The sequence below is a fragment of the Actinomadura syzygii genome (assembly GCF_008085905.1).
Classification (GTDB): Bacteria; Actinomycetota; Actinomycetes; order Streptosporangiales; family Streptosporangiaceae; genus Spirillospora; species Spirillospora syzygii.
In genome coordinates, this window is the sequence record NZ_VSFF01000007.1 from 114,880 (window position 1) to 172,550 (window position 57,671).

Annotated in this window: 46 protein-coding genes and 1 riboswitch (2 of these 47 only partly in view); of the genes, 18 read left to right on the top strand and 28 right to left on the bottom strand. The window is 72.2% G+C overall.

Features of this window, described 5'->3' with window-relative positions; translation table 11 throughout:
- On the bottom strand, positions 1-418 hold the beginning of the coding sequence (locus tag FXF65_RS18430) for a C40 family peptidase (protein WP_148351209.1). The gene continues 590 nt to the left of window position 1, outside the view; the window shows 418 of its 1,008 coding nt (coding positions 1-418); it begins with the start codon at positions 416-418; its stop codon lies beyond the left edge, outside the window.
- Between the two features lie 7 nt (positions 419-425).
- Positions 426-574: riboswitch (cyclic di-AMP (ydaO/yuaA leader) on the bottom strand.
- A 228-nt stretch (positions 575-802) separates the two neighbouring features.
- On the opposite strand from FXF65_RS18430, the gene typA reads away from it, so the two are divergent.
- A complete protein-coding gene (gene typA / locus FXF65_RS18435) occupies positions 803-2,656 on the top strand; it encodes a translational GTPase TypA (RefSeq protein WP_148351210.1) in 1,854 nt (617 codons plus the stop codon).
- 70 nt (positions 2,657-2,726) lie between these two features.
- On the opposite strand, the gene FXF65_RS18440 is transcribed toward typA, so the two are convergent.
- A complete protein-coding gene (locus tag FXF65_RS18440) occupies positions 2,727-3,197 on the bottom strand; it encodes an FHA domain-containing protein (RefSeq protein ID WP_148351211.1) in 471 nt (156 codons plus the stop codon).
- On the opposite strand from FXF65_RS18440, the gene FXF65_RS18445 reads away from it, so the two are divergent.
- Positions 3,186-4,181: a hypothetical protein gene (locus FXF65_RS18445; protein ID WP_148351212.1), complete on the top strand. Its 996-nt coding sequence runs from the start codon at positions 3,186-3,188 to the stop codon at positions 4,179-4,181. The genes FXF65_RS18440 and FXF65_RS18445 overlap by 12 nt on opposite strands.
- Here the strand turns inward: FXF65_RS18445 and FXF65_RS18450 are convergent.
- Genes FXF65_RS18450 through FXF65_RS18470 form a run of 5 tightly spaced genes read right to left on the bottom strand, consistent with a single transcriptional unit; the run spans position 4,085 to position 10,674 of the window.
- Complete coding sequence (locus FXF65_RS18450; RefSeq protein WP_246198910.1) at positions 4,085-4,855, bottom strand: 4Fe-4S single cluster domain-containing protein; 771 nt, start codon at positions 4,853-4,855, stop codon at positions 4,085-4,087. The genes FXF65_RS18445 and FXF65_RS18450 overlap by 97 nt on opposite strands.
- Positions 4,852-6,780, bottom strand: a complete 1,929-nt coding sequence (locus FXF65_RS18455; RefSeq protein ID WP_148351213.1) for an AAA family ATPase — start codon at positions 6,778-6,780, stop codon at positions 4,852-4,854. Before FXF65_RS18455 ends, FXF65_RS18450 begins: the two co-directional genes overlap by 4 nt.
- Positions 6,781-6,839: 59 nt before the next feature.
- Positions 6,840-7,970 carry a response regulator receiver protein gene (locus tag FXF65_RS18460; RefSeq protein WP_148351214.1) on the bottom strand — a complete coding sequence of 377 codons (1,131 nt, stop codon included), beginning with the start codon at positions 7,968-7,970 and terminating at the stop codon, positions 6,840-6,842.
- On the bottom strand, positions 7,967-10,345 hold the full coding sequence (locus FXF65_RS18465) for a protein kinase domain-containing protein (protein ID WP_148351215.1): 2,379 nt from the start codon (positions 10,343-10,345) through the stop codon (positions 7,967-7,969). Before FXF65_RS18465 ends, FXF65_RS18460 begins: the two co-directional genes overlap by 4 nt.
- 14 nt (positions 10,346-10,359) lie before the next feature.
- Positions 10,360-10,674 (bottom strand): DUF4282 domain-containing protein, encoded by a 315-nt coding sequence (locus FXF65_RS18470; protein ID WP_148351216.1) that lies wholly within the window; start codon positions 10,672-10,674, stop codon positions 10,360-10,362.
- Positions 10,675-11,046: 372 nt separating this feature from the next.
- On the opposite strand from FXF65_RS18470, the gene FXF65_RS18475 reads away from it, so the two are divergent.
- The gene (locus tag FXF65_RS18475; protein ID WP_148351217.1) at positions 11,047-11,667 is read left to right on the top strand and encodes a prepilin peptidase; all 621 of its coding nucleotides are present in this window, start codon (positions 11,047-11,049) and stop codon (positions 11,665-11,667) included.
- 22 nt (positions 11,668-11,689) lie between these two features.
- Here FXF65_RS18475 and FXF65_RS18480 read toward each other — a convergent pair whose 3' ends face one another.
- Positions 11,690-13,234: an LCP family protein gene (locus FXF65_RS18480; RefSeq protein ID WP_187412375.1), complete on the bottom strand. Its 1,545-nt coding sequence runs from the start codon at positions 13,232-13,234 to the stop codon at positions 11,690-11,692.
- A 503-nt stretch (positions 13,235-13,737) separates the two neighbouring features.
- Between FXF65_RS18480 and FXF65_RS18485 the strand changes: the two genes are divergently transcribed.
- The 5 genes from FXF65_RS18485 (at position 13,738) to FXF65_RS18505 (ending at position 19,456) form a co-directional block, all read left to right on the top strand.
- Positions 13,738-14,568, top strand: coding sequence for a hypothetical protein (locus tag FXF65_RS18485; protein ID WP_148351219.1), 831 nt, complete (start codon positions 13,738-13,740; stop codon positions 14,566-14,568).
- Positions 14,569-14,578: 10 nt separating this feature from the next.
- Positions 14,579-16,579, top strand: coding sequence for a fumarate reductase/succinate dehydrogenase flavoprotein subunit (locus tag FXF65_RS18490; protein WP_148351220.1), 2,001 nt, complete (start codon positions 14,579-14,581; stop codon positions 16,577-16,579).
- The gene (locus FXF65_RS18495; protein ID WP_148351221.1) at positions 16,576-17,346 is read left to right on the top strand and encodes a succinate dehydrogenase/fumarate reductase iron-sulfur subunit; all 771 of its coding nucleotides are present in this window, start codon (positions 16,576-16,578) and stop codon (positions 17,344-17,346) included. Before FXF65_RS18490 ends, FXF65_RS18495 begins: the two co-directional genes overlap by 4 nt.
- Positions 17,347-17,665: 319 nt before the next feature.
- Positions 17,666-18,364, top strand: coding sequence for a Crp/Fnr family transcriptional regulator (locus tag FXF65_RS18500; protein ID WP_148351222.1), 699 nt, complete (start codon positions 17,666-17,668; stop codon positions 18,362-18,364).
- Between the two features lie 90 nt (positions 18,365-18,454).
- Entirely contained in the window at positions 18,455-19,456 is a 1,002-nt protein-coding gene (locus FXF65_RS18505) for a LysR family transcriptional regulator (protein ID WP_148351223.1), read from the top strand.
- Here FXF65_RS18505 and FXF65_RS18510 read toward each other — a convergent pair.
- The 6 genes from FXF65_RS18510 to FXF65_RS18535 form a co-directional block, all read right to left on the bottom strand.
- Positions 19,453-20,724 carry an MFS transporter gene (locus tag FXF65_RS18510; protein WP_378232044.1) on the bottom strand — a complete coding sequence of 424 codons (1,272 nt, stop codon included), beginning with the start codon at positions 20,722-20,724 and terminating at the stop codon, positions 19,453-19,455. The genes FXF65_RS18505 and FXF65_RS18510 overlap by 4 nt on opposite strands.
- Positions 20,725-20,809: 85 nt before the next feature.
- Positions 20,810-21,556 (bottom strand): arginase family protein, encoded by a 747-nt coding sequence (locus FXF65_RS18515; protein WP_148351225.1) that lies wholly within the window; start codon positions 21,554-21,556, stop codon positions 20,810-20,812.
- Positions 21,557-21,579: 23 nt separating this feature from the next.
- Complete coding sequence (locus FXF65_RS18520) at positions 21,580-22,332, bottom strand: succinate dehydrogenase/fumarate reductase iron-sulfur subunit (protein WP_148351226.1); 753 nt, start codon at positions 22,330-22,332, stop codon at positions 21,580-21,582.
- Positions 22,332-24,269 carry a fumarate reductase/succinate dehydrogenase flavoprotein subunit gene (locus tag FXF65_RS18525; protein WP_148351569.1) on the bottom strand — a complete coding sequence of 646 codons (1,938 nt, stop codon included), beginning with the start codon at positions 24,267-24,269 and terminating at the stop codon, positions 22,332-22,334. Before FXF65_RS18525 ends, FXF65_RS18520 begins: the two co-directional genes overlap by 1 nt.
- Before the next feature lie 2 nt (positions 24,270-24,271).
- Positions 24,272-24,961 carry a succinate dehydrogenase cytochrome b subunit gene (locus FXF65_RS18530; RefSeq protein ID WP_148351227.1) on the bottom strand — a complete coding sequence of 230 codons (690 nt, stop codon included), beginning with the start codon at positions 24,959-24,961 and terminating at the stop codon, positions 24,272-24,274.
- A gap of 287 nt (positions 24,962-25,248) precedes the next feature.
- The gene (locus FXF65_RS18535) at positions 25,249-26,475 is read right to left on the bottom strand and encodes a PP2C family protein-serine/threonine phosphatase (protein ID WP_246198912.1); all 1,227 of its coding nucleotides are present in this window, start codon (positions 26,473-26,475) and stop codon (positions 25,249-25,251) included.
- 313 nt (positions 26,476-26,788) lie between these two features.
- On the opposite strand from FXF65_RS18535, the gene FXF65_RS18540 reads away from it, so the two are divergent.
- Positions 26,789-28,546 (top strand): ABC transporter transmembrane domain-containing protein, encoded by a 1,758-nt coding sequence (locus tag FXF65_RS18540; RefSeq protein ID WP_246198916.1) that lies wholly within the window; start codon positions 26,789-26,791, stop codon positions 28,544-28,546.
- Positions 28,543-30,264: an ABC transporter ATP-binding protein gene (locus tag FXF65_RS18545; protein WP_148351229.1), complete on the top strand. Its 1,722-nt coding sequence runs from the start codon at positions 28,543-28,545 to the stop codon at positions 30,262-30,264. The genes FXF65_RS18540 and FXF65_RS18545 overlap by 4 nt, the downstream gene beginning before the upstream one ends.
- A 7-nt stretch (positions 30,265-30,271) precedes the next feature.
- Here the strand turns inward: FXF65_RS18545 and FXF65_RS18550 are convergent, their stop codons facing one another.
- Together FXF65_RS18550 and FXF65_RS18555 are read right to left on the bottom strand one after the other, a co-directional pair.
- A complete protein-coding gene (locus tag FXF65_RS18550; RefSeq protein ID WP_222868632.1) occupies positions 30,272-30,661 on the bottom strand; it encodes a nitroreductase family deazaflavin-dependent oxidoreductase in 390 nt (129 codons plus the stop codon).
- A 30-nt stretch (positions 30,662-30,691) separates the two neighbouring features.
- The gene (locus tag FXF65_RS18555) at positions 30,692-32,773 is read right to left on the bottom strand and encodes a S9 family peptidase (protein ID WP_148351231.1); all 2,082 of its coding nucleotides are present in this window, start codon (positions 32,771-32,773) and stop codon (positions 30,692-30,694) included.
- A gap of 165 nt (positions 32,774-32,938) precedes the next feature.
- Here FXF65_RS18555 and FXF65_RS18560 point away from each other — a divergent pair, with 165 nt between their 5' ends.
- The 3 genes from FXF65_RS18560 to FXF65_RS18570 all read left to right on the top strand — a co-directional run bounded on the left by FXF65_RS18560 (position 32,939) and on the right by FXF65_RS18570 (position 36,047).
- Complete coding sequence (locus FXF65_RS18560) at positions 32,939-34,417, top strand: serine/threonine-protein kinase (RefSeq protein ID WP_148351232.1); 1,479 nt, start codon at positions 32,939-32,941, stop codon at positions 34,415-34,417.
- Positions 34,418-34,490: 73 nt separating this feature from the next.
- A complete protein-coding gene (mshB, locus tag FXF65_RS18565) occupies positions 34,491-35,366 on the top strand; it encodes an N-acetyl-1-D-myo-inositol-2-amino-2-deoxy-alpha-D-glucopyranoside deacetylase (RefSeq protein WP_148351233.1) in 876 nt (291 codons plus the stop codon).
- Between the two features lie 201 nt (positions 35,367-35,567).
- Positions 35,568-36,047: a DUF6113 family protein gene (locus FXF65_RS18570; protein WP_148351234.1), complete on the top strand. Its 480-nt coding sequence runs from the start codon at positions 35,568-35,570 to the stop codon at positions 36,045-36,047.
- Between the two features lie 233 nt (positions 36,048-36,280).
- Here the strand turns inward: FXF65_RS18570 and FXF65_RS18575 are convergent, their stop codons facing one another.
- The 4 genes from FXF65_RS18575 to rocD form a co-directional block, all read right to left on the bottom strand.
- On the bottom strand, positions 36,281-37,894 hold the full coding sequence (locus FXF65_RS18575; protein WP_148351235.1) for a DHA2 family efflux MFS transporter permease subunit: 1,614 nt from the start codon (positions 37,892-37,894) through the stop codon (positions 36,281-36,283).
- Positions 37,887-38,606, bottom strand: a complete 720-nt coding sequence (locus FXF65_RS18580) for a PadR family transcriptional regulator (RefSeq protein ID WP_148351236.1) — start codon at positions 38,604-38,606, stop codon at positions 37,887-37,889. Before FXF65_RS18580 ends, FXF65_RS18575 begins: the two co-directional genes overlap by 8 nt.
- 121 nt (positions 38,607-38,727) lie before the next feature.
- The gene (locus FXF65_RS18585) at positions 38,728-39,693 is read right to left on the bottom strand and encodes an LCP family protein (RefSeq protein ID WP_148351237.1); all 966 of its coding nucleotides are present in this window, start codon (positions 39,691-39,693) and stop codon (positions 38,728-38,730) included.
- A 164-nt stretch (positions 39,694-39,857) separates the two neighbouring features.
- Positions 39,858-41,096: an ornithine--oxo-acid transaminase gene (rocD, locus tag FXF65_RS18590; RefSeq protein ID WP_187412376.1), complete on the bottom strand. Its 1,239-nt coding sequence runs from the start codon at positions 41,094-41,096 to the stop codon at positions 39,858-39,860.
- A gap of 137 nt (positions 41,097-41,233) precedes the next feature.
- On the opposite strand from rocD, the gene FXF65_RS18595 reads away from it, so the two are divergent.
- The 4 genes from FXF65_RS18595 (at position 41,234) to FXF65_RS18610 (ending at position 45,876) form a co-directional block, all read left to right on the top strand.
- Positions 41,234-41,713 (top strand): Lrp/AsnC family transcriptional regulator, encoded by a 480-nt coding sequence (locus FXF65_RS18595; RefSeq protein ID WP_067905618.1) that lies wholly within the window; start codon positions 41,234-41,236, stop codon positions 41,711-41,713.
- 10 nt (positions 41,714-41,723) lie between these two features.
- Positions 41,724-42,221, top strand: coding sequence for a ribonuclease E activity regulator RraA (rraA, locus tag FXF65_RS18600; protein ID WP_148351239.1), 498 nt, complete (start codon positions 41,724-41,726; stop codon positions 42,219-42,221).
- A gap of 118 nt (positions 42,222-42,339) precedes the next feature.
- Complete coding sequence (locus FXF65_RS18605; protein WP_246198917.1) at positions 42,340-44,409, top strand: M6 family metalloprotease domain-containing protein; 2,070 nt, start codon at positions 42,340-42,342, stop codon at positions 44,407-44,409.
- Between the two features lie 261 nt (positions 44,410-44,670).
- On the top strand, positions 44,671-45,876 hold the full coding sequence (locus FXF65_RS18610; protein WP_148351240.1) for a hypothetical protein: 1,206 nt from the start codon (positions 44,671-44,673) through the stop codon (positions 45,874-45,876).
- Between the two features lie 49 nt (positions 45,877-45,925).
- Here the strand turns inward: FXF65_RS18610 and FXF65_RS18615 are convergent, their stop codons facing one another.
- The 6 genes from FXF65_RS18615 to FXF65_RS18640 all read right to left on the bottom strand — a co-directional run bounded on the left by FXF65_RS18615 (position 45,926) and on the right by FXF65_RS18640 (position 55,158).
- Positions 45,926-47,116, bottom strand: a complete 1,191-nt coding sequence (locus tag FXF65_RS18615) for a Cmx/CmrA family chloramphenicol efflux MFS transporter (RefSeq protein WP_148351241.1) — start codon at positions 47,114-47,116, stop codon at positions 45,926-45,928.
- Positions 47,117-47,193: 77 nt separating this feature from the next.
- Positions 47,194-47,769 (bottom strand): TetR/AcrR family transcriptional regulator, encoded by a 576-nt coding sequence (locus FXF65_RS18620; RefSeq protein WP_148351242.1) that lies wholly within the window; start codon positions 47,767-47,769, stop codon positions 47,194-47,196.
- Positions 47,770-47,815: 46 nt separating this feature from the next.
- Complete coding sequence (locus FXF65_RS18625) at positions 47,816-52,174, bottom strand: SAV_2336 N-terminal domain-related protein (RefSeq protein ID WP_148351243.1); 4,359 nt, start codon at positions 52,172-52,174, stop codon at positions 47,816-47,818.
- Entirely contained in the window at positions 52,164-53,138 is a 975-nt protein-coding gene (locus FXF65_RS18630; protein ID WP_148351244.1) for an AAA family ATPase, read from the bottom strand. Before FXF65_RS18630 ends, FXF65_RS18625 begins: the two co-directional genes overlap by 11 nt.
- A complete protein-coding gene (locus FXF65_RS18635; RefSeq protein WP_148351245.1) occupies positions 53,139-54,800 on the bottom strand; it encodes a VMAP-C domain-containing protein in 1,662 nt (553 codons plus the stop codon).
- Between the two features lie 7 nt (positions 54,801-54,807).
- Complete coding sequence (locus tag FXF65_RS18640; protein WP_246198918.1) at positions 54,808-55,158, bottom strand: CU044_2847 family protein; 351 nt, start codon at positions 55,156-55,158, stop codon at positions 54,808-54,810.
- A 165-nt stretch (positions 55,159-55,323) separates the two neighbouring features.
- Here FXF65_RS18640 and FXF65_RS18645 point away from each other — a divergent pair, with 165 nt between their 5' ends.
- Positions 55,324-55,668: an MmcQ/YjbR family DNA-binding protein gene (locus FXF65_RS18645; RefSeq protein ID WP_246198919.1), complete on the top strand. Its 345-nt coding sequence runs from the start codon at positions 55,324-55,326 to the stop codon at positions 55,666-55,668.
- A 3-nt stretch (positions 55,669-55,671) separates the two neighbouring features.
- Here the strand turns inward: FXF65_RS18645 and FXF65_RS18650 are convergent, their stop codons facing one another.
- Positions 55,672-56,409, bottom strand: coding sequence for a translation initiation factor IF-2 (locus FXF65_RS18650; protein ID WP_148351246.1), 738 nt, complete (start codon positions 56,407-56,409; stop codon positions 55,672-55,674).
- Between the two features lie 62 nt (positions 56,410-56,471).
- Positions 56,472-57,671: the 3' portion of a hypothetical protein gene (locus FXF65_RS18655; RefSeq protein WP_148351247.1), read on the bottom strand. Its footprint extends 279 nt past the window's final position; only the last 1,200 of its 1,479 coding nucleotides appear in the window; its start codon lies beyond the right edge, outside the window — the gene reads right to left on this strand; the stop codon is at positions 56,472-56,474.

The following is a 57,671-nucleotide window of genomic DNA, read 5'->3' on the forward strand; positions in this document are numbered from 1 at the left end:
CGAGGTAGGCCCGGTCGGACAGGCCGTCCGGGGACCCGCTCGAACCGAAGATCGCGTCGGGCGCGCCGGTCATGTAGTTCGCCGCGGCCAGCTGCCCGAGCCGTTCCCGCGCGGGCGCGGCGGCGGCGCGCAGCCGCGCGGCCTCGTCGGCGGCGGCGCGCTGCGCCTGCATCGCCTTGCCCAGGTCGACGCGGGTCTTGTTGTACTTCTCGGTGAGGATCTCGGCCTCTTCGTTCAGCGCGTCGAGGCTCTTGCGGAGGCCCTGCTCCGTCGTCGGCGTGGGGGTCGGCGCGGCGGCGGTGAGCGCGGCCACGGGCGCGGCGTGCGCGGCGACCGGCGCGGCGGCGCCGAGTCCGATGACGAGCAGTGCGGCGGTGGCGGCGGGCGTGATCCGCCGCCGATGCGGAGCCGGTGTCAAACCGGTGCTCTCCTCTCCTCGCGCGCCTACCGGGTTAGCTGACGGGTTCGGGCCAGGAGTCGCCCTACGGCGCGCCCTCGCGTGGCGCGTCGATTCACCCCGGGGGGTTGGGTCCCCGGTTCTCCCGGCGTCCGGGAGATTCGGCGCTCCGGCCGCAGTCCCGGGGGGTGGGGCTTCGGACGGCCGGATCTCGGGCAGATTACAAAGGATCGGCAAAGTTGGCGAATCGCCCAGCCGCCGCGAGCCGGTCGGGACGCCCGCGCGGACCGTACCCGGACGGCGGCCCGGCTCGTCCGCCGGGGCGGGCGGCGCGCGCGGGGAAGTAGAATAAGTGGCTGCCGCCGTTTGCGGTGAATCCCGAACTCTCACGCAAGGCGAACCCGCATGCCCATTTCCACGCGCGACGACCTCCGGAACGTCGCGATCGTCGCCCACGTCGACCACGGCAAGACGACGCTGGTCGACGCCATGCTCTGGCAGTCCGGCGCCTTCCGCGAGAACCAGGACGTCGACGACCGGGTGCTCGACTCCAACGACCTGGAGCGCGAGAAGGGGATCACGATCCTCGCGAAGAACACCGCGGTCCGGCACAACGGGCTGACCATCAACATCATCGACACGCCGGGCCACGCCGACTTCGGCGGCGAGGTGGAGCGCGGGCTGTCCATGGTGGACGGCGTCGTCCTGCTGGTGGACGCCAGCGAGGGCCCCCTCCCGCAGACCCGGTTCGTCCTGCGCAAGGCGCTCGAGGCGAAGCTCCCGGTGATCCTCGTCGTGAACAAGACCGACCGCCCGGACGCCCGCATCGACGAGGTCGTCGATGAGACGTACGAGCTGTTCATGGACCTCGACGCCGACGAGGAGCAGATCGACTTCCCGATCGTGTACGCCTCCGGCCGGGCCGGCCGCGCCTCGCTCGACAAGCCCGCCGACGGCGAGATGCCCGGCAGCCCCGACCTGGAACCGCTGTTCAAGGTCATCACCGGGACGATCCCGGCGCCGTCCTACGACCCGGACGCGCCGCTCCAGGCGCACGTCACGAACCTGGACGCGTCCAGCTACCTCGGCAGGATCGCGCTCTGCCGCGTGCACGCCGGGACGATCAAGAAGGGCCAGCAGGTCGCCTGGTTCCGGCACGACGGCAGCGTCGACCGCGTCAAGATCACCGAGCTGCTGATGACGGACGCGCTCACCCGCAAGCCCGCGGAGGCGGCGGGGCCGGGCGACATCATCGCGATCTCCGGCATCCCCGACATCATGATCGGCGACACCATCGCCGACCCGGACGACCCGCGCCCGCTCCCGCTGATCACCGTGGACGAGCCCGCGATCTCGATGACGATCGGCACCAACACCGGTCCGATGGCGGGACGCGAGAAGGGCACCAAGGTCACCGCCCGCATGGTCAAGGACCGGCTCGACCGGGAGCTCGTCGGCAACGTGTCGATCAAGGTGCTGCCGACCGAGCGTCCGGACGCCTGGGAGGTGCAGGGCCGCGGCGAGCTGGCGCTCGCGATCCTCGTCGAGAACATGCGCCGCGAGGGCTACGAGCTGACCGTCGGCAAGCCGCAGGTCGTCGCGAAGACGATCGACGGCAAGAAGCACGAGCCGGTCGAGCGGCTCACCGTCGACATCCCCGAGGAGCACCTCGGCGCCGTCACGCAGCTCCTCGCCGTCCGCAAGGGCCGCATGGAGCAGATGACGAACCACGGCACCGGCTGGATCCGGATGGAGTTCCTCGTCCCGGCGCGCGGCCTGATCGGGTTCCGCACCGAGTTCATGACCGAGACGCGCGGCACCGGCATGGCGCACCACGTGTTCGAGGGGTACGAGCCGTGGTTCGGCGAGCTGCGGACGCGGCCGTCCGGCTCGCTCGTCGCCGACCGCGCGGGCGCCGCCACCGGCTACGCGATCACCAACCTCCAGGACCGCGGCACGTTCTTCGTCGGGCCGACCACCGAGGTGTACGAGGGCATGATCGTCGGGGAGAACTCCCGGTCCGACGACATGGACGTCAACATCACCAAGGAGAAGAAGCTCACGAACATGCGGTCGTCCACGGGCGACGAGCTGGAGCGGCTCACGCCGCCGCGGCTCCTCTCCCTGGAGGAGGCCCTGGAGTTCTGCCGCGAGGACGAGTGCGTCGAGGTCACGCCGCGCGCCGTCCGCATCCGCAAGGTCGTGCTGGACGCCAAGGAGCGCGAGCGCATGCGCGCCCGCTCCAAGCGCGCCGGATGACCTGCTGAACGCGCCGAAAAGGGGCGGCCCGCGGATTACCGCGGGCCGCCCCTTTCGGCCTGCCGTGCTTCTAGTTGAGCTGGACGGTCCCGGTGACGTCGGCGGCCAGGCGGAGCTGGTCACCGTCGCGGAGCGGGGCCTCCACGCCGCGGGGGAGGCGCTCGCCGTTGACGAACGTGCCGTTGGTGGAGCCCTCGTCGCGGACCCACGCCGTCCCGGACGGGTCGAGCCACACCGTCGAGTGGCGCCGCGACACGTTGTCGTACTGCGTGAACGTGGACGCGACGGGGGACTGGCCCGCGTCCCGTCCGAGCACCAGGTGCTGGCCGACGGACACCTTCAGCTCGCCCGTCGGGAACTGCACCCGCAGGACGGGCGTGCCCTTCTGCGGCAGCGGACGCAGGCACGAGTCGCACTGCGCGGCGCCCGGGTTGGACAGCACCGCCTCGCAGTACGGGCACATGAACGCCGTGCTGTCGGGCTGGCGGGGCTGGTTGTGGTCGGCCGGGAGCAGGGTCGCCTCGCGGCCGTGCGGTGGCATCGGCGGCTGGCCGTGCTGCTGCTGCGGCGGCGGACCGAACTGGTGGTCGCCGGGCCCCGGCTGCGGCGCGCCGCCGCCGAACTGGTCCTGCGGCGGCGGGCCGTACTGGTCCTGCTGGGGTGCGCCGAACTGGTCCTGTTGAGGCGCGCCGAACTGATCCTGCTGGGGCGCGCCGAACTGGTCGTGCTGCGGCGCGCCGCCGCCGTACTGATCTTGGGGCGGCTGCCCGTAGTGCTGGTCGCGCGGCTGCTGGTACTGGTCCTGCTGCGGCGCTCCCCATGCGTCCTGCTGCGGCTGCTGTTGCTGTTGCTGCTGGGGCATGCCCCACGGGTCGCCGGGCGGCTGCTGCATCGGCTGCTGCCCGCCGGGCTGGCCGCCGTGCTGCTGCTGCGGCTGGCCGTACTGGGGCTGCTGCCCGTGCTGGGGTTGTCCGTGCTGGGGTTGTCCGTGCTGAGGCTGTCCGTGCTGGTCGGGAGCCTGCTGCTGGGGCGCGCCCTGCTGGGGCCTGGGCGGCTGGCCCCACGGGTCCTGCGGCTGCTGCGGCTGCTGCGGCTGGCCCCACGGGTCGGACGACTGCCCGGAACCGGGCTGGCTCTGCTGCGGTGCCTGGTGCTGGGGAGCCTGATGCTGTGGTGCCTGGCGCTGCGGCGCGCCCCACGGGTCCTGCTGCTGCGGCTGGCCGTACTGGGGTTGGCCGCCCTGCTGCTGCGGCCCGCCGTACTGCTGGCCGCCCTGCCCCTGCCCCTGCGGCGGCGGGTAGCCCCGCTGCGGGTCGTCGTACCCGCCCGGCGCCTGCCGCTGAGCCCCGCCGGCGCGCGCCAGGTTGGCCCCGCAGCTCATGCAGAGAAGATCGCCCGGCTGGAACGGCTCGTCACAGACAGGACAGTTCAAGGTCGCCATGACACATCCCCCGAGCGCACCCCGGCGCGGTCGAGCCTCGACGTGAGGTGCTCCATGTCACCCCTTCGCGGGATCCCGATGTAGTACACCCGCCTTCCCTCCGGCCCTTCGTCCACGGACACCTGTACTCGGGGCCCTGTAGCTTCTCCAGTCTTCCCGTCGTCGGCCAGTGCTCCGTACCGTTCCCGCCCCAGCGGGGAGAGCGGCACGACGCGCTGGTTGGCCGACCCCCTCCAGAGTAGAGAGCCTCCCGCGGAGTGTCGCCCCCCCGGGTTGAGCCGGTCGACGTACGGCCCCGCGATCACGGCGTCGCACATGTCCAGGATCTCGCGCGCCTCACGGGTGCGGGACAGCCGAGAGTACACATATCCGCTGTAGACCAATATGTCCAATGTCATCGTCTCACGGTCGGAGCCGTCCCGCCACGCGCGTATCCCGCGCAGCAACGCGGCAAGCGCCGCCGGCTGCTGGAACGGTTCGCCTCCGGAGATCGTGACACCGTCGACCGGTCCGGGAAGGGATTTCAGCCACCCGAGAACGGCCTCGACCGGGACGGCCTTCGCCTGGTCGGCGTCCCACGTGTCCCTGGAAAGGCAGCCGTTGCAGTGCAGCGTGCAGCCCTGCGTCCAGACGCCCGCGCGGGTGCCGGGGCCGAGTGTGGTCACCGGGTAGTGCGCCTTCGCCAGCAGCAGCGCCGCCCCCGCCGGATCGCGGTCGTCCGGCCCGCCTGGCCCGGCGGATCCGGCGCCGGAGGTCACTGGATGTCCAGATGGACGATGCTGCCCTCGCGCCGGATGCCGGTCACCGTGATCTCCTCGTCCGGCGTCAGTTCCCGGTCGAACAGCGCCCGCGCCAACGGGTTGACGAAGACCGACTCCAGCGCCATTCCGATGCCGCGTCCGCCCTTGTCCAGCTCCTCGGTGCACCAGGCGCGGAGCGTCGTCAGCGCCTCGCCCTTCACCACGAGGCGGAGCCGGTGCTCGTCGGTGACGCGACGGCAGATGTTCGCGAACTGGAGATCGAATATCTTCTGCGCGGCCTCGTCCGAGATGAAGTCGAACACGACGATGTTGTCGCCGAACCGGTTGAGCAGTTCGGGACGGTTCAGCACCTCGGTGAAATGGTCGGCGACGGCGCCCTTGATGCGCTGCTCGACCTCGTCGTAGGTCATCCCGGGTGTGATGTTCTGCACACGGTTCGGCGACGCGTGCGGAGCCTGCGGGAACGAGTCGCGCGTGGTGAGGTCGCGTCCCGGCACGTACATGCCGAGGTTGGACGTGAAGATCAGGATCGACTCGGAGAAGTGGACGGTGTTCCCGCGCCCGTCAGTGAGCCGCCCGTCCTCCAGGATCTGGAGGAACTTGTCGAGGATGCGCGGGTGCGCCTTCTCGATCTCGTCGAACAGGATGACGCGGAACGGGTCCTCGCGGACGGCGTTGGTCAGCTCGCCGCCCGCCTCGTGGCCCACGTATCCGGGCGGCGACCCGATCAGCCGGTCGCCGGAGCCCTCGCCGGAGAACTCGCTCATGTCGAAGCGCAGGTAGGCGGACTCGTCGCCGAACACCAGCTCGGTGATCGCCTTCGCCAGCTCCGTCTTGCCGGTGCCGGTCGGGCCCGCGAAGAACAGCACGCCGCGCGGGCGGCTGCCCGACCGCGTCGCCTGCGCCCCGGACAGCCCGAGCACCGCCCGCTTGAGGATGTCGAGCGTCTTCGTGACGGCCTGCGGCTGCCCGATCACCCGCTCCGGGACGCGCTTCTCGCCCTCCAGCACCCGGCGGCGCAGGTGGCCGCGGCTCCACGGGTTGTCGAGCACGCCGAGCTTGTAGGTGCGGACGGCGTCCGGCAGGTCGGGCAGGTCGACGCTGCGCTCCTTCGCGAGCCGGGTCACCTCGATCATCGACTGGAGGGTGAGGCCGTCGGCCTGCTCGGCGAACGCGTCGCAGGCCGCGGCGGCGGTCTCGTCCGCGCCGACGTCGGTCACCCCGAACGCGCGGGCGAGCAGCCGGGCCGTCTCCTGCCGGTCGCCGAGGTGCGGGCGCGGGATCGTGATCTCGCGGATGTTCTCGTTGTCGGTGGTCAGCCAGGGCGGCAGGTCGCCGGGCCGCTCCACCAGCCACACGACCGGGTTGTAGAGCGGCTTCGGCCGCGGGCCCGTCACCCGGACCGGGCGCGCGCTGCGCGACAGCTTCGCGCAGAACCGGAAGAAGTCGCGCTCGGCGGGCTCCAGGTCGGTCGGAGTCCGCGCGATCCGCGACGCCGAGTCGATCACGAACGCGGCGCGGACGTTCTCCTCCGGCCGCGTCAGCGCCGCCAGGTGGCGGGCGAGCGCCTCCAGGGACGGCTTGTCGTCCGTCTTGACCTTGCCGAGCAGCCGCTCGGCGGCGCGGACGCCCTCGTCGCCGACGTCGGGATCACCCGCGTCGGGGATGATCTGCAACCCGTCCACCGGGTCGTACACGACCATGAAGGACGCGCCGCTGGACCGCAGCGTCTCCCACAGCAGCGCCCGCAGCGGCAGCAGCCGGGCGGGCCCGACGCCGTCCAGCGGCGGCGCGAGGAAGCTGTCGTAAAGGTTGCCCGACAGCACGTACTGGGAGTGCACCGAGAGCGTCGCGTCCAGCTCGCGGATGAACGGCGGCCAGCCCTGCAAGCGGCCGCCGAGCGTCGGCGATTCAATGCTCATGCGTACTCCCCGTCATGCTCCCCGTCGTGCCTTCCGCCGCGCCCCCCGCGAGAGATCGCTCACTTGTGACGCTCCCGGCCGCGTTCGCGTTGCCCCGCACGGGCCCTAGTCTGCCGTGACCCCGCCGAGACCGGCAGCTCGCGGACCCCCGGGTCGAGCCGCCACGCCACCTCGGAGCTGATGCCGACGTCCCGCAGGCGGGCGCGGGCGGCCTCGAACTCGGCGCACCACTCCTCCTCGCGCTCGACGTCCACGCGCCGGTCGTCCTCGCTCTCGGCCGGACGCTCCCGCACCATCGACGCCCGCACGTGCGCGGCGTCGTCCACCCGCATCCGCACGCTGTGGTCGGGCCACGCGCCCTTGGTCAGCGTGACCGTGCCGTCGTCGGCGGTCAGCGTCTCGAACCCGGCCTGGACCTCGTAGCCCATGTCCTCGAACGCGGCGGTGATCGAGTCGAGCACGTACCGGCGCTCGGCCTCGGCCTGCTCGGCGGCGTCGCGCTCGGCGGCGAGGCGGCGCTCGTCCTCGCGGCGGCGCTCGGTGCGGCCGTTCGCGTCCTGGATCCGCAGCCGCACCTCCTGGAGGACGGCCTCCGCCTCCTCCGGCGTCCCCGCCCCGACGAGCAGCCGCGCCGCCGCCGCGACGGCCCGCCGCTCCTCCTCGGACGCGTCCGGGAGCAGCCGCCCCATGATCCGTTCGAGGTTCGACTGGACGGCGCCGTCGTCGCCGTCCGCGCGGCTCGCCTCCTGCTGCACGTCGGCGCGCAGCGCCTCGGCCGGGACGTCGAAGATCTCCGCGCTGACCTCGGCCGCGAGATGCTCCGACAGGCGGCGCTCGGCTTCGTCCAGCAGGGGGTCGGTGGCGGCGCACCAGGCGGTCAGCTCCGCGGCCGGACGCTCGTCCGGCATCAGGCGCTCGGGCAGCGGCACGTCCGCGCCGAGCTTGGCGCGGGTCTCGGCGAGCGCCGCGATGCGCGCGTTGCGCGCCACGACCTCGCGCAGCGCCCGCTCCTGCGACCGGACCTCGGCGAGCGCCGCCGCCCGCGCCTCGGCGCGTCCCTCGGCGAGCGCGGCGAGCGCGTCCGCGCCCCGGCCCGCCAGGCCCGCGCCGCGCCCGAGGACGCGGTTCATGCCCAGGGTGAGCACCACCGCCGCGTCCAGTACGATCTCGGCCTCGACACCGCTGCTCACAGCTTCCCTCCGCCGATCTCGTTCCCGCCCGGTCCCCTTGATTCGCGCCAGCGGTGCAGGCGCATGCCCGCCGTGACCGCGTGCGCGAACGCGGCGGCGGCCATCGCGAGCAGCCACAGCAGCGACCCGATCGGAGTCATCGCGCCGAGCAGCAGCAGGACGAGCAGCAGCGGCACGATCCCCGCGATCAGCAGGAGGCCGCAGCCGGGACGTCCGGTCCGGCGCGCCGCGCCCGACATCGACTGCGACGCCCGCGACACCCCGGACAGTACCCGTCCGCCCGCCGCGACGGCCTTCGCGAAGAACGACCACGGCCCGTGCGGGAGGTAGTCGGCGCCCTGCCTGCGTGCCAGCGCCACCTCGCTGCCGCACTGCACCGCCCACACGAGCAACGACGCCGCGACCAGGACGGCGAACGGCATCCCGGACTTGTTCGACGATCCGCCGACCGAGGTGGTCCCCGAGTCGTCGCCGCCGAAGAGGCCGTCCACGATCCAGCTTCCGAGCAGCCAGAACAGCAGGAGCGGGAGCGTCCAGAGGACGGCGCGGGTCATCGCGGAGCCGGTTCCGGCGAGCCGCAGCCGCTCGCGTTCGGCCCACTGGGCGCGGAGCTCCTCCTCCTGGCGCGCGGCGGCGAGCCGGTCGCGTGCCCGTGCCTCCGCCTCCAGGACGGCCTCCGGCGCCGCCAGCGACAGGGCGAGCAGCCGGAGCGGGTCGTCGCCCGCGCCGTCCGCCATCCAGCTGAACCACGGCGGCGGGTCGGCGACGGACGCGCGGGCCCGCGCCGCGCTCTCCGCCAGCCGCGCCTGCGTCTCGGCCGGACGGGCGGCGAGCGCCAGCAGGGTGAGCAGGACGACGGGCGGATCGTCGGTCGCGGCCTGCGGGAGGCGCGCGTCGAGCCCGGCGGGCGTCGCGTCCTGCGCCCGCAGCCAGCGGGCCAGCTCGGTCCAGGTCGTCGCGTGGGCGCGCCACTGGTCGTCGACGCGGGACAGCTCGCGTCCACCCTCGAACCCGGCGAGGATCCGCAGCAGGCCGCGCTCCCACAGGTCGCGTCCGATGCGGCAGGCGAGGCGGTGGTCGGGATGGCGGCGGTCGGCGGCGAGGACGGCCAGGTTCGGCAGGTCGTCGACCGCCGACCGGCGGCCCAGGTAGTGCGGCGGCAGCTCCGGGTCGAGCCAGCGGACGAGGTGCAGCAGCTTCACGTCGGGCGGCAGCGGCGACGCGAGCCGCTCGTCGAGCAGCTCGGCGCGGCCGTCGTCGCCGTGCTCGGCGGGCAGCCGCTCCAGCCATTCGCGCAGGCTCCGCCCGGCCGGGCCGGACTCGCCGCGCTCGAAGAAGTGCCGCGCGGCGTCGTCCCAGTCCGCGACGAGGGCGCGGGCCAGCTCGTCGCGGCGGGTGAACCGGGCGCCCTTGAAGACGAGGTCCGCGCCGGTCGGCGCGTCCTCCTCGGCGACGGCCGGGGCGCCGCCGTCCAGCCACGCCCTGACCTGCGCGCCCGTCCACCTGCGGCGCGGGTCGCGGGCCAGCAGGCCCCGGCACAGCAGCCGCAGCCGCGGGTCGCCGACGTCGTCCGCCGACACCGGGCGCGTCGCCAGATGGTCGACCACCACGGTCTCGCTCAGCCCCTGGAACGGCGGGCGGCCCGTCGCCAGCTCCCGGACGATCATCCCCAGCGACCACCAGTCACGGGCCGGGGACACCTGCCCGGACAGCGACTCCGGCGCCGCGTAGGCCAGCGTCCGCGACGACGACGCGAACACGACGCTCTGGTCGAGCACCTTGCTCAGCCCGAAGTCCGCGATGGCCAGCCGCACCGGCTCCGCCCGCAGGACGAGCACGTTCTCCGGCTTGAGGTCGCGGTGGACGATGCCCGCCCGGTGCAGCGCCGCCAGCCCCTCCGCGAGCTGCGCAGCGATCTCCGTCGCCGTCGCGACCGGGAGCGGACCCTCGCCCATCAGCGACCGCAGGTTGCCGTCGGGGGCGTAGGCGGCGACCTCGTAGTCGCGCCCGTCCGCGTGGCCGGTCTCCAGGATCCGCAGGACGTGCGGGGAGCCGAGGGTGGGGAGCTTCGCCCACACGTCCCGGTCCGCGCGGTACCCGCGGCGGAAGATCTTCGCGACGTACTCGTCGCCGTGCTCGTCGCGGACCAGCAGCAGGTCGGACTCGGCGCCCTGCACCGGCAGCTCCGCGACCGCCTCGAAGCGCTCGCCGAGCACCGCCGGGAGCCGCAGCAGCGAACCGCCGACGGGCGTCGCGCCCTCACGCCGCGTCTCGGTGGCCGGACGCGGTCCGGGCACCCGCTGGTCGCGGCGCGTCCCGTCGTCCCGCCGGGTGTCCCGGGGGGTTCCGGGGTCCGGTTCGTCGAACTCGCCCACGCGCGCAGCCCCGCCTACAACTTGTCCTTGATGACCCGCAGATACTCGGCCTGCTTGAAGCGGACCACGACGGCCTCCATCAGGACCCTTGTCACCAGCATCTGGAGCAACCAGACGAACGGCGTGCAGAGGACGGTGATGAGGCCCGAAAGCCAGGCTCCCCCTTGGAAGAGCCAAACGCCGAAGAGGAGGATGGCCAGGCACTCAAGGGACACCACGATCAGCGTCAGGACGTAGATGGTCTTGACGATGCTCGGCGTCACCATCGCGTTGAAGTTGGTTTCGAGGAGGGCGGCGAGCACTCCCGTCCTTCTCTGTTCGGACGGCACCCACTCCTGCTGTCCTTGTGTTCCTCCGGGTCCCGCCTGCCCAGGGGGCGCGTAACCGGGGCCGGAGTATCCGGGAGCGGCCGGGCCGGGCGGACGCGGGCCGGGGACGGGCCCCGGTGGTTGCGAGCCGGGCGGTGGGCCGTATGCCCCGGACGGATGGCCGGGCGCCTCCGGGCGCGGGGGTTGACCGGGGTCCGATGGGTGCGTCATCGCCGTCGTCTCCAGGGTTTGGCCGTCTACACAAAGACTCTAGAGCCTGCCGTCCACCCGCGCCGGAACCGTTCGTGTAGGGGTGGCGCGCCGCCTTCCCCGCCGGACGGCGGCTATTGTGCGGAGGCCGAGCAAAGGGTCCGGATCGGGGCGTGGGGTTCGATGGTCGTCGCGTTCGTGTCGGCGCTCGCGGGGCTGGCCGCCGGGCTGGTCCTCGCGCCGCTCACCGCACCGTTCGTCGGGGACGTCCCGCCGCGCCGGGCACCGGTCGCGCTGGTCACCGCCGCCGCCTTCGGACTGCTCGGATGGCGGGTGGGGCTTGAGCCCGTCCTGCCCGCGCTGCTCTACCTCGCCGCGGTGGGCGCGCTGCTCGGCGTCGTCGACGTGAAGGTCAAGCGGCTGCCGGACCGGTTCACGCTGCCGTCCTACGGCGTCGCGGCGGCGCTGCTCGCCGCCGCCGCGCCGTTCACGAAGAACGGCCTCGACCACTTCCTGCACGCCCTTCTCGGAATGGCGGCACTGTTCGCGGTGTATCTGCTGCAGGCGTTCATCACGCCGTCCGGGATCGGGCTGGGAGACGTCAAACTGTCGGGCGTACTCGGCCTCTGCCTGGGCTGGTTCGGCCTAGATACCTGGGTCTTCGGTCTCCTGGCCACCTATCTCATCGGCGGGGCGATGGGCATCGGAATCCTGGTCGTCCGGCGGGACCGGAAAGGCGAGTTCGCCTTCGGACCGGCCATGCTCGCGGGCACCCTGCTCGCCGTCCTGGTCCTCTCTTCCTAGCGGCGCGACGGGCGGAAGCGGGTCAGTCGCGGCAGGGGTTCTGCCCGCCCTGGACGCCGCCGCCGATCTTGTTGATGGCGGGCGGGGCGAGCCGCAGCCCGTTCGTCCCGATCACGAGGCGGACGCCGTCCGCCGGGGCGGCCGCGTCGGCGGTGAGGAGGGCGTCCGGGACGTCCCGCGCGAGCGCCGACGCCTGCGCCTCCGCGGCGGCTCCGTAGACGATGCGGCTCTCCGGCGCGGCGGCGCCCTTCTCGACCTTCTTCGCGACCTTGAAGCCCCGCTGCCGGAGCTGCCGCACGACGCGCCGCACCAGCGGGTCCGGCCCGCCCGCGTCCACGACGGTGACGTTCACCTTGCCGGGGGCGGGCGGCGCCTGCTTCGCCTGGACGGGCTTCGCGGGCTCGGCGGGCAGGTCGTTGTCGTGCTTGACGGCCTCGAACAGCGGCTTCGCCAGCTCCTGGTTCCACTGGACGCGGTTCGGGTCCGGCGCGTACCGCTCGACCGGGACGGTCACGAACCGCACCTGCCCGGCGCTCATCCCCTTGAGCCCGTCGGCGAGCTTCCGCATCGCGGACAGGTCGAGGTCGTCGTCGGTCGTCACCGACTTCGTCGCCGCCTTGAGGAACTTGTACGTCTTCGCCGGGTCGGACAGGACGGAACCGCTGGTCGCCTTGTCGACGACCGCCGCCATGAACTTCTGCTGCCGCTCGATCCGTTCGAGGTCGGACCCGTTCCCCAGCGAATACCGCGCCCGCACGTAGCCGAGCGCCTGCTCACCCTTGACGGTCTGCTTCCCGGCCTTCAGATACAGCTCGGCACGCGGGTCGTTCACCGGCTTGTCGACGCAGATCTGGACGCCGCCGAGAGCGTCCACCATCCGCTTGAACCCGGAGAAGTCGACCTGCACGAAATGGTCGATGTGGATTCCGGTGAGCGACTCCAGCGTCTTCCACGTGCAGGTCGGGCCCGCGTAGGCGAACGCGGCGTTCAGCATCCCGAACTGCGCGGGGACCGTCCCGCCCTTCTCCTTCTTGCACTGCGGGATCTTCACCATCGAGTCGCGCGGGAAGCTGATCCCGACCGCCTGGTCCCGGTTCGGCGACAGGTGCAGGATGATCGCCGTGTCCGAGCGCGCCCCCGACATCCCGGCCGCCGCCCCGTACCGCGCGTTGTCGCCGTCCCGGGTGTCGGATCCGATCAGCAGAATGTTCAGCGACTTGTTCAGCTTCTTCGGACGGTCGGCGCCGAGCTGGTCGTCGACGTGCTTCTTCTCGATCCCGCCCATCAGGTCGTGGTAGAGCCAGGCCGTCCCGGCTCCGCCGACGAGCAGGACCAGGGCGGCGCCGATCGCGGTCCACCGCAGGATCCTCCGCGACCGCCTCCGCCCCTTCGCCGGAACGTCCTCGGCGTCGGCGTCGGCATCCGCCGTCGCGGCGACCGGCTCAGCCTCGGTCTCGGTCTCGGGGTCGGGTTCGGCGTCCTGGTGCGTTCCAGATGTGGGGCCGGTCGGCTCGCGGTCGGCGGGGTCCCCCGCGAGGTCGTCGCGGCCGGGGTTCTCGTCGCTCATCGGTCCCGTCTCGGGCCAGGCCCTGGTCCAGGGCGCGGTCTTCGTGGTTCGCCACTCCGGGGAGGCGGCGGGATTCACGGCGGTGCGTGCACCTCCGCCTGTTGGATGCGCGAGCCGCCATTTTTGTTGACAACCACGCGGAAATCCTGGCATCCGCGCGGGACACGTTCGACCGGAGCACCGGTCATGCCTTACCGCACTCGTCTCGATTCCGCCCGGCAATAACAACTGGTTATGGATGGCGGACGCCTCCCGCCCCCGGTCAGGCGGCTAAAGTCTGTGGTCAGACTCACAGCCGGGTCTGCCTGTTATGTATGTCACAGCCACCGGAAGGTGGCGTAAGGTCGCTTCGCTGGAAGCGCACACGAGGCGTCACCGCCCGCATGCGACCCGCCGCCGGGAGCGGCCCCCGCCGGGGCGCGCGGCCCCGCGCGCGACGGCCGCACGGGTGCGCTCAGACCGTGATGCGGGGACACGACGACCCGAGCTCAGGAGAGCGATCGATGAGCACTGTGGAGGCGCCGGCGAAGTCGCGCGCCCAGATCAAGGAACGCACGCTCCGGAAGGACAACTGGCGCCTGTATCCGGTCACGACCTTCGTGATCTTCACGGCGTGGGTGGTGTACGCGACCGTCCGGGCGTTCTGGGGCTCCGCCTTCTACGTCCCGGAGTTCCACTACCTGACGCCGTTCTACTCGCCCTGCCTGAACGAGATCTGCAACAACGTGACGGTGGACGGCCACACCGGCGACGCGGCGGAGTTCGGGACGTTCCTCCCGGCGGGCACCCGCGGCTTCATCCCGTTCGCGGCGATCTCGCTGCCGTTCCTGCTGCTGTTCCGGCTGACCTGCTACTACTACCGCAAGGCGTACTACAGGTCGTTCTGGCAGTCGCCGACCGCGTGCGCCGTCCGCGAGCCGCACGGCAAGTACACCGGGGAGCGGCGGTTCCCGCTGATCGGGCAGAACCTGCACCGCTACTTCTGGCTGGCGGCCGTGCTGATCTCCCTGGTCAACACGTGGGACGCGGTCCGCGCCTTCCACGGGAAGGACGGCGGGTTCGGCATCGGGCTCGGCACGCTCATCCTCGTCGCGAACGTGGTGCTGCTCTGGCTCTACACCCTGTCCTGCCACTCGTGCCGGCACATCGTCGGCGGACGGTTGAAGAACTTCTCCAAGCACCCGTTCCGGTACCGGATGTGGGGCTGGGTCTCCAAGATCAACGAGCGGCACGGCACCTACGCGCTGATCACCCTCGGCTCGCTGGTGGTGGCCGACCTGTACGTCGCGCTCGTGGCCGGCGGCACCATCTCCGACCCGCGAATCTTCAACTGAGGCCAAGGAAATGACTGAGATCGAGAGGCACTCGTACGACGTCGTGGTGATCGGCGCCGGCGGCGCCGGGCTGCGCGCGGCGATCGAGGCGCGCCTCCAGGGCAAGAAGACCGCGATCATCTCCAAGTCGCTGTTCGGCAAGGCCCACACGGTGATGGCCGAGGGCGGCGCCGCCGCCGCGATGGGCAACGTCAACTCCAACGACAACTGGATGGTCCACTTCCGCGACACCATGCGCGGCGGCAAGTTCATGAACAGCTGGCGCATGGCCGAGCTGCACGCCAAGGAGGCCCCGGAGCGGATCTGGGAGCTGGAGCACTGGGGCGCGCTGTTCGACCGCACCAAGGACGGCAAGATCAGCCAGCGCAACTTCGGCGGCCACGAGTACCCGCGCCTCGCGCACGTCGGCGACCGGACCGGCCTGGAGCTGATCCGCACCACCCAGCAGAAGATCGTCGCCCTCCAGCAGGAGGACCACGCGAAGCACGGCGACTACGAGGCCAACCTCAAGGTGTGGGCCGAGACGACCGTGACGCGCCTGCTCAAGGACGCCGACGGACGGATCTGCGGCGCGTTCGGCTACGTCCGCGAGACCGGCAAGTTCGTCGTGTTCGAGGCGCCCGCCGTGGTGCTCGCGACGGGCGGCATCGGCAAGGCGTTCAAGGTGACGTCCAACTCCTGGGAGTACACCGGGGACGGGCACGCGCTGGCCCTGCTGTCCGGCGCGACGCTGCTGAACATGGAGTTCGTCCAGTTCCACCCGACCGGGATGGTCTGGCCGCCGTCCGTCAAGGGCATCCTCGTGACCGAGTCGGTGCGCGGCGACCGCGGCGTCCTGCGCAACTCCGACGGCAAGCGGTTCATGTTCGACTACATCCCCGAGGTGTTCAAGGCGCAGTACGCCACCACCGAGGAGGAGGGCGACCGCTGGTACGACGACCCGGAGAACAACCGGCGCCCGCCCGAGCTGCTGCCCCGCGACGAGGTCGCCCGCGCGATCAACTCCGAGGTCAAGGCCGGCCGCGGGTCCCCGCACGGCGGGGTGTTCCTCACCGTCGTCGACCGGATGCCGGGCGGCGCGGCCGAGATCGTCCGGCGGCTGCCGTCGATGTACCACCAGTTCAAGGAGCTGGCGGACGTCGACATCACCAAGGAGCCGATGGAGGTCGGCCCGACCTGCCACTACGTGATGGGCGGCGTGGAGGTCGACCCCGACACCGCGGCGGCGAAGGTCCCCGGCCTGTTCGCGGCGGGCGAGGTGTCCGGCGGCATGCACGGCTCGAACCGGCTCGGCGGCAACTCGCTGTCCGACCTGCTGGTCTTCGGACGCCGGGCCGGGCTCGGCGCGTCCGAGTACGTCGACGCGCTGGCCGCGCGTCCCGCCGTCCCGGACGCGGAGGTCGAGGCGGCGACGGCCGAGGCGCTCGCCCCGTTCGAGCGCAAGGACGGCGAGAACCCGTACGCCGTCCACGCCGAGCTGCAGACGACGATGAACGAGCTGGTCGGCATCATCCGCAGGGAAGAGGAGCTGGAGCGGGCGCTGGAGGCGCTCGGCAAGCTCCGCGAGCGGGTCGCGAACGTCGCCGTCGAGCCGGTCGCGGTGAACGACGGCCGCGGCTACCACCCGGGCTGGCACCTCTCGCTCGACCTGCGCAACATGCTGCTCGTGTCGGAGGCGGTCGCGAAGGCGGCGCTGGAGCGGCAGGAGAGCCGCGGCGGCCACACCCGCGACGACCACCCGGGCATGTCGGCCGAGTGGCGCAAGGTGAACCTCGTCTGCAGGCTGGCGGGCGACCCGTCGTCCCCGCACGTCGAACTGGTCCGGCAGGACATGGTCCCCATGCGCGGCGACCTGCTCGAACTGTTCGAGAACGACGAGCTGAAGAAGTACCTGACGGCCGAGGAGCTGCCGACCGGCCTGGCCGAGGAGGTCAAGACCGAGGAGGCGGAGGCCGCCGCCGGGTCGGGCGCGACCGCCGCGGCCGCGGACGACGAGGAGGACGACCGATGAGCTACGAGGCCAAGTTCCGGGTCTGGCGCGGTGACGACGGCGACGGCGAGCTCACCGACTACACCGTCGAGGTGAACGAGGGCGAGGTCGTCCTCGACATCATCCACCGGCTGCAGGCCACGCAGGCGCCCGACCTCGCCGTCCGGTGGAACTGCAAGGCGGGCAAGTGCGGCTCGTGCTCGGCGGAGGTCAACGGCATGCCGAAGCTGCTGTGCATGACGCGGATGTCGACGTTCGAGCCGGACGAGACGATCACGGTCACCCCGGTCCGCACGTTCCCCGTCATCCGCGACCTCGTCACGGACGTCTCGTACAACTACGAGAAGGCGCGCGAGATCCCGTCGTTCGACCCGGGCGACGCCCAGCCGGGCGAGCTGCGCATGCAGCAGGTGGACGTGGAACGGTCGCAGGAGTTCCGCAAGTGCATCGAATGCTTCCTGTGCCAGAACGTCTGCCACGTGATTCGTGACCACGAAGAGAACAAACCGGAATTCTCGGGCCCTCGCTTCCTGATGCGCATCGCCGAGTTGGAGATGCACCCGGCCGACCAGTCCGACCGGCGGGAGATCGCGGCGAAGGACCACGGCCTCGGCTTCTGCAACATCACCAAGTGCTGCACCGAGGTCTGCCCCGAGCACATCAAGATCACAGACAACGCGCTGATCCCGATGAAGGAACGGGTCGTCGGACGCAGGTACGACCCGGTCGTGTGGCTCGGCAGCAAGCTCGGAATCGTGAAGAAGGGCCAGGACACGCCTTCGGCCTGACCTGGAAGAATGCCCTCGCGAACGTCCCCCGCCGCCCCGCGCGACGGGGGACGTTCGCGGTTCCGCCGCGGGAGTCGGCGTTCTGGCATACGGCGCTCCCCGAACACGACGGGCGGCGTGCCCCCGGGCCGCCGCCCGTCGTTCCGCCGCTCGCCGGAGGCGATGGACGGGACGCCGGCCGGCCTTCCGGCCGTACACGCCATGTCCCACCCTCGCCCGCCGCTCTCGTCCCGAAAAGGCATTTGTGCACAGAGCGTGTGATTGAACCGTGATTGCTTCCTTGGACCACGGGACGGCCCCGTCCCTTTAGCGTGGTGGCATGAGCGCCCTCGAAACGGGTTCGTTTCTCACCGAGCTCACCCCGGTGGAACGCGCGGAGCTGGAGTCGCGCGGCCGCGTCCGCGATTTCGAACGGGGGGCGACGCTCTTCGTGGAGGGGGAGCGGCCGGGCTGGGTCGCCGTCCTGCTGAAGGGGCGGGTGAAGGCGTTCTCCTACCGGGAGCAGGGCGGGGAGGCGCTGCTGGCGGTCCGCGGTCCGGGCGCGCTGCTCGGCGAGGTCGCCGCGATCGACGGGCAGCCCCGGTCGGCGTCGGTGGAGGCCCTGGAACCGGTGCGGGCGCTGGCCGTCACGGCGGAGGAGTTCATGGCGTTCCTCCAGGTCCATGGCCGGGTCTCGGTCATCATCATGCGGATGCTGTGCCAGCGGTGGCGCGACGCCGACCGCAAGCGCGCCGAGTTCGGCATGTTCGACGCCACCGGGCGGGTCGCGCAGCGGCTGGTCGAGCTGGCGGAGCGGTTCGGCGTGCCGTACGAGCGGCGGTCGGGGCCGGCGGCGGCCGGGCAGAGCGTCCGCATCACGCTCAACCTGTCGCAGGAGGAGCTGGCCGGGTGGGTCGGCGCGTCCCGGGAGGCGGTCAGCAAGGCGCTGCGGACGCTCCGCGCGCACGGCTGGATCGAGACGGGCCGGCGGCGGCTGATCGTGCACGACCTCCAGGCGCTCCGCAGGCACGCCCGCTGAGCCTTCGCGCCGGGCTCCCGTCGTCGCGGGGACCCGCTGGTCGCGCCCCGGTTCGTACCGGCCGCCCGTCCGGCACGTACGCTGTGCCGGGTGCAGTTGCAGCAGCTCGCCTACTTCGTCGCGGTCGCGGAGGTCCGCCACTTCACGCAGGCCGCCGAGATCCTGCGGGTGGCGCAGCCGTCCCTGTCCAAGCAGATCCGCGCGCTGGAGGGCGAGCTGAACGTCTCGCTGTTCAGCCGGGCGCGGGGGAACATCACGCTGACGCCCGCCGGCGAGGCGCTGCTGCCGCTCGCGAAGCGCATTCTCGCGGACGTCGACACGGCCCGGCTGGAAGTGCAGGAACTGGCGGGCCTGAAACGCGGGCGGGTGCGGCTCGGCGCCACGCCGTCCCTGTGCGCGGGCCTTCTGGCGGACGTCCTCCGCCGTTTCCACGACACCTATCCGGGGATCCAGCTCATCGTCGAGGAGGGCGGGTCGCGCGACCTCGTCCGGGAACTGACCCGCGGGTCCCTCGACCTGGCGCTGGTCATTCTCCCCTTGCACGGCGACCCGCCGCTGGACACCGTTCCGATACTGCGCGAATACCTGGTGGTGGCGTCTCCGGCGGGGCCCGATCAGAACGTCCCGGAACGTGCGGCCAAGGCCGCGAAGTTGCCGCGCCGCTCCTTTCTGCGCATCGAGGATCTGCGGAACCGTCCGCTGGTGATGTTCCGTCCCGGCTACGACCTGCGCGAGGCGACGATCAGCGCATGCCGGGCCGCTGGGTTCGAGCCGAGGTTCGCCGTCGAGGGCGGCGAGATGGACGCCGTGCTGCGGTTCGTCGAGGTCGGGCTGGGCGTCGCGGTCGTCCCGAGCATGGTCCTCGCCGGACGGCCGGGCCTGCGCGGCACGCCGCTCGTCCTGCCCGACGAGGAGGCGCGGCGCGGCCGCCACGGCCCCGGCCTGCTCCGGACGGTCGCGCTCGCCCACCGCAAGGACGTCGAACTCACACACGCGGCACGCGCATTCCAAGAAACCCTGCAAACGTTCCTCGCTGAAGCGGGCCTCGCCGGAAACCTCCCCGCGGGCGTCGAGAACCTCGTCAGCGACTAGACCCCGCTCGGCTCGGGAATTCGCACCGTTTCCGAGCGCGTCCGTCCGATGGACATCGACATTCCCGCCGCGAACAGGCACAGCACCGCCGCGCCCCACCACGCGAGCGTGTAAGAGCCGAGCGACGTGCGCAGCACTCCCGCGACCGTGGCGGCAACGGCCGCGCCGAGTTGGTGCGCCGTGAACACCCATCCGAAAACGATGGTGCCCTCGGTCGGCCCGAACACCTCCCGGCACAAAGCGATAGTCGGCGGGACGGTCGCGACCCAGTCCAGCCCGTAGAAAATGACGAAGACCAGCATGCTCGGGTGGGGCGAATCGGCGAAAAGCATCGGCAGGACGAGCAGCGACAGCCCGCGCAGGGCGTAGTACCAGCCGAGCAGCTTCCGGCTGTCGAGCCGGTCCGTGAACCAGCCGGACGCGATCGTCCCGACGATGTCGAAGATGCCGACCAGGGCGAGCAGACTGGCCGCCGTCGTCTCGCCCATGCCGTGGTCGTGCGCGGCGGGGATGAAATGCGTCCCGACCAGCCCGTTCGTGGACCCCCCGCAGATGAAGAAGCCCCCCGCCAGCAGCCAGAACGCCTTGCTCTTGGACGCCTTGGACAGCGCCCGCAAGGCCGTCCTCGCGGCGTCCCGGCTCCGAGGCGGCTCGGGCTCCGCGACCGTCGCCCCGTAGGGAAGCAGCCCCACGTCCGACGGACGCTCCCGCAGCACCAGCACGATGAGCGGCACCACCGCCAGCGCGGACCCGCCCACGGTCAGCGACGCGGAGCGCCAGCCGTACTCGTCCACGAGCCACGCCAGCAGCGGCAGGAACACGAGCTGCCCGGCCGCGCCGCCCGCGGTGAGCACGCCGACGACGAGCCCGCGGTGCCGGACGAACCACCGCCCGGTGACGGTCGCGGCGAACACCATCGCCATCGACCCGGTGCCGAGCCCCACCAGCACGCCCCAGCACAGGACGAGCTGCCACGACGCCGACATGAACACGGTCAGCCCGCTGCCCGCCGCGACCAGCACGAGCGCCACGGCGGTGACCCGCCGGATCCCGAACCGGTCCATGAGCGCCGCCGCGAACGGCGCCGTCAGCCCGTACAGGACGAGGTTGACCGACACGGCCGCCGACGTCGTCGCCCGCGACCAGCCGAACTCGTCCTGCAGCGGCACGATCAGGACGCCGGGCGTCGCCCGGAACCCCGCCGCCCCCACCAGCGCGACGAACGCCACGGCCGCGACGAACCAGGCCCGATGAACACGTTTGATCACCAAGCCACTCTGCGCCCCACCCTCACCCGGAGAAAAGTGGCAAGAATGCCATTAACCACAAACATCCGGCCATCCCCGTCCGGGGTCAGGGGGCCAGGAGGGCTTTCAGGACGTTGGAGCGGAGGGTTTGGTCGTCGTTCTTGGGCGGGTGCCACGGGCAGGCTATGTCGAGGGCGGCCACGCGGCCGGTGGCGAGGATGCGGCGGGCGGAGGCGATCACGGCCTCCGTCGAGGGGCCGTCGCCCACCGGGAACTTCATGCCGGGGAGTTCGGCGTCGTCGATGACGTCCAGGTCGATGTGCAGGAGGATCGGGCCGTCGGGGAGGACGACGTCGTCCACCGTGCATTGCCGGACCTTCGAGGCGGCCAGGTACTCGGCCTCGGCCGGGTCGAGGTCGCGGGCGCCGACCAGGACGGCGCGCTCCTCGGGCAGCGGGCGCAGGCCCAGCCGGTCGGCGAGCAGCTCCGGGTGGTCGCCGAGGATCTGGCGCAGCGGCATCCCGCCGAGGTAGCCGGACGTGGAGCTCTCCAGCGAGTGGATGTCGCCGTGCGCGTCGTACCAGACGACCGAGGCGTCCACCCCGGCCTTCTGCAGCCCGGCGAGGACGGCCTCGGCGGTCAGGCAGTCGCCCGACACGACCGAGGGGCGCGTCCCGCCGTTGACCTGGTCGGCGACCTCGGCGGTCACCAGTTCGAGGAGCGCGGCGACCCGCGTCCAGACGTCGCCGTCCGGCAACGGGCGGGTCACCGGGACGACGTTCCCGCCGGGTAGCGGGAACGTCGAGTCGGGGATGCGTTCGTCCTGGTGGTAGGGGACCAGAGTGATCGTCATGCGATCCACACTAGAAGATCGCGTCAGCGCTTCCTCCCGCCCGCGGTGGCCTTCAGGTAGTCGTGGTTGAGGCGGCCGATGACGTCCAGCGGGATGCCCTTCGGGCAGGCGGCGGTGCACTCGCCGGTGTTGGTGCAGCCGCCGAAGCCCTCCGCGTCGTGGGTGTCCAGCATGGACACGACCCGGTCCCAGCGCTCCGGCTGGCCCTGCGGCATCAGCCCGAGGTGGGTGACCTTCGCGCCGAGGAACAGGGCGGCCGAGCCGTTCGGGCAGGCCGCGACGCACGCGCCGCAGCCGATGCACTCGGCGGCCTCGAACGCCTGGTCGGCGTCCGGCTTCGGGACGGGCGTCGCGTGCGCCTCCGGCGCGGTGCCGGTCGGCGCGGTGATGTAGCCGCCCGCCTGGATGATCCGGTCGAACGCGGACCGGTCGACGACGAGGTCCTTCACCACCGGGAACGCGGCGGCGCGCCACGGCTCGACGTCGATGACCTCGCGGTCCTTGAACTTGCGCATGTGGAGCTGGCACGTGGTGGTGGCGCGCTCCGGGCCGTGCGGGGTGCCGTTGATGACGAGGGAGCACATGCCGCAGATGCCCTCGCGGCAGTCGTGGTCGAACGCCACCGGGTCCTCGCCGGACGCGATGAGCTTCTCGTTGAGGACGTCCAGCATCTCCAGGAACGACGCGTCGGGGGAGATGTCGTCGAGCTCGTACTCGACCATCGCGCCCTTGTCCTCGGGACGGCGCTGGCGCCAGACGCGCAGTGTGAGCTTCATTATTTGTACGACCTCTGGGTCGGCTTGACGTATTCGAATTCGAGGGCCTCCTTGTGGAGGACGGGCCGTCCGTCCTCACCGGCCCATTCCCAGGCGGCGACGTAGGAGAACCCGTCGTCGTCGCGCTTGGCCTCGCCGTCGTCGTCCTGGCTCTCGGCGCGGAAATGGCCGCCGCAGGACTCGGTGCGGTGCAGCGCGTCGATCACCATCAGCTCGGCCAGCTCGAAGAAGTCGGCGACGCGGCCTGCCTTCTCCAACTGCTGGTTCAGCTCCTCGCCCTTGCCGGTGACCTTGACGCGCGTCCAGAACTCCTTGCGCAGCTCGGGGATGAGGGAGAGCGCCTTGCGCAGCCCCTCCTCGGTGCGCTCCATTCCGCAGTACTCCCACATGATGTGGCCGAGTTCCCGGTGGAAGGAGTCGACGGAACGGTCCCCGTCGATCGACAGCAGTTTCTCGATGCGGGTCCGGACCCTTTCCTCCGCCTCGGCGACGGCGCTCTCGGCGACCGGACCGAGGGCGTTGCGGGCGATGTAGTCGCCGATGGTGTTCGGCAGGACGAAGTAGCCGTCCGCCAGGCCCTGCATCAGCGCGGACGCCCCGAGCCTGTTCGCGCCGTGGTCGGAGAAGTTCGCCTCCCCGATGACGAACAGCCCCGGAATGGTCGACTCCAGGTCGTAGTCCACCCACAGCCCGCCCATCGTGTAATGGACGGCCGGGTAGATGCGCATCGGCGTGTCGTACGGGTTCTCGCCGGTGATGCGCTCGTACATCTCGAAGAGGTTGCCGTATTTCGCCTCGACCTTGTCGCGGCCGAGCCGGTCGATGGCGTCCGCGAAGTCGAGGTAGACGCCGAGCCCGCCGGGGCCGACGCCGCGCCCTTCGTCGCACACGTTCTTCGCGGCGCGGGACGCGATGTCGCGCGGCACGAGGTTCCCGAACGACGGGTAGATGCGCTCCAGGTAGTAGTCGCGCTCGTCCTCGGGAATGTCGGCGGGCTTCCGCGTGTCCCCGCCCTTCTTCGGCACCCAGACGCGGCCGTCGTTGCGCAGCGACTCCGACATGAGCGTCAGTTTCGACTGGTGGTCGCCGCTCACCGGAATGCACGTCGGGTGGATCTGCGTGTAGCACGGATTGGCGAAGAGCGCGCCGTGCCGGTGCGCCCGCCACGACGCGGTGACGTTCGACCCCATCGCGTTCGTCGACAGGAAGTACACGTTGCCGTAGCCGCCGGACGCCAGCACCACCGCGTCCGCCGTGTGGTGCTCGATCTCGCCGTTGATCAGGTTCCGGACGACGACGCCGCGCGCCCGCCCGTCCTCCATGATCAGGTCGAGCATCTCGTGCCGCGGGTGCAGCTCCACGTTCCCGGCCTCGACCTGCCGCATCAGCGCCTGGTACGCGCCGAGCAGGAGCTGCTGCCCGGTCTGGCCGCGGGCGTAGAAGGTGCGGGAGACCTGCGTCCCGCCGAAGGAGCGGTTGTCGAGCAGGCCGCCGTACTCGCGGGCGAACGGGACGCCCTGCGCGACGCACTGGTCGATGATGTTCCGCGAGATGTCGGCGAGCCGGTACACGTTCGACTCCCGGGACCGGAAGTCGCCGCCCTTCACCGTCTCGTAGAACAGCCGGTACACGCTGTCGCCGTCGTTGCGGTAGTTCTTCGCGGCGTTGATCCCGCCCTGCGCGGCGATCGAGTGCGCGCGGCGCGGCGAGTCCTGGAAGCAGAACTGGACGACGTGGTACCCGGCCTCGCCGAGCGTCGCCCCGGCCGCGCCGCCGGCCAGCCCGGTGCCGATGATGATGATCTTCTTCTTGCGCTTGTTGGCCGGGTTGACCTGCTTGGCGTCGAACTTGCGGGTCGTCCAGCGGTCCTCGATCGGGCCCGCCGGGGCCTTCGCGTCGGCGATCGGCGCACCGGAGTCGTGGAAGTCGTCGTACATGATCAGCTCACCCACCCGAACGTGATGGACAGGGGGACGGACACGAAGCCCAGCGTCACCAGCGCGGCGACCGTCCCCGCGAGGCCGCGCAGCGCCCGCTCCCTGCGCGGCGTGCGCAGCCCGAGCGTCTGGAACGCGCTCCAGATGCCGTGGTTGAGGTGCAGGCCGACGAGCACGAGCGCGACGACGTACCAGACCGTGATGTACCAGCGGGACGGGTCGAAGTCGGCGACCATGCGCTCGTAGGGGGTGGCGTCGGAGCCCTTGGGGTTGACGACGAAGAACGTGAGGTCCAGCAGGTGCCAGACGACGTAGACGGCGATGATGACGCCGCCGTACCGCATCGTGCGGGCTGCGTACCCCTGCGCGTGCGACTTCTTCTTCGACTGGTACTTCACCGGCCGCGCCGCCGAGGCGCGGCGCGCGAGCGACACCGCCGACCACATGTGCAGGACGACCGACACGCCCAGCACCACCTCGATGAGCGTCAGCACCGTCCGGCGCGGCACCGCGGGCTCGCCCATCGTGCGCAGCCACTCCGCGTAGTGGTTGAAGTCCTCCGCCCCGAGGAAGATCTTCAGGTTCCCGACCATGTGCGCGACCAGGTACAGCACGAGGACGCCGCCGGTCACGGCCATGACGGCCTTCTTGCCGACGGTCGTCCGGTAGATCGCAGGTATCGCTACAGCCACGACCCGCACGTTAGGCAGACGGGACTGGATACTTCCAAGTCATCGGCACACTCGTTTCCATAGCCGCAGGCTATGAGCGCAAGCAGCAGGGACTTTGGTCCCGATTCGGACATACGCCCAGGTGAGAGACCTCACAGTGCCTGCCCAGGGGGCGACCCCCTGGAACCCCCGTTGCTCGCGAGGGGCCGTTTCCCGAATCGCGGTCGCTCTCGGGAAACGGCCCCTCGCTCGGCGGGTCGGGCGACCTCCGGCCTTGGCGGCCTCCGGCCGCCCGACCCGTGGCCTGGTCAGCGGTGGCCGACCGCGTTCGGGTCGTGGGTGAGGAGGAGGACGGCGAGGTCGTCGGCGAGGACGTCGCCGTTGAGGCGCTCGACCTCGGTGACCAGCTCGTCTATGAGGCCGCGGCCGGTGGCGCCGGAGGCGCGGGCGGTGCGGGCCAGCTCGACCAGGCCGTCCGTGCCGAGGCGGTCGGAGCCCTGGCCGACCCGCCCCTCGATCAGGCCGTCGGTGTAGAGCATCAGGCCCCAGGACTCGCCGAGGTCGATCTCGGTGGTCGGCCACTCCGCGCCGGGCACGAGGCCGAGCGCGGGGCCGTGCGCGTACTCGGGGAGGGCGCTGACCTCGGAGCCGCCGGGGCCCATGCGGAACAGCAGCGGGGCCGGGTGCCCGGCGAGGTGCATCCGCGCGGTCCGCCGGGACGGCGCGATCGTGATCATGCACAGCGTGGTGAAGATCTCCTCGTTGCGCCGCTCGTGCCCGAGGACGGTGTCGAGCGTGCCGAGGAGCTGGTCGCCGGTGTGCCCGGCGAGGACGAGCGTCCGCCACGCCATCCGGAGCTGGACGCCGAGCGCCGCCTCGTCCGGGCCGTGCCCGGCCACGTCGCCGATCATCAGGTGGACGGCGCCGCCCTCGGTCTGCACGGTGTCGTAGAAGTCGCCGCCGAGCAGCGCGCGGCGCCGCCCGGGGCGGTAGCGGGTGTGGTGGCGCAGCGCCGGGTCGTCGATCAGCGGGACGGGCAGCAGGCCGCGCTCCAGCCGGGCGTTCTCGCGGCCGAGGATGCGTGCCTCCACGAGTCGGCGTTCGGTGTCCTCCGAACGCTTGCGCTCGATCGCGTAGCGCACGGCGCGGGCCAGCAGCGGCGCGTCGACCTCCTGCTTGACCAGGTAGTCCTCGGCGCCGGCGGCGACCGCGCGGACGCCGAGGTGGGCGTCGTCGAGGCCGGTCAGGACGACCACGGCGGCGGCGCCGGACATCGCGAGCACCTCGCGGAGCCCGTCCAGCCGGTCGATGCCCGGGGTGGACAGGTCGACGATGATGCACTGGACGCGCCGGGTCAGCGCGCGGCGCGCCGCGGCCAGGTCGGCGGCGACGGTGATCCCCGCGTCCATGCCGGTCTCGGCGAGCATCTTCTCGACCATGCTGACGTCGGCGGGGTCGTCGTCGATGAGGAGCAGGTCGACCCTGTCCTCGGTGCCCGCTGCGAAGGGGCGCGTCTGATGGCTGATGGTGCTCACAAGGCTTCCGCGAAGTCGGGCTGTCGACGGCACTGGCAACGGCCGGGCGTCCCGCGTTTATTCCCGCGGCTGGTACTGCGGCCGCGGGGGAGCGGTACAGGCCGCGCCGGGGAAGCGGCGTTGGCCTAGCCGCCGGGGTCCCGGCTCAAGGAGTGGATGATCACCACTCCGTCGGTTCGACCCTAGCGCGTCCAGGCCGCCTGACGCACCCCTGGAACGCGACCGCGGCCCGGTTTTCGGACAGTCCGGAACACATCGGCGCAGGCGAAAAACCAGTCGAACTTCGGACGATCGGCTGCATAACCTTCGTCGAGTGAAGTCGTTGCCGGAGAAAGATCCTGGCAGTCCCGGCCACGCCGTACGAGGGGGAGCCTCCCCTCGCTCCGCCCACCGCGGATCCCCCGCCCGATACCTGCTGTGGCTGCTGCGCGTCCAATGGCGCAGTTGCGCCGCCGGCGCGGCGCTCGGCGTGGTCTGGATGCTCAGCCAGGCCCTGATGCCCGCCGCACTCGGCCGCGCCATCGGCGACGGCGTCGCGGCGCGGGACGAGCACGCCCTGCTCGGGTGGGCGGGCGCGCTGCTCGCGCTCGGCGTCGCGCAGGCGGTGAGCGGTGCGTTCCGGCACCGGCTCGCCGTGTACAACTTCCTGGCCGCCGCCTACCGGACGATCCAGGTCGTCACCCGGCGGTCCACCCGCCTCGGCGGGACGCTGCCGAAGCGGCTGAGCGCGGGCGAGGTGGTCAGCATCGGCCTGTCGGACGTCTCGCACATCGGCGACGCCCTCGACATCGTGTCGCGCGGGACGGGCGCCGTCGTCGCGATCTTCGCGGTGGCCGGCATCCTGCTGTCGGCGTCGCCGCCCCTCGGGCTGATCGTGCTGGTGGGCGTCCCGCTGATCCTGGTGATCGCGGCGCCGCTGCTGCGCCCGTACCGCGACCGCGCGCTGGAGCACCGCGAGCTGGTCGGCGAGCTGACCACGCACGCCACCGACGTCGTCGCGGGCCTGCGGGTGCTGCGCGGCATCGGCGGCGAGGCGCTGTTCTCCGGCCGCTACCGGGCCGAGTCGCAGCGGGTGCGCGCGGCCGGGGTGGCGGCGGCGCGGGCCGAGACGCGGATGAACGCCGCCGAGGTGCTGCTGCCCGGCCTGCTGATCGCGCTCGTCACCTGGGTCGGCGCCCGGTTCGCCGCGCGCGGGACGATCGGCGTCGGCGAGCTGGTCTCGTTCTACGGGTACGCGGTGTTCCTGATCGTCCCGCTGAAGACGCTCGGCGAGGCCGCCGGGAAGATCACCAAGGGGCTGGTGGCGGCGGGCCGGGTGACGGCGCTGCTGTCCATCGAGCCCGAGCTGCCGGCCGCCGGGACGCTTCGTCCGACGGCGGACGCGGAGCTGGTCGACATCGCGTCCGGGCTGATCGTGCGGCCGGGCCGGGTCACCGCGGTCGCTGCGGCCGACCCGCTGGACGCGCAGGCCGTCGCCGACCGGCTCGGCCGGTACGCGCCTGGCGAGGTCGACTTCGGCGGCGTCCCGCTGCACGCGGTCGCGGACGTCCGGGAGCGCGTCCTGGTCGCGGTCAACGAGGACCGGCTGTTCTCCGGGCCGCTGCGCGAGTGCCTCGCGCCGGACGGCGACGAGGCGGCGCTGCGGGCGGCCGTCCGCGCCGCGTGCGCCGAGGACGTCGTCGGCTCCGTCGGGCTGGACGCGCACGTCGCCGAGGCGGGGCGCGAGTTCTCCGGCGGGCAGCAGCAGCGCCTCCGCCTGGCGCGGGCGCTCGTCGCCGACCCGGACGTCCTGATCCTGGTGGAACCGACCAGCGCGGTGGACGCGCACACCGAGGCGCGCATCGCCGAGCGGCTCGGCCCGGCGCGCGCGGGACGCACCACCGTCGTCTGCACGACGAGCCCGCTCGTCCTGGACCGCGCCGACCACGTCGTGTACCTCCACGGCGGCAAGGTCGTCGCGGAGGGGACCCACCGCGACCTGCTGGCGGCCGAACCCCGCTACGAGGCCACGGTGACCCGAGGCGAGACCATCACCACCGAGACGGCCAGTACGGAGAGGGCGGGGACGTGAGCGCCGAGACGCTGCCGGTCGCGAACCCGGCGCAGGTCCGCGCGTACGCGCGGCGGCTCGTCGTGCGGCATCCGCGGCACCTCGCCGCGGTGCTCTCCCTGCACGCGCTCGCCGCCGTGACGGGACTCGTCACGCCGCGGCTGCTCGGCGCGCTCGTCGAGGACGTCCGGGACGGCCGCGCCGCGATCGACACGACCGGCCTCGCGATCGCCGCGTTCGTGATCGTCCAGGGCGTGCTGACCCGGTACGCCTACCTGGAGTCCGCGCGGCTGGGCGAGCGGGTGCTCGCCGAGCTGCGGGAGGAGTTCGTCGACCGCGTCCTCGCGCTGCCGCTGTCGCGGGTCGAGCGGGCGGGCACCGGCGACCTCGTCACCCGCGCGTCCCGGGACGTGGACACGCTGAGCACGTCCGTCAGGTACGCCATGCCGGAGACGCTGGTCGCGCTGGTCGTCACCGGGTTCACGGTCGGGGCGCTGGTGCTGAACGGCCCGCTCGTGGCGCTGCCCGCGCTCGTCGGCGTCCCGCTGCTGTGGACGGTGATGCGCTGGTACCTGCCCCGCGCGCACGGCGGCTACCTGCGCGAGAACGCCTCCTGGTCGCGGATCGCGGACGGCCTCACCGAGACCGTCCAGGGCGCGCGGACGGTCGAGGCGCTCGGCCTCGCGGACCGCCGCCACGCCCGCGGCGACGCCGACATCGCGGCCTCCTACAAGGTCGAGCGGTACACGCTGCGGCTGCGCACGGTGCTGTTCCCGGTCGCCGAGATGGCGTTCGTGCTGCCGGTCGTGTCGACGCTGGTCGTCGGCGGCTACCTCTACATCCACGACATGGCGACGCTGGCGCAGGTGACGGCCGCGACCCTGTACGCCCAGCAGTTGATCGAGCCGGTGGACACGGTGCTGTCCTGGCTGGACGAACTGCAACTCGGCGGTGCCTCCCTCGCCCGCCTGCTCGGCGTTGGGGAGGTCCCGCCAGACCGGGCGGCCAACGGAGGCCGGAAGGCTGCGGGGGAGCGGTTGACGGCGCGGGACGTGAGCTACGCGTACCGTCCGGGGCAGGACGTCCTGCACGGCGTCGACCTCGACCTGAGACCCGGGGAGCGGCTCGCGATGGTCGGGCCGAGCGGGGCGGGCAAGTCCACGCTCGGCCGCCTCCTCGCCGGGGTCGACGGCCCGCGCTCGGGCGCCGTCACGGTCGGCGGCGTGCCGCTGGTCGAGCTGCCCCTGGACGACCTGCGCGGACATGTGGCGCTCGTCACCCAGGAGCACCACGTGTTCCGCGGCACGCTCCGCGAGAACCTCGTGATGGCGCGGCCGGGCGCGTCCGACGCGGAGGTCGGGCGGGTCCTCGCGGCGGTCGACTGGGACGGCCCCGGCCTCGACACGGCCGTCGGGTCCGGCGGCGAGACGCTGTCGCCCGCGCAGGCGCAGCAGCTCGCGCTGGCGAGGCTCGTCCTCGCGGACCCGCACACGCTCGTCCTGGACGAGGCGACGTCCCTGCTCGACCCGCGCGCCGCGCGCCGCCTGGAGCGCTCGCTCGCCGCCGTCCTGGACGGCCGGACCGTCGTCGCGATCGCGCACCGCCTGCACACCGCGCACGACGCCGACCGCGTCGCCGTGGTCGAGGACGGCCGGATCACCGAGCTCGGCGCCCACGACGAGCTGATCGCCGCGGACGGCTCCTACGCCGCGCTCTGGCGCTCCTGGCACGGCGCCTGAGCGCGGCTCACTCCCGCCGGGCCCGGTCGGACAGGCGCAGGAAGTCGTTCACCCCGATCGCCCCGAGGATCGGCCGGACCGCGGCGGGCACCGCCCGCCGCGTCTCGTCGTGGACGATCCTCGGGTCGGTCAGGTGGATCCGCTCGCCCCGCGTCACCAGGTCGCAGCCGCCCGCGGCGACCACGTTCCGCACCCAGTCCGACTCCGGGCCGTAGGTGAGCGCCGCGACGTAGCCGCCCGGCTCGCGGAAGACGTTGATCGGCGTCCGGTACACGCGCCCGGACCGGCGCCCCCTGTGCAGGACAATCCCGAACCCGGGCAGGCGCGCCGCGAACGGTTCGGTCACCTTGTTGGTCGCCACCCGGTTGACACGGGCCACGAATCCCGGGATCGGCACGGCCATCACCCTTTCGGAGGTCTTTCGAGGTCAGCGCGCCAGCGCGCTCTTCAGGAAGTCGACCTGCAGATGGAGGAGGTTCTCCGCGACGACCTCCTGCGACGTCATGTGCGTGACGCCCGACAGCGGGAGCACGGTGTGCGGGCGCCCGGCCGCGAGCAGCGCCGACGACAGCCGGAGCGTGTGCGCCGCGACGACGTTGTCGTCCGCCAGCCCGTGGATGACCATCAGCGGGCGCTTCAGCTCCCCGGCCATCCCGATCAGCGAGTTCGCCTCGTAGTTCTCCGGCTCCTCGTCGGGGTGGCCGAGGTAGCGCTCGGTGTAGTGGGTGTCGTACAGGCGCCAGTCGGTGGGCGGGGCCCCCGCGACGGCGGCGTGGAAGACGTCCGGGCGGCGCAGCACCGCGAGCGCGGCGAGCCAGCCGCCGAACGACCAGCCGCGGATGCCGACCCGGTCGAGGTCGAACGCGGCCGGGTTGCGGCGGGCCGCCTCGATCAGCGCGGTGATCTGGTCGTCCAGGACGGGTTCCACGAAGTCGCCGCGGATCGCGCGGTCCCAGCCCGGGCCGCGGCCGGGGGTGCCGCGGCCGTCCGCGATCACCACGGCGAAGCCCTGGTCGGCGAGCCACTGCGGCTCGCAGTACATCCGCTGGACGGCGAGCACGCGCTGCGCGCCCGGACCGCCGTAGGGGTCGACGAGCACGGGCAGCTTCCCGTCGCCCGGCTGCCACCCGGACGGCAGCACCACGGCGGTGCGGATCTCGTTGTCGCCGGAGCGCAGCAGCTCCACCTTCGGCGTGATCACCGGGGTCTCCGCCAGCGAGGCGACCGGGTGCGTCCCGGCCGGCGTCCGCACCTCGACCTCCGAGCCCGGCCGGTCCAGCCGCGCGCCCGTCACGACCGTGATCTCGCCGGACCGGGTGCCGCCGAACACGCCCGCGCCCTCGGTCAGCCGGGTCACCTCGCCCGCCGCGACGGAGTAGAGGTGGACCTCGGTCGGCTCCGCCGAGCCGGTGAACAGGATCGAGTCGCCCTCCACGCCGAGGACCGACCGCACCTGGAGCCCGGCGGGCGTGACCGGCTCGCCCGCGACGGTCAGCCGCCGCGTCTCGGCCGCGCGGTCCTCGGTGACCCAGACGAGGTCGCCCGCGTCCGTCCGGGCGGGCAGCCCGTGGACGATCTCCGTCCAGTCGGAATCGTGCTCGTTGTGCAGCAGCACCGTCTCGCCGTTGGACGGGTCGACCCGCAGCACCCGCTGCGACCGCTGGTCCCGCGGCTGGACGACGATCAGCAGGCCGTGCCGGTCCCACGCGGCGGTGACGACGTAGGGGAACTCGCCGCGGTCCCAGGCGACGGCGACCCGGTCGCCCTCCACGGTGAACAGCACGAGCGACACCAGCGCGTTCGGGGTGCCCGCGCCCGGATACGCGATCTCGGTCGGCGCCGTCTCCGGGTTCGCGGGGTCGGCGATGTGCCAGCGCTGGACGGGCGTCTCGTCGACGCGGGAGACGAGCAGCGTCCCGCCGTCGGGGGACCACCAGTGGCCCCGCATCCGGCCCATCTCCTCCGCCGCGACGAACTCGGCGAGGCCGTAGGAGACCTGGGCGGACTCCGGCTGGACGAGCGCCCGGTCGCCGGTCCCGTCGATCTCGATGATCCGCAGCGTCCGTCCCGACACGTAGGCGATGCGCCGCCCGGCCGGGTCGGGACGCGGGTCGAACACCGGCGCCTGCGCGGGCAGGTCGCGGACGAGCCCGGTGTCGAAGTCCGCGACGTAGAGGCGGCCGCCCAAGGTGAAGACGGCCTGTCGCATCGCCCGGTCGGTCGCGTAGCCGACGATGCCGCCCGCCTGCTCGCGGGCCCGCTCGCGCCGGGCCCGCTCCTCGGCGGGCAGGTTCTCCTCGCCGGGGACGTCGAGGCCCGCCGGGTCGGCGACGCAGCGCTCCTCCCCGGTGCCGGTGTCCAGCGTCCACAGGCAGGTCACCGGGTCGTCGCCCGCCCGCGTGCGCAGGAAGGCGACGCGCGTCCCGTCCGGGGCGATCTGGAAGGCGCGCGGGACGCCGAGGCTGAACCGTCGCGTGCGGGCGCTCTGCCGCGGATAGCTGATGCTCATGAAACCGAGTCTGCCAGGCTGGAACGGCGGCGCGCCGGGGCCCTCTGCCCCTATGATCACGGGTCGTCGCGGGGCGGCCGCGGAATGAGCGGTGCCCCGGTCCAGGCTCGCGTAAGCTCAAAGCTTCCCCAAGCACATTTCGTCACCGCGGTCGAGGAGTGGTCAATGCCGGAGCTGCAGCCGGGAGATCCCCGGCGGCTTGGCTCGTACGAGATCGTCGAGCGGCTCGGCGAGGGCGGGCAAGGAGTCGTCTACGCCGGGGTCGACGCCTCCGGGAACAAGGCCGCCATCAAACTGCTGCGCGCCGACCTGGCCGTCGACACGATGGCGCGCAACCGGTTCGTCCGCGAGGCGCAGGCCGCCAAGCAGGTCGCGCGGTTCTGCACCGCGCAGGTCCTGGAGGCCGACGTCGCGGGCGACCAGCCCTACATCGCCAGCGAGTACGTGCCGGGTCCGTCCCTGTACGCGCAGGTCACCGAGGGCGGCCCGATCTCCGGCGCGGCATTGGACCGGCTCGCGATCGGCACCGCGACCGCGCTGGTCGCGATCCACCAGGCCGGGATCGTGCACCGCGACTTCAAGCCGCACAACGTCATCATGGCGCCGGACGGGCCGCGGGTGATCGACTTCGGCATCGCGCGCGCCTTCGACACCGGCCAGACCAACGCGACCAAGGCGATCGGGACGCCGTCCTACATGGCCCCCGAGCAGGTCGCGGGCGCCGCCCTCACCGAGGCCGTGGACGTGTGGGCCTGGGCCACCACGATCGTGTTCGCCGCGACCGGGCGCCCGCCGTTCGGCGACGACACCGTCGTCGCGGTGATCAACCGGGTGATGCACGAGCCGCCGTCGCTGGAGGGCGTCCCCGCCGACCTGCACCGCCTGATCGCCGCGTGCCTGGTCAAGGAGCCGGAGCGGCGGCCGACCGCGCAGCAGCTCATGATGGCGCTGATCGGCAGCGGTCCCGGCGGTCCGGGCGCCGTCGGCGCCGCCGGAGCCGCCGGGGCCCTCGGGCAGACCCGGATGGACGACCCGGCCCAGGCGACCTCGATGCTCGCCGAGGGCTCGACGCTCGCCGCGGGCGGCCTGCCCGCCGCGGCGGCCGCCGCCGGGGCGACCCGGCGGGTGTCGCCCGCCGACTACACCGGCAACCTGCCGCCCGCGCGCCCCCCGTACGGCGGCGGCGCCCCGCCCGGACGCGGCCGCTATGACAACTGGGAGCCCGAGCGCAAGTCCAAGTGGCCGATCCTCGCGGCCGTCGCCGCGATCGCCGCGCTCGCGATCATCGTCGGCGTCTTCATGGCGACCCGGCACGACAACACGCCGGCCGGCCCGGCGACGCCGTCCATCAGCGACTCCCCGTCGGTCTCGGAGACCCCGACCGAGGAGCAGCCCACCGAGCCGACGCCCACCCGCACGCGCACCCGCCAGAACACGCCCCCGCCGCAGACGCCCACCCCCACCAACACCCCCACTGACGAGGGCACGCCGACGAACACCCCGACCGAGACGCCGACCGAGACCCCGACGACCGGCAGCACGGGCGGCAGCACCGGCGGACCGGGCGGCGGCGGTGGCGGAGGCGGTGGTGGCGGCGGTGGCGGCGCCGGCACGGGCGCCGGCGGCCTCGGCACCGGCGACTGATCACGGCGCCGGACGACACGGCGGGCAGGGCGGTCACCACCGGCGGTCCATGCCCTGAGTAGGCTCGTTGACTATGAAGGAGCCGCGGATCCTGTTCGTCCATGCCCATCCGGACGACGAGTCCATCGGGACCGGGGCGACCATGGCCAAGTACGCAGCCGAGGGAGCCCACGTCGTTCTCGTCACGTGCACGCTGGGCGAGGAGGGCGAGGTCATCCCCGAGGAGCTGCGCCACCTCGCGTCCGACAAGGAGGACCGGCTCGGCGAGCACCGCATCGGCGAGCTCGCCGCCGCGTGCGCGGCGCTCGGCGTCCGCGACCACCGGTTCCTCGGCGGACCCGGGCGCTGGCGCGACTCCGGCATGATGGGCGCGCCGACGAACGACGACCCGCGCTGCTTCTGGCAGGCCGACGTCGACACCGCCGCCCGCGACCTCGTCCCGGTGATCAGGGAGCTGCGCCCGCACGTGATCGTCACCTACGACGAGCGCGGCAACTACGGCCACCCCGACCACATCCAGGCGCACCGCGTCGCGCGCCGCGCGTTCGAGCTGGCCGCCGACCCGTCCCACGAGGACGGCGCCGAGCCCTGGCGGGCCGCCAAGTTCTACGCCTACGCCACGCCGCGGACCGTCCTCGCCCGCGCCATCGCCGTGATGCGCGAGGCGAAGCTCCCCTTCGCCCGCGTCGCCGGACTGGACGAGCTCGGCTCCGGCGTCCCCGACGGCGAGGTCACCACGGTCGTCGACGCCCGCGCCCACCTCCCCGCCAAACTCGCCGCGCTCCGCGCCCACCGCACCCAGATCACCGTCGCCCCCGAACAGGTGGGCCCGTTCTTCGCCCTGTCGAACAACCTGGGCCAACAGGCGTTCGGCACGGAGTACTTCATCCTCCAGACAGGCGACCTGGGCCCCCTAGGCCAAGGCAGGAGAGAAACAGGACTGTGTTAGCCCAGGGGGGCGACCCCCTGGAACCCCCGTCACTCGCGAGGGGCCGTTTTCCCGAGTCCGCGTTCGCGGCTCGGGAAAACGGCCCCTCGCTCGGCGGGTCGTGCGGCCTCCGGCGCTGGGGCGCCTCCGGCCGCCCGCCCCGTGGCCCCGGCTGGGCTTGGTCGGGGGCGCCGGTTGGGGTGGGGCCGATACGCTGGTGGGGTGGACGAGGACGACGAGACAGGGGTGAGCCTGGCCAAGGGCTCGCCGCCCGCCGAGGCGCGGCCGGACGGCGAGGGGCCGCTCGACGCGGTCGTGTCCGGCGCCGGTTACGCGGCGCTCGGCCTGCTCGGCGGCGTGGTCGGCCTGCTCGGCTCGTTCGCCCAGGGCTGGACGCCCTGGGACGTCCCGATAGCGGCGGTGGCCTTCGTGGCACTGGTGTTCGCCATGGTGCGGCTGGCGGGCCACGGGATGGGCGGACGAATCGGCGCGGCGGTCCCCGCAGTGGTCTGGGTCGTCGTCGTCCTGATCATGTCCACGCGCCGCCCCGAGGGCGACCTGGTAGTCCCAGGCACCCTGGCGGGATACGTCTACATCATCGGCGGCCTGGTAGCCGCGACGTTCGGCGTGATGCGAGTCCCCGCAGCGAACCCGCCCGGCCAATGGCTCCTAGGCAAAACCCCCCGCCTCCACGACAAGTAGCCCCAGCCACGGCCCCGCGCAAAGGCCCCGACCAAGCCCGCGCGCAGTTAGCCCCGCCACGGTCGCGTGCACAAATTGGCCCAGCCACGGGCACGGGGCGGGCGGCCGGAGGCGCCCCAGCGCCGGAGGCCGCACGCCCCGCCGAGCGAGGGGCCGTTTCCCGAGCCGCGAACGCGGACTCGGGAAACGGCCCCTCGCGAGCAACGGGGGTTCCAGGGGGTCGCCCCCCTGGGCTAATGAGCCAGTGTTGCGGGTTCTTTGTCTAGGTTTGCGGTCCTGCTTGAGTTGTGGCCCTTGAGGGTCAGGCAGGCTGCGGCGCTTAGCAGGATCACCGCTATCGGGACGATCATCGTCGGCTTCATGGCGTGGACGAAGCCGTGCGAGAACACCTGGCCTGCCACTTCCTGGACGCGGTGCGCCACGTTCGGCGGGACGCCCGGCGGCAGTTGCTGTTTCGCGCCGCTCTGGCCGGCACCGACCTCCAGGCCGCCCTTGGCGGCCTGCGCGAAGCCCTGGACGAAGCCGGGGCGGACGTCGGGCGGGAGGGCGGTCGAGCGGGTCGCCGCCTCGTCCCGCAGGGACGAGGCGAGCTGGTTCTGCAGGACCGCGCCGACCGCCGCGCTGCCGAGGACGGAGCCGACCTGCCGGATCGTGTTGTTCACGCCGGACGCGGCCCCGGCGAGCCGCGGCGGGACGTTGCGCGTCGCCTCGGTCGCCATCGGGGCGAACACGCCGCCGATGCCGATGCCGGAGATGACGAGCGGCGGGATGAACGCCGTCCAGTCGGTCCCGACGCCCGCGACGGCGACCAGCCAGAGCATGCCGACGGCGTAGAGGGTGAGCCCGGCCATCAGGATGAACTTGCCGCCGATGCGGTCGGACAGGCGTCCGGCGACGGGCGCGAGGAACATCGACATCAGCGAGGACGGCGCCATCACGAGCCCGGCCTTGAGGGCGCTGAACCCGAGCACCGACTGCATGTAGATCGTCATCGGCAGGAACATGCCGATCATGCCGACCGACACGGCCGCGCCGACGAAGTTCAGGATCGTGAAGTTGCGGTCCTTGAAGAGGGAGAACGGGACGAGCGGCTCGCCGTCCTGGCGTCCGCGCTGGTGCAGGACGAAGATCACGAAGAGGACGAGGCCGCCGCCGATGAGGGCCCAGATGCCGGTGTTCCAGTCGTACTTCTGGCCCTCGGTCAGCGCGAACACGAAGCAGAACAGGGAGGCGGACGCCAGCACGACGCCGACCACGTCGAACTTGTGCCGGACGGTCCGGGTGTGCCCCGGCAGGATCGGCACGGCCATGGCCAGCACGAGGACGCCGATCGGCAGGTTCACGAAGAAGATCCACCGCCAGTCGAGGCTGGTGACGAGCAGGCCGCCGACGGTGGGCCCGGCGATCGTGGACACCCCGGCGACCGCGCCCCACACGCCGAGCGCGGCGCCGCGCCGCTCGGCCGGGAACACGCTGATGATCATCGACATGGTCTGCGGCATCAGCAGCGCGGCGCCGAGCCCCTGCACGGCGCGGGCGGCGATCAGCTGGACCGGGTCCTGCGCGACGCCGCACGCGAGGCTGGACAGTGTGAACAACGCCACACCGGCGATGAACAGGTTCTTCTTGCCCCACAGGTCGCCGAGCCTGCCCGCGGTGATCAGCAGGACGGCGAGCACCAGGATGTAGGCGTTGACGACCCAGAGCACCTCGTCCAGCGAGGCGTCCAGCTTGTCGATCATGCTCGGGATGGCGATGTTGACGATCGTCAGGTCGAGCAGCGTCATGAAGAAGCCGAGCGACAGCGTCAACAGGATCGCCCAGGGGTTTCCACGCCATCTACTCATCGGTTCCTGCCTTTCTGGGGGACGACCCCCGAGCCCCCGAGGGGGGAGCCGACGATCCGCCGGTCATCGGTTCCCCGGTCGTGCGGCGTGCTTCGTAGTCGTGGTGGAGCGCGTGCTCGTCCGGCGGGTGACAGGTCGTCACACCCTCGTGGTCCTCCCAGGTGAGGCGGCCGGACTCCAGGTCGTCGGCGAGCGCGCGGGTGAAGTCGAGCTCGGCCCGCACCCGGGTGATCAGCCATTCCTGGTCGAGCAGTTTGTAGCGTTCTAGGCCGGTCTTCAGCAGCGCGTCGTTCGCCGTCTGGTGCCCGGCGAGCAGGGCCTCCAGCGCGACGACCCGGTGCCGCAGCTGCCGCGCGACCTCCGCCTCGGGGAGCAGGTTGACGAACGCCAGCGCGGTGCCGAACAGCGGGAACTCCTCGGCGGGCCGCGCGAGCAGCTCGGCGAGCCTGATGTGGGCGGCGTCGCGTCCGGCGCTCGTCACCGCGTACACGGTGCGCTCGGGGCGGCGGCCCGTCCGGCTCGTCTCCAGCGGCTCGATCAGGTGGGCCGCGGAGAGCCGCTCCACCGAGTGGTAGAGCGACCCGTGCGTGATCTTGACGGCCTGGTCGTAGGCGTGGTCGCGGATGCGCTGCTGCATCTCGTACGGGTGCATGGGCCCGTCGCACAGCATGCGCAGGACGGTCAGCGCGAGCGGTGTGAGGGGTCGGGACATGACGACGGCCTTCGGTCGATGTCGATTAGTCCACGTAGACTAATCCATCTAGATGGCTGTCTGGAAATCACTTTCTTAGTCGGACAATTCTCCCAGGTCATCAGGGGTATTCGGAACGTGCCTAGCGGACGGCGTCCACCGAGTTCGCCGCGCCGTTCCGGGTCACGTAGTCGCCGACGCGGTCCTCGCGGACGGCCGTGAACAGCGACCGGAGCCCATCATCGTCCAGGAGTACGACACTTTGCCCGCCGCGCTCCCCGAGCCTGCCGACCGGGGCCGTCAGGTACTCCATCAGCGACGTGCCGAGCAGCCGCTGCGCCAGCCCGCGCAGCGTCCCGGACGAGACCGAGTCGTCCACCGTCACCGACCGGCTCGCCGCCCGCACGAACCGGTCGATCTTGATCGGGTTGCGGGTGCTGAGGGCCTTCTCCGACAGCGCGTGCAGGAACGCCTGCTGCCGCTTGATCCGGTCGAGGTCCCCGGCCGGGAGGTTCCAGCGCTGCCGGACGAAGTCCAGCGCCGCGACGCCGTTCAGGTGCTGGCGGCCGGCCTTCCACGTCCGGTCGTGCTTCGGGTCGTGGGTCTGCTTGGTGACGGTGACGTCCACGCCGCCGAGCGCGTCCGTCATCGTGACGAAGCCGTTGAAGTCCAGCGCCGCGTAGTGGTCGATCCGCACCGAGGTCAGGGACTCCACCGTCCGGATCAGCAGTTGCGGCCCGCCGTAGGAGAACGCCGCGTTGATCTTCGTGGTGCCGTGTCCGGGGATCGGCACCCAGGAGTCGCGGGGGATCCCGATCACCGACACGCGGTCGCCGCGCCCGGACATGTGCACGACCATGATCGTGTCGGCCCGCGCGCCCATCGAGGGCAGGTCGGCGCGCCGGTCGGAGCCGATCAGCAGCCAGTTCTCGCCGCGTCCGGACGCGGGCCTGCCGTGCTCGTTCGGCAGCGCCCCGGAGATCCGCCGCACCCCGCCGTCGTAGGCGCGCTGCAACAGGTAGAGACCGCCCGCCGCCAGCAGCAGGACGCTGAGCGCGATCCCGCCGCAGCCGATGGCCACCCGGCGTCTACTCCTGTTCCGCAGCATCCTTCCACCCTCCACACGAGGGCGGGCGCGCCCGCCGCGCCGGGCGGGCCGCGGACGACTCTTTGACGAGATTCGAGTTCGCTCTGAAGATCGCCGGGAAACGCGAAGGGGGCGCCGCCGGGCTTCGTTGACCGGCCGCGCCCCCTTCCGAGCCCCCTCGCGCCTCACCCCTTGAGGGCGATCTCCAGCTGGTCGAGGGCCCAGTCCAGCTCGTCGCGCTCGATCACGAGCGGCGGAGCGAGGCGGAGCGTGGTCTCGTGCGTCTCCTTGACGAGGACGCCCAGCTCCATCAGCCGCTCGCTCACCGGACGCGCCGCGCCGTGCAGCTCGACGCCCGCCCAGAGGCCGCGTCCCCGGATCTGCCGGGCGACGTCGGACGGCAGCCGCCCGAGCCGCTCGTGCATGTGCGCGCCGAGCGTCCTGGAGCGTTCCTGGTACTCGCCGGTCTTCATCATGGCGACGACCTCGCGCCCGATGGCGCAGGCGAGCGGGTTGCCGCCGAACGTGGACCCGTGCTGCCCCGGCCGGAACACCCCGAGGACGTCGCGGTCCGCGACGACCGCCGAGACGGGCACGATCCCGCCGCCGAGCGCCTTGCCGAGGATGTAGACGTCCGGGACGACGCCGTCGTGCTCGCACGCGAAGGTGTCGCCGGTGCGGCCGAGGCCCGACTGGATCTCGTCCGCGATCATCAGCGAGCCGTTGGCGGTGCACAGGTCGCGCACCGCCTGAAGGAACCCGCTCGGCGGGACGTTCACGCCCGCCTCGCCCTGGATCGGCTCGACGAGCACGCCGACCGTGTTGTCGTCCATCGCGGCCCGGAGCGCCTCGACGTCCCCGTACGGGACGGTCCGGAACCCCGGCGTGTAGGGCCCGTAGGAGTCCTTGGCGTCGGCGTCGGTGGAGAAGCTGACGATCGTGGTCGTCCGGCCGTGGAAGTTGCCCTCGAACGTGACGATGTTCGCCTGGCCGTCCGGGACGCCCTTGACCTCGTACCCCCACTTGCGGGCGGTCTTCAGCGCGGTCTCGACGCCCTCGGCGCCGCTGTTCATGGGCAGCACCATGTCCTTGCCGCACAGCTCGGCCAGCTCGGTGACGAACGGCCCGAAGTTGTCGTGGTCGAACGCGCGGCTGACGAGGGTCACGCGGTCCATCTGGCGCTTGGCGGCGGCGGTGAGGCGCGGGTTGCGGTGGCCGAAGTTGACCGCCGAGTACGCCGCCAGCATGTCGAGGTAGCGGCGCCCCTCGACGTCGGTCAGCCATACGCCGTCCGCCTCGGCGACCACGATCGGGAGCGGGTGGTAGTTGTGCGCGCTGTGCTCGTCGGACATCGCGCGGAGTTCCTCGGTCGGCGTCACGGCGCTCCTTCGCGGCTCGGGCCCGGGCCGCGAAGGTCCGGGCATACCTGGGACACCGGACGTCGGTCCGGTGCCGGGGGGAGGGGCCGGACAGGTCAGGCTGGCCGCCGGTCCACAATCCAGCGTATGTTCGGATACGACCGTCGACCAATGACGAAAACCGACTTAGGGGGTGTTATTTGTTGCGTCTTGACGACCTGGACCGGCGAATCGTTGCGCGCCTCCTGGAGGACGGCCGGGCCTCCTACGCGCAGATCGGCGCGAAGGTCGGGCTGTCCGCCCCGGCGGTGAAGCGGCGCGTCGACCGGCTCCGCGCGGACGGCGTGATCAACGGCTTCGCCGCCGTCGTCGACCCGGCCGCGCTCGGCTGGACGACCGAGGCGTTCATCGAGATCTTCTGCACGGGGGCGACGTCCCCGGAGGAGATCTACTCAAGCGTCCGCGGCCATCCGGAAGTCGTCGCGGCGTACACGATCAGCGGGGACGCGAGCGCCCTCGTCCACGTGCGGGCGCGCGACATCCAGCACCTGGAGCAGGCCCTCGAACGGCTCCGCCGGGAGGACAACATCACCGCGACGAAGACGGCGATCGTGCTGTCGCGGCTGATCGGCCGTCCGATCGACGCCCCCTCGCATCCGAACGGCGGCACTACCGGGGAGTAGGGTGCCCGGCATGCGCTTCGCGACCGCCGACCTCATCGACGACTTCGGGGACGAGCTCCGCAGCTGCGAGACCCAGTTCCGGCTGTACGGCGGGCGGACGGCGTTCGCGGGCCGGGTGGCGACCGTGCGCTGCCACCGCGACAACGGCCTCGTGAAGAGGCTGCTCAACACGCCGGGCGAGGGCCGCGTCCTGGTCGTGGACGGCGCCGGGTCGCTGGCGTCCGCGCTGCTCGGCGACATGATCGCCGGGGCGGCGGTGGCGAACGGCTGGTCCGGCGCGGTGGTCCACGGGGCCGTCCGGGACGTGGCCGCGCTGCGCGCCCTGGACCTCGGGGTGAAGGCCCTCGGCTCCAACCCGCGCAAGAGCGCGAAGGACGGCGCGGGCGAGGTGGACGTCCCGGTGGTTTTCGGCGGCGTCGAGTTCGGTCCGGGGGACTGGCTTTACAGCGACGAGGACGGGATCGTGGTGGCCGGTCGCGATCTGCTCGATCGGCGCCCGCCGGACTGACCTGGGTGAATTGTCCGACATGCCATGCGAAACCGGACTAGATCGGCTAAGTCGGCCCTAGCCGGGCGGATACCCCTGTCCTTACCTTGTGGCGCAACCCACCAGAGGCAGGGGAGACATGCGCGCCAAGAGAACCCTGATGGTGCCCGCGGCGGTGATGGGCCTGGTCGTGGCGCTCGCGACCGCCTCACCGGTCGCGGCGCAGCCGAGACCGGCGATCCCGAAGCCGACCGCCAACCCGTGGCAGATGCGGCACTGGCCGCAGACGCAGCCGTGGCAGCGCGCCCAGCCGCCCGGCCGTCCGCACCGGCACGGCGAGCCGAGCGCCATCGACCCGCAGAACTACGAGCTTCCCGAGACGATGACCTGGGACGACTACAAGTCGATCCCGGGCACGAACTGGTCCGACCCGTCCCGGAAGGGCTCGGTGAAGAACTTCAACGGCGCCGTCGTCCTCGTCGACTACTCGAACCAGCCGTTCGTGGTGACGCAGCCGAAGAACTCCACCATCTTCGGCAACCCGGTCGCCGTGTCGGACGTCCCCCGCACCCAGGTCGCCAAGTTCTACCAGGACTTCCTCAACAAGCCGCAGCAGCTCAACCACGGCCACACCCTCCACGAGTACTGGATGGAGGACTCCGGCGGCCGCTACGGCGTGAACCTCACCGGGTTCGGCGCGTACAAGATGCCCGCCAAGGACCACGAGTACGGCGTGGACGGGATGCAGGGTGGCACCGGCTGCCCGTCCGGCGACACCTGCAACCGCGACCTGCGCAAGGACGCCCGCGCCGCGTGGGTCGCCGCCGTCGGCGAGGCCGAGGCGAAGAAGTACGACTTCGTGTTCTTCCTCAGCGCCGGGCAGGACGAGTCGTCCACCTGGCAGGAGTTCGGCGAGATGAAGTTCGGCACCAAGGAGAAGGTGCCGGCGGAGTGGGGCCCGGGCGATCCGAAGCTGACGAACTGGGTGAAGACCCGGTACGTCCCCTGGACGTCCTGGCAGGCCGGCTCCACGCTGTGGCCGAACGCCGTTCCCGGCGAGTCGTCCACCCAGGCGGAGAGCTCCGGCATGTCGGTGTTCGCCCATGAGTTCAGCCACATCCTGGGCGTCGGCGACAACTACAACAACCCGTACAGCAACCCGCCCCGCCGCGACTACAGCGGCCCGTGGGAGATGCTGAGCCGCGGCACCTTCAACGGGCCCGGCGGCCCGCACAGCCGGTGGACGATCCCCGCGACGGGCGGCGCGTCCATGGGCGCCCAGCACATGCTGCGCAACAAGCTGAAGCTCAAGATCGTCGACACGAGCAAGGTGCTCCAGCTCGACCGGGGCGACCTCGCCAAGTCCGGGACGGTCGTCGCGCGGGTCACGGCCCGCTCGGTCCAGCCGGGCGCGAACGAGCTGGCGGGCATCAACCTCGCGCTCGGGACGGGCGGCGACAAGAGCCCGAAGTGCGACATCAACACCGACCCCCTGTGCGACGGCGGCGGCTACAACAACTACACCCTCGAAGTCGTCGACCGGATGGGCACCGACTCCTTCACCCCCGACTCCGGCGTCCTGCTGTCGAAGACCAAGGACCAGGACAGCGAGCCGTTCATCTGGGTCAAGGACGCCAATCCGCAGGACATCGACAAGGTCGACTTCGTCCTCCCGGACGGGACGCCCAAGAAGATGACGATCGGCGACTACCGGCAGCTCTCCGACGCCCTGTTCCACGCGGGGACGGACTCCGGCAGCCAGTACGAGTACGTCGACCAGGCCAACCGGCTCCACTTCTACGTCCTCGACCTCAAGCGGGACAAGGACGGCGTGCTCTCCTACACGGTCGCGATCCGCTCGCTGGACGGCGCGGGATCGCAGCAGCGCGGCGTGGAGTTGGGCGACGGCAAGGCCGAGCCGACCGGCGGCGGCTGGACGAAGTGCAAGCTGACGCTCCGCAACACCGGCTCGGGCGGCACCGGCTACTACGGCTCCGACGTGTTCCGGCTCAAGGCCACCGCGTCCGTCCGCGGCGTGACGACCTGGCTGCCGAACGACCTGGCCACCGCCCAGGCCAAGGGCAGCGCCGAGGTCGAGGTCTGGGCCAAGACGGCGCGCTGGAACTCCCGCAAGGCGGGCCTGCGCCTGACGGCCACCTCGGAGAGCGACCCGACGAAGTCGGCCACCGGCACGTGCTCCATGCGCTAGCGGCCAGCTCGTGACGTGCTAGCGGTACGTGGCGTGCTAGCGATACGTGGCGCGTCGCGCTGATCTGGTCCCGGATGGACGGGACGGCCCGGGCCGTCCCGTCCATCCGCGTCTGGTCGTCCGTCCCCGCCCGCCGGGTGGATGACAAGGACGACGTAATGGCCGATGAAAACTAAATTGCATTTCCCAAGGTCATATCGGGATCGCGGGTGAGGTACGACCTGGGTTACGTTGCACAGTGTGATGATCTTGCAACGTATTGTGACCAATAGCCGATGGTGCCTGGCGGCCGTACCGCTGGTGGCGGCCGCGCCGGGCGTCGCGTACGCGGCCCCGCCCCGGCCGGCGCCCGCCGCCGAGTCCGCCGTGGAGGCCGCCGCGCCGAACCCGCGTGACTTCGATCTGCGCCGGGGCTCCGACCGGGGCCCGGCCATCCGGGAGCTTGGGCGCCGCCTGCACCGGAGCAGCGTCGGCGGGCTGCTCGCGTCGTCCGGCCAGCGGAGGTTCGGACACGGCTGCGCGGGCCCGGCCGCCGTGCCCGCCCGCTCCCTCGTCTACTGCTTCGACAGACACGACACCGATACCGACGACTGGGTGCCGCAGGGCGTGAGCAGCGTGTCGGACGCGGTGGCCGGCGAGCGGTGGACGGGCGGCAGCAGGCCGATGCTCGTGTCCTGGCACAACGGCGGCCGCATCAGGCTGACGGTCGTCGACCCGGACAGGCGCTCGTACCGGCACGTCCTGCTCGTCGAGCCGAAGCTCGAAGGCGGGAAGGCCACCTACTCCGACATCGGCATCCACGCGGGCGGCATCGCCTGGTACGGCAACAGGCTCTACGTGGCCGACACCCGGCACGGCATCCGCGAGTTCGACCTGCGGCAGATCTACGACCTGGCGAGAAGCAGGGGCGGGGTGGCCGGACACTCGGAGCGCGTCGGGCTGCAGAGCGGGAAGTACTACGCCCACGGCTTCCGCTTCCTCATGCCGCAGACCGGGAGCTGGCGCTTCGCCCGCGGAAACACGGGCGGCAAGTGCCGGGGCACGGGCCCGCTGCGCATGTCGTGGGTCGCCGTCGACCGGACCGCGTCGCGGCACGTCCTCATCGCGGGGGAGTACTGCCGTCCGGGCACGCCGCGCGGCCGTGTGGTGACCTGGCCGCTTTCGGCGCTGTCCCGGTCCTCCGGGACGGTCCGTCCCGACTGGGGCGCGACGCTGCCCGGCTACCGGATCCAGGGCGGCGTCCGGGCGAACGGCCACTGGTGGTTCACGCAGAACCGGGGCAAGGAGCGCGGCCTCCTGCTCGTCACGCGCCGCGACGGGTCGGGATGGGACCGGGTCCAGCGCCACACCATCTCGCACGGTCCCGAGGACCTGTCCTGCTACCGCGGCCAGCACCGCGTCTGGACGGTCGCCGAACATGCCCGCAAGCGCGCCCTGTGGGGGTTCCGCGCCGACGCCTGCGGGTGACCGGACCGAAGGGCCCGGCCCGCGGACTGCCCCGTGCCGGGCCTTTCGCTCAAGTGCCCACCTTCTGACGGGCCCGCCGCTCGGCGGCGGGCGAGGCCGTCCGTTGGCGCGCCTGGTCAAGTGCCACGGCGGCCACGGCCAGGACGCCGAACCCGGCCCCGATCCAGGCCGTGGAGGCGTACCCGGCCCCGGCGTCGATGGCGAGGCCGCCGATCCACGGGCCGAGCGTGATGCCGACGTTGAACGAGACGACGTTCCCGGCCGCGACGAGCGTCGCCGAACCGTCCACCACGCCGAACGCCCGCGTGTTCAGCGTCGGGTTGGTGCCGAACCCGGCGAAGCCGAGCAGGAACACGAGCACCGCCACCGGCACGGGCGAGCTCGCGGTCAGCGCCAGGACCACCGACACAGCGACGAGCCCGCCGAACCCCGCGTACAGGGTCTGGACGGGCCGCGTGTCGGCCGTCCGCCCGCCGATCGTGATGCCGATGAGCGCGCCCGTCCCGTAGAGGGCGAGCACGGCGGGGACCCACGCCTCCGCGATCCCGGTCGTCTCGGTCAGCAGCGCGCCCAGGTAGCCGAACGTCACCATCAGCCCGCTCGTGGACAGCGCGGTCGTCCCGTACAGGAGCCACAGCCGGGGGACGGCCATGGCGCGGATCTGGTCGCGCGTCCGGGGCGCCGCGCCGTCCGCGCGCCCGCCGGGGATCGTCGCCGCGACCCCGGCCATCGCGAGGACGGACATCACGGCGACCGTCCAGAACGCGGCCCGCCAGCCGAGCTGCTGCCCGACCAGCGTCCCGGCGGGGAGCCCCGCGATCGCCGCGACCGTCAGCCCGCCCGCGAGGATCCCCATCGCCTTCCCGCGCGCGTCGCGCGGGACGAGCCGCACCGCGGTCGCCGCCGCCACCGCCCAGAACCCCGCGTACACGAACGCGCCGACGACGCGGGTCGCGAACAGCACCCCGTAGTTCGGCGTGACCGCGCCGACCGCGTGGGCCAGCGCGAACACGGCGAGGAAGGCGAGCAGCGCCCGGCGGTGCGGCCAGCGCAGCGTGAGGACGGCGAGCACCGGCGCGCCCACCAGCATCCCGATGGCGAACGCCGAGATCAGCAGCCCGGTGGCCGGGACGGACACGCCGAGATCGTGCGCCATCCCGGGCAGCAGTCCGGCGAGCATCAGCTCGGACGTCCCTTGCGCGAAGATCGCCAGCCCCAGCACATAGACGGCCACCGGCATCGCTCTCGCCTCCTGTATTAGATTGATCAGTTCAAAATTTGGCCATGGAAAAGCGGCAGATCGGTTGTTCTCGTCCGTCAGAGGGCGTTCATGGCGGTGTCCGCGACCGCGGCCAGGGTGCTCTGGTCGGCCCCGCCCCTGGACATCACCCGCATCCCGCTGATCGTGGAGACGAGGAAGTGCGCGAGCGCCAGCGCGTCCTTGCCCCGGTCGATCTCGCCGGACCGGATGCCCTCCTGGACGGCCGCCTTGAGCGCCACGAGACGCCGCCGCTGGTCCCGGTCGAGGCGCTCGGCGATCTCCGGGTCGCGCGGCGCCAGCTCCACCATCGTGTTGACGACCAGGCAACCGAGCGGGTCGTCCGGCTCGGGCTCGACCGTCCACTCCAGGACCGTCCGCAGCCGCTCGAGGACGGGACGGCGGCCGTCCTCCAGGACTTCGACGAGCCTGGCCGTCCTGGTGTCCATGTAGCGGACCAGCGCCTTCTCGAACAGGTCGCGCTTGCTGCGGAAGGTGTTGTAGATGCTGCTGCGCCCGAGCCCGGTCGCCTCGCACAGCTCCTGGGTGGACGTGGCCTCGTAGCCGTCCGTCCAGAAGGCGCGCATGGCCGCGTCGAGCGCCCGGTCCTCCTCGAACTTCCTCGGCCGTGCCATGGCCGTACGGTAACACGTTATGGACAGTGCGATCCAATACAGAAGGTCAGAGCCTCAGCGTCACAAAACGGTGGCGGCCGGGATACGCGAGGAGCGCCTGCCCCCGCGGTATGGGACCGCGGACGGCGGACGGCAGCCCCCAGAGATCGGCCTCCCTGCCCCCCGTGTCTCCCGTCAGCAGCACTGGAGCGCCGATGTCCCGCCATGACTTGACCAGATGGCCGCCGACATTCGAAAGGGTGCGGTGCCGGGACAGGACGAGTCGCAGACCGTTCGCCGAACTCGACCGGAGCAGCTCGAGAAGTGGAAGGAGCGGATCGCTTCTGAAGAAACCCCAGTGGTTCTTGATGAGGAGGAATGCGTCGGCGCCCCGTGCCATCGATTCTTGTCGCGTCGCCTCATCGATCGCGTTCCGCAGAAGGCGGCTGAACTCGCGGGCCCCCGCGGTCTCCCCTGGCGCCTCCTCGCTGATCATCTCTTCGTCTTCTCCGGGAATCAGATCGTCCCCGTCCAGGAGGTGGACGGGCCCTCTCGCGTGTGCGCGGATCTCGTCATGCAGGTGGTTCAGAAGTGTCGCCTTGCCGGAGAGAGGCGGGCCGGAGATCAGCAGATGGCGGTCGATCTCGAAGTTCAGCACCACGTCCTCGCCCGTGTCGCTGTCGACACCGATCGAAATCCGCGGATAAATCTCTGGCACGGTCGACGGCGTCGGTTCGTGACCTCCGAATATCAGAAACCGGGAGGCGAACGAGGGGGCGGACCGGCGCAATTCGTAGACGTCGTCGCTGTCTCCGCAGAGGACGACCATCGGGTCGTGGTCGTACTCGTCCATCAGACTTGGGAGATCGCTGACGAAACTCGTCCAGAGCGAGTCGGCGTGGTGCCGGATCTCGGCTAGGTAAAAGAGCAGCACGCCGCCGTGATTCTCGCGAAAGAGATCAGGCCAGGGCGGGACGGGCTCGCCCACCGGACGGCCCGCGGAATCGAGCAGCGGCACCTCGTGCACGACGCCGCTGGAGAGCACGCCTTCCTCGCGGAGCAGCAACCCGTACAGGCGTGCCAACCTGGCCATCCGAGCCCGACCGGCGCCCTCCAGGATCAGATGGCGAACGCGTGAATCCGGCGCTTCTCCGGGGCCGCGCTCCGGGAAGAAGACTCCCCGGAGCACGTCCATGGTCGCCTCGGTGTCGGTCTCCAGGTCGATCTGGTCGAGCTGGATGTCGGGGGGCACGGGCGGCGTCGGGCGGGGTTCGACTCCTCTCGCCCGCTCGATGAAGTCCTCGACGGCGGATCGCGGCGGCTCTGGTGCCAGTACGAGCTGGTGGAGGACGTTGCCGCCAGCGAGGAGGTAGGCCGTCCGCTCGTCGGGGAACGACACGGTCGCCCGGCCGAGCACGCGCTGGAGTTCGGCGGGCGGCCGGGGGCTCGCCGCCATCCGCCAGCCGACGAGGGGCATGACGCGGTTCCAGATCGTGCTGTTCTCGACGGTCTCCGAAGAGAGCAGGAGTTGCACGCCGAGCGCCCTTCCGCGGCTCGCGAGCGAGACCAGGGTCTCTCCGACCTCGCGCCTGCTGGAGGGGAACGTCAGCGAGACGTCGGTGAACACCACGAGGCGTGGATGGTCGCTCGCGGTGTTGGCGGCGCGCTCGTCCATCTCGTTCGAGAGATGGTCGAGGAAATAGCGGAGTTGCTCCGGCCGTCCGAGCAGCTCGGACTCGGAATAGTCGACGTGCGGCAGCGGAAGCGGATCGCCGAGCGGGTGCTCGCCCATTCCGGCGAACGCGAACTTGAGATCCGAGGGAGAGTACCCGGCGGCGAGCGCGAGAACGATGGCGCGGATGACACGCTGACGTGCTTCGGTGTCGCCCACGATGAGGCCGTGCTGGATACCCGACGAAAGGTCGAACGGGTAGAAGCTGAGGGCGTTCCCATCGGAGTGATGGCCGATGGTCGTCTGCCGGGGAGTAGTCGCGGGAAGCGCCCATCCCTCCCTGAACGCCTCGCCCGGCCCCGCGCCGTTGAGCCGGAGAACGTCGATATCGAGGGTCGGCTGCGTCTGATCCGGCTCGCCTGGCACCTGGACGGTGAGTTCGCGTGCGCGCGGTCCGCGCTGCTCCATCTGCGCCAGGAGCGAGTCGGCGTCCGCGGCGGAGACACGGGCGGGACGGAAACGCGCATCCGGCCGTCCCTTGATCCCGAGCGTGGCCTGCTCGCCGTCCGCTGGATCGTCGAGTTCGATCCGCCAGTCGGTGAGGTGGTCGAACTGGCCGATGTCCGTGGATTCCTCGCGGGAATAGAAGATGAAACGGAACCCCACGTCCGGCCCCGTGGCGGTCAGCCGGGCGAGGTCGTCGTGCAAATCGGGATCGGCGTCCAGGAGCCGCCGGTCGACGCCTAGGACGACGACCAGCGCGGGAAGCGGATCGAGCTGCGAGTTCCGGTCGGCGGCACGGTATTCGGCCCAGGTTTCGATGCCCGCGTCCCGCACGACGGCCTCGCGGCGCCGTCGTTCGGCTTCGAGTATCGACGCCAGGCTGCCGATACCCGGCTCGGACAGGTCGGGGACGGTCGCGGCTGTGTGCGGGAGCCGATGAAGGCCCCTGTAGGCGTGGCTCTCGCGGAAGTCGGAGCAGTTGAGCAGGGCGAACGCGGCCTTGCGCGGCGAGTGGCCGAACGCCAGGTTGAGCAGGACGGTCCGGAGCAACTCATGGACGGCGCGTGGCGGCCCCGAGACGGTGCCGTGCTCTGAGCCCCCGCCGTTGAGGATCGCGAGTTGCGCCGTGCCGCCGTCGTCGTACGTGCCGATGGCATCGAAGACCGGTTCGAAAAACTCCCAGATGAGCCTGCCCGGTGTGACGAACGGGTCCCACGTCTCGCGTGGTTCCAGGGAGTCGGGAACACCCGCCGGGCCGGTGGCCAGATGGGAACGGGTCTCTGGGGTCAGGAGGGCGAAGTGGTCGGTGTCGGCCGTCAGCTTCACCGGGCCGCCGCCGGTGGGGAGGAGGGCGCGGAAGCGTTCGCCGGACGTTCCGGCGCGGCGTTCGATCTCGGCGGAGACCGCCTCCAGGACGTGCCGGGTGTGCAGCGCCTCCGGGCGCGGCAGCGTGTCGAGCAGCGCCTCCCGCGCGCCCGGCACGAACTCGTAGCGCACCCCGCCGACCGGGCGCAGCAGCCCGCTCAGCAGCACCTCGGCCAACTGACCGGGGCCTGAGCCGCCGAGGATCCGGTGCTGGATCAGCCGCATCACCGGCAGCGACGGGACGGAGACGGCGACGTGCGCGGCGAGCTCGGCGGCGTCCGCGGACGCCGTGGCGAGGAACCGGCGGACGCGCTCGTCGACCGGCAGCTCGCGTTCGCGACGCACGGGCACGGCCGCGGCGGGCGGCCGGGCGGGCAGCGTCGCGACGGCGGCGGGCTGCGGGTCGGAGCCGGAGACGAGCCGGGCCCACGCGCCGAACCAGCGCGGCGCCACCTCCAGGACGGGCACGGGCACGCCCGCCGTCGCGTCCCCGTCGTACGGGACGAACCGCAGGTCCGCGTTCGGCGCGCCCGGACGGGGCAGGACGGCGACGCCCGGCACGGCCGGTGCGGCGGTGCGCCGCCAGAGGCGCTCGGCGAGCGGCTGGAGGATCGCGGTCGGCCCGGCCTGCGCCCAGCGCCGGACGGCCCGCGCGGCGCGTCCGTCCCACCAGTGCGGGCCCGAGCAGTCGGACAGGACGAGCACGGCCCGGCGCCCGGACGCGTCGAGCAGTGTGCCGGGGTCCTGGCGCGGCGCGTTCGGGACGGCGGCGACGCCTCCGGCCGTGTCGAGGTAGGCGACGTGGACGTCCTGGAACGCGCCCTGGCGGAGCAGCGTCTCGGTCAGCTCCCGGGCGAGCGGCCGCCACAGCCGCATCGTCGGACCGGTGTCCACGACGAGCGTGAGCGAGAGCCAGCGTTCGGGTTCGGGGACGAGGACCGGCGTCCACACCCCGGTGTCGGCGATGCGCGCGGCGGTCGCGTCCTCGTCCAGCCCGAACCGGTGCCGCGACGGCACCCGCCGCTTCAGCGGACGCAGCGCCCGCTGCACGGCGAGCGCGTCCGCGAGCATCGGCGCGGTCGGGACGAGCACCTCCGCCGCCTCCCCGACCGGCTCGGGGACGGCGGCGCCGCCTCCAGGCGCCTCGGGTGCGGCACGGGGATGGAGCGGGGAGAGCGGCTCGGGCTCGGGACGCGGCCGGGGAACGGTGTCCGGGAGGGGAGGCGCTTCCTCGATCACCTGCGGAACCGCCGGAAGTGGCTCCCGGGGAGGCTCGTCCTCGGGCGAGGGGATGTGGCAGGCCAGCCACAGGATCTCGCTCAGCTCGCGGGCGTCCGGCGGCGGGCCGATGGCGGACAGCGCGTCCCGGAGCCGGTCAATCGTCATCGACGGGACCCGCGAGGTTCGGCATGACGCGGTCGGCGAGGGCCCGGCGGTCCTCGGCGTCGGCGTGGCGGCACAGGTAGACGGCGTTGAGGAGCTGGTCGGTCGCCAGCGTCCCGGACGCGGCCCGTTCGAGGAACCGCCGGACGAGGTCGTCGCTCCGGTCGGCGAGCGGCCCGAGGTGCTCGCGGACGATCGCCGCCAGCTCCGCCTCACCGGACGGCTGCCGCAGCTCGACCGTGACGCACCGGCGCAGGAACGCGGGCGGGAACTCGCGCTCGCCGTTGCTGGTCAGCACGACCAGCGGGAACGCGCGGCAGCGGACGGTCCCGGCGGTGACGGTGACGCGGTCGCCCGGCCCGTCGGCGGTCATCACCTCGGCGGACGGGTCGGCGCGGCGGGACAGCTCCGGCAGCTCGTACTCGCCCTTCTCGAAGATGGTGAGGAGGTCGTTTGGCAGGTCGATGTCGCTCTTGTCGATCTCGTCCACGAGCAGGACGCGGGGCCGCCGGTAGGGCAGCAGCGCCGTGCCGAGGGGGCCGAGGCGGATGAAGCGGCCGATGTCCTCGTCGTCGGCCGGGGACGTGTCGCGTCCGGCCGCGTACAGGCGGGTGAGGGGGTCGTACTGGTAGAGGCCGTCGCGCAGGGTCGTCCGGCTGGTGATGGGCCAGTGCAGGACGGGACCGAGCCCCAGTTCGTGGGCCACCGCGTAGGCGAGCGTCGATTTCCCAGTACCGGGCGGACCCGTCACCAGCAACGGACGACGCAAATACAACGCGGCGTTGACCTGCTGCACCGCGTCGTCCGACGGACGGTACGTCGTCGCCTGGTGCGCGTTGCCCGAACCGCCCTCCGGGGACGGCAGCACCGGCCCGCCGTCGAACGCGCGCCAGGGCGGCGGCGGAGGCAGCCGGTCGACTCCGTCGTGCGGGCGACGGCTCCCTGTGTAGAGCAGCCAGTCGGGCACCTAGACCTCCATGGCGAGGGGCGGATCGGGAAGGCGGGACGGGTCGTCCCAGAGCAGGGTGAGGGCGCGTCCGCAGTGCGGCTCGCCGTCCGGCGCGACGAGCGCCTCCTTGCGGAGGGCGAGCGCGATGCGCGGCAGGTCGGCGGGCGCCTTGCCGCCGACCGCGGCGGTCAGGTCGTCCAGGACGCGGTGCCCTTCGCAGTCGTCATGGGTGGGCCCGACGCACTTCTCGCGCGTCCACATCATGACGGGGATGCCGTTGTTGAGCGCTGCCTTCAGCCACGACTTCATCGGACGCGACCCGTAGACGAGCACGGAGAAGTCGACGTGCGCCTCAAGCCAGCGCTCGAAGTCGCCGCCCCGGCGCGGCGCGTCGCAGGCGACCCGGTGCGGTTCGCTGCGGCCCCGCTCGGTCAGCAGCCGCCAGCGGTGATGGGCCTGGTCGCGGCGGATCGAACCGGGGCGCAGGCGCTCCACGTCCCGCACCACCACCGGGTACCGGCGCATCGGGATCCGGTTGCGCGCGTCGACGTACCACTGCTCGAACGGCCTGCCGAGCCAGCTCTCCGGCACCGCGAACTCGATCATCCACTCGCGGCCGAACAGCGCGGGCGCGACCGCCGCGACGCCCTCCTCGACGACCTCCCGCACCCTGCGCTCCGGGACCCGCGCGACCGGGCGCGAGGGTCCCTCCGCCCCGTCGATCCACGTCTGCACGGCGACGTCGAAGGCGTTGTCGAACGTCACCCGCTCCAGCCGGACGATCACCGACGCGGGATCGGAGCACTCCGGCGCGGGCGCCGCGCCCGGCAGATGGCGGGCCGACCAGGCGGTGAGCCGCTGCCGCCGAGCCTCCGGCAGATGCCGCCCGAGCGCCGCCAGATACCGGACGAGCCGCTCCTCCGCCAGCCCCTCGGCCACGTACCGCACCGACGCCCACGCGGACCGGAAGTCGTCGAGCGCCGGACGGCCGACCGTCCGCGCGAGGTCGGCGGCGAGCGGCTCGGTGAACCGGACGCCGTCCAGCAGTTCGCGCAGCTCGCGGCGCGCGTCCGGGGACGCCCAGCGCAGCGGGAGCAGGTCGTCGAGCGGCTCCCAGTGCGCGCGCAGGCTGGCAAGCGGCAGCATCCAGCCGAGGTCGGCGCGGTCGCCGTGCCGCAGCTCCGCGTTCGTCACCATCCCGATGACCTCGCCCGTGTCCGTGTCGTACACGGCGGACCCGCTGTAGCCCTCCTCCAGCCAGTCGCCCGGACCGGTCTTGAGCTCCCACCACTCCTGCCGCATGCCCCGGTGCGGGGACGTCGTCACGGTCGCGTGCCGCTCGTTCCGGTCGTTCCGCCGGGGGAAGCCCCAGACGCCGAACGTCCGCCCGGCGACGCGCGGGTCGTCGGGCGCGGCGAGCCGAGCGGGCGCGTACGGGACGGGCTCGCGCAGTTCGAGCACCGCGACGTCGCCGAGGTCGCCCGCGCGCCGCCAGCCGCCGACGTGCGTCACCCGGGCGGGCAGGTCCTCCCGCAGGCCGGGGAAGCCGATCCGCGCCTCGTCCAGGTCGCGGACGGAGTGCGCGCAGGTCAGCAGCCGGTCCGCGGCGACGAGGAAGGCCGCGCCGACCTTGCCGCCGCCCGGCGGGCCGACCCAGGCGCGCCACTGCCAGTCGTCCACGACGCGGCTACGCCCCCTCCCCGTCGGTCCCGGCCGTGTCGGCGGGCGGGCGGCCCCAGGTCAGCTTGACCTTGAGCTGCCCCTCGACGGAGGTCTTGGCGATCACCGCCCCGGCCGCCGCGTTGAGCTTCACGCCGAACTCCAGCTCGACCGCGTCCGGGCCGGCGGCGCCGCCGCGCAGCGCCGCGAGCGCCGAGTCCGCCGCGTCCCTGATGCTCTGGAACGCCTCCTCGAAGGAGGCCGCCGCGTCGTGGATCATGTCGCCCGCGCGGGACACCGACTGGAACCCCGGCTCCCGGTCGTCGGTCTCCACGACGACCGTCCCGCGCTCGGTCCGCCACCGCACCAGTTCGTCCACTACTGCCTGCCTTTCTGGGGGACGACGCCCCAGACCCCCGCAGGGGTCGTCATGATCCTCGCTTCGCTCCGGTCATAACGTCTCCCCGAGCGAAAAATCTATCAAGATCATGCGATTGGGGATGGTTGGCTGGAAAGGCCAGCGGGGGTACGGCCACAGGAGGACATGATGATCACCGTGGAGCAGGTGCGGGCGCTCGCGCTGACGCTGCCGCGCACGTCCGAGCACCTCATCAGGGACCGGGTGAAGTTCCGCGTCGGCGCGATCGTCTACGTCGCCTTCTCGCGGGACGAGACCGTCATGGGCTTCGCGTTCCCGAAGGAGGAGCGCGCCGCGCTGGTCGAGTCGGAGCCGGAGAAGTTCCACCTCCCCGGCGAGTCGGACATGCGCTTCAACTGGGTGCACGCCTGGACGTCCGCCCTCGACGAGCCCGAGATGCGCGAACTGGTCGTGGAGGCGTGGCGCATGGTCGTCCCGAAGAAAGTGGCCGCCGCCCGCCTCGGCCTTTGAGCCCTAGTGCGGGGGCGGCATCGGGTCGATCGCGTTGGCGGCGCCGCATCCGCCCTCGCCCACCATGCGCTGCACCCTCGGCGGCGACCACACGTCCGTCCGCCCTGGCGCGACCCTGGCAAGGACGCAGTCGAACGTCTCTGACAGGTACGGCCTGACCGACAGCACCACACCCACGACGCCGTCCCGCGACGCGAACTCGCTGCGGACGGCCGGGTCGAGCCGCAGTGACGCGACCGCCTCGCGGACCTCCGCCTCGTCCACCCTCGCCTTCGCCGGGACGCGGGGGAGCGCCTTCCGCAACCGCTCGGCCGGGACGTCGGGCGTCTTCGGCCATGGCCCGAACGACAGCGGCTCGCCCCGCGGGCATTCCTTGCCCTTGGGCTTGGCGTCCCACTCGGTGTCCGGCGCGACGCGCAGCTCGAAGCACCGCCGGACCGTGACCGTGTCGCCGGCCAGGCCCGCCGTCGCGGTGCCGGACGTCCGGACGACGACCCGCACACCGTCCTTGGACCGGAGCGCCGTGCCGCTGACCCGCAGGACGTCGACACCGTCCAGCTCGGACGCGCGGCGGCCCACGTCCCGGGCCGTCCCCGCCCGCATCCCGTTGAGGACGTTCCCCACCCGGCGAGCCTTTTCGCGGGCGGAGTCGCCGGCCCGGCCCTCGGCCGACACGGCGGCGCATCCGGTGGCGGAGACCGCGACCAGCAGGCCCGCCAGGACGATGACGAATCGGCGCATAACCCAATGATCAGGGGTTTTTAGGGCGTGCCGGAATCCGCGTTCCTACTCAGTCCCCCTACTCAGGGGGTGGTCGCGGGCTGGTGTTCCTTCCCGTCCGGGGTCTCCTTCGGCGGGGCCTTCGACCGCCCGGACGGCACCCGCCGCCCCCATGCGGCCGCCGCCGCGAAACACGCGAACGGCAGGGCGGGCAGCAGGTAGCGGTAGTCGAAGTCCACCGTGGCGGGCGGGATCGCGAGGAGCATCACGGCCGACGACCAGAACAGGCCCGTTCGTGCGCGCGCGCGCCGCCACACCATCCCGGCCGCGCCCGCGAGCAGGACGAGCCCGAGCGCCGTCCCCGGAACGCTGACCCGTTCCTGGTAGTCGCGCAGGAAACCCGCGTACGGCTCGACGATGTGGGTGCGTCCGGTGCCGTGCGAGTACTCGTACACGACCGTCCGCCTGGTGCCGCCGCCGTAGACCGGCAGGTTGGGCTTGCGCGCGGTCGGTTTCGTCGGGAAGTGGTAGCGCGCCTCGGTGCCCACGGTCGGGTACCGGCTGCGATGCCACGCGAACGTCCGGACGAAGAAGTCGTACGACGCGACCTTCACGTAGTCGAGCGGCTGGTTCCGGATCGCCCAGAACGCGAACCGCTGCGCCCGCGCGTTGGTGTCCGGGTCGAACGCGCCGCCGTTGGCCCACCCGGTCGGCGAGCCCTCCTCCCAGATCTGGTGGGACGACGCCGGCCGGTCGTCCTTCGGCCCGTGCGGGCACAGGCTCGCCAGGTCGGCGGGCGGCGTGTGGGCGTCGCAGTCGGCGAACGCCGCCGTCCGGCCCCAGAGGAAGATGCCGTCCACGCCGGTCATCCCGAAGCGACCGTGCTCCTGCTGGTACCACGTCGCGTACGCGCCGACCGGCAGCGCGAACGTCACCGCGAGCGCCGCGTACGCGGGCCAGCGCGTCCGCCTGACCACCAGGTACACCACCGCGATCAGGAACAGCGGCACCCCGACCGTCCGGGTCACGGCCGCGACGCCGAGGAGCGTCCCGACGAGCGCTGCTCGCCGCCACCCCGTCGCGCCCGGCTTCGCGAGCACCAGCATGGCCCCGAGCGCGAGGACGGTGAACAGCGTGTCCGACAGCAGCAGGTGTTCGAGTTCGAGTTGGTAGGCGTCCAGCAGCAGCGGCGCGACGGCCACCGCCGCCCACGCCCGCCGCACGTCGAAGTCGCGGACGAGCATCCGGTACCCGGCCGCCGCCAGCCCGACGATCGCCGCGTG

What these genes read in the sequence shown, in the direction of transcription:
- typA (WP_148351210.1), top strand. Translation starts at nt 803, where the DNA reads ATGCCCATTTCCACGCGCGACGACCTCCGGAACGTCGCGATCGTCGCC.
- FXF65_RS18620 (WP_148351242.1), bottom strand. Translation starts at nt 47,769, where the DNA reads ATGGCACGGCCGAGGAAGTTCGAGGAGGACCGGGCGCTCGACGCGGCC.
- FXF65_RS18490 (WP_148351220.1), top strand. Translation starts at nt 14,579, where the DNA reads ATGACTGAGATCGAGAGGCACTCGTACGACGTCGTGGTGATCGGCGCC.
- FXF65_RS18515 (WP_148351225.1), bottom strand. Translation starts at nt 21,556, where the DNA reads ATGACGATCACTCTGGTCCCCTACCACCAGGACGAACGCATCCCCGAC.
- FXF65_RS18650 (WP_148351246.1), bottom strand. Translation starts at nt 56,409, where the DNA reads ATGCGCCGATTCGTCATCGTCCTGGCGGGCCTGCTGGTCGCGGTCTCC.
- FXF65_RS18605 (WP_246198917.1), top strand. Translation starts at nt 42,340, where the DNA reads ATGCGCGCCAAGAGAACCCTGATGGTGCCCGCGGCGGTGATGGGCCTG.
- FXF65_RS18615 (WP_148351241.1), bottom strand. Translation starts at nt 47,116, where the DNA reads ATGCCGGTGGCCGTCTATGTGCTGGGGCTGGCGATCTTCGCGCAAGGG.
- rraA (WP_148351239.1), top strand. Translation starts at nt 41,724, where the DNA reads ATGCGCTTCGCGACCGCCGACCTCATCGACGACTTCGGGGACGAGCTC.
- FXF65_RS18475 (WP_148351217.1), top strand. Translation starts at nt 11,047, where the DNA reads ATGGTCGTCGCGTTCGTGTCGGCGCTCGCGGGGCTGGCCGCCGGGCTG.
- FXF65_RS18585 (WP_148351237.1), bottom strand. Translation starts at nt 39,693, where the DNA reads ATGCTGCGGAACAGGAGTAGACGCCGGGTGGCCATCGGCTGCGGCGGG.
- FXF65_RS18500 (WP_148351222.1), top strand. Translation starts at nt 17,666, where the DNA reads ATGAGCGCCCTCGAAACGGGTTCGTTTCTCACCGAGCTCACCCCGGTG.
- FXF65_RS18560 (WP_148351232.1), top strand. Translation starts at nt 32,939, where the DNA reads ATGCCGGAGCTGCAGCCGGGAGATCCCCGGCGGCTTGGCTCGTACGAG.
- FXF65_RS18625 (WP_148351243.1), bottom strand. Translation starts at nt 52,174, where the DNA reads ATGACGATTGACCGGCTCCGGGACGCGCTGTCCGCCATCGGCCCGCCG.
- FXF65_RS18480 (WP_187412375.1), bottom strand. Translation starts at nt 13,234, where the DNA reads ATGAGCGACGAGAACCCCGGCCGCGACGACCTCGCGGGGGACCCCGCC.
- FXF65_RS18575 (WP_148351235.1), bottom strand. Translation starts at nt 37,894, where the DNA reads ATGAGTAGATGGCGTGGAAACCCCTGGGCGATCCTGTTGACGCTGTCG.
- FXF65_RS18525 (WP_148351569.1), bottom strand. Translation starts at nt 24,269, where the DNA reads ATGTACGACGACTTCCACGACTCCGGTGCGCCGATCGCCGACGCGAAG.
- mshB (WP_148351233.1), top strand. Translation starts at nt 34,491, where the DNA reads ATGAAGGAGCCGCGGATCCTGTTCGTCCATGCCCATCCGGACGACGAG.
- FXF65_RS18440 (WP_148351211.1), bottom strand. Translation starts at nt 3,197, where the DNA reads ATGCCACCGCACGGCCGCGAGGCGACCCTGCTCCCGGCCGACCACAAC.
- FXF65_RS18520 (WP_148351226.1), bottom strand. Translation starts at nt 22,332, where the DNA reads ATGAAGCTCACACTGCGCGTCTGGCGCCAGCGCCGTCCCGAGGACAAG.
- FXF65_RS18455 (WP_148351213.1), bottom strand. Translation starts at nt 6,780, where the DNA reads ATGAGCATTGAATCGCCGACGCTCGGCGGCCGCTTGCAGGGCTGGCCG.
- FXF65_RS18495 (WP_148351221.1), top strand. Translation starts at nt 16,576, where the DNA reads ATGAGCTACGAGGCCAAGTTCCGGGTCTGGCGCGGTGACGACGGCGAC.
- FXF65_RS18485 (WP_148351219.1), top strand. Translation starts at nt 13,738, where the DNA reads ATGAGCACTGTGGAGGCGCCGGCGAAGTCGCGCGCCCAGATCAAGGAA.
- FXF65_RS18645 (WP_246198919.1), top strand. Translation starts at nt 55,324, where the DNA reads ATGATGATCACCGTGGAGCAGGTGCGGGCGCTCGCGCTGACGCTGCCG.
- rocD (WP_187412376.1), bottom strand. Translation starts at nt 41,096, where the DNA reads ATGCCCGGACCTTCGCGGCCCGGGCCCGAGCCGCGAAGGAGCGCCGTG.
- FXF65_RS18580 (WP_148351236.1), bottom strand. Translation starts at nt 38,606, where the DNA reads ATGTCCCGACCCCTCACACCGCTCGCGCTGACCGTCCTGCGCATGCTG.
- FXF65_RS18555 (WP_148351231.1), bottom strand. Translation starts at nt 32,773, where the DNA reads ATGAGCATCAGCTATCCGCGGCAGAGCGCCCGCACGCGACGGTTCAGC.